Source organism: Pseudarthrobacter sp. NIBRBAC000502772 (assembly GCF_006517235.1).
In the GTDB taxonomy this organism is placed as follows: domain Bacteria; phylum Actinomycetota; class Actinomycetes; order Actinomycetales; family Micrococcaceae; genus Arthrobacter.
In genome coordinates, this window is record NZ_CP041188.1 from 1,984,575 (window position 1) to 2,041,654 (window position 57,080).

At 65.5% G+C, this 57,080-nt stretch carries 51 protein-coding genes, 1 tRNA gene and 2 pseudogenes (2 of these 54 cut by a window edge); 38 read left to right on the forward strand and 16 right to left on the reverse strand.

All coding sequences use genetic code 11. The features are described 5' to 3' along the window. The 3 genes from NIBR502772_RS09225 to NIBR502772_RS09235 all read left to right on the forward strand — a co-directional run. A protein-coding gene (locus NIBR502772_RS09225) for a DMT family transporter (protein WP_141139966.1) crosses the window boundary here: on the forward strand, positions 1-645 show its 3' portion. 264 nt of this gene lie to the left of the window's left edge; the window shows 645 of its 909 coding nt (coding positions 265-909); its start codon lies off the left edge, out of view; it ends in the stop codon at positions 643-645. Between the two features lie 125 nt (positions 646-770). Then, entirely contained in the window at positions 771-1,967 is a 1,197-nt protein-coding gene (locus NIBR502772_RS09230) for a glycosyltransferase (protein WP_141139967.1), read from the forward strand. A gap of 140 nt (positions 1,968-2,107) precedes the next feature. Beyond that, positions 2,108-2,184 (forward strand) — tRNA-Ile (locus NIBR502772_RS09235). Positions 2,185-2,246: 62 nt separating this feature from the next. On the opposite strand, the gene NIBR502772_RS09240 is transcribed toward NIBR502772_RS09235, so the two are convergent. Then, positions 2,247-5,114, reverse strand: coding sequence for an AAA domain-containing protein (locus tag NIBR502772_RS09240; RefSeq protein ID WP_246848746.1), 2,868 nt, complete (start codon positions 5,112-5,114; stop codon positions 2,247-2,249). A 131-nt stretch (positions 5,115-5,245) separates the two neighbouring features. On the opposite strand from NIBR502772_RS09240, the gene NIBR502772_RS09245 reads away from it, so the two are divergent. Further along, on the forward strand, positions 5,246-6,436 hold the full coding sequence (locus NIBR502772_RS09245; protein ID WP_141139969.1) for an acyl-CoA dehydrogenase family protein: 1,191 nt from the start codon (positions 5,246-5,248) through the stop codon (positions 6,434-6,436). A gap of 61 nt (positions 6,437-6,497) precedes the next feature. Here NIBR502772_RS09245 and NIBR502772_RS09250 read toward each other — a convergent pair whose 3' ends face one another. Further along, the gene (locus tag NIBR502772_RS09250) at positions 6,498-6,995 is read right to left on the reverse strand and encodes a murein hydrolase activator EnvC (RefSeq protein WP_141139970.1); all 498 of its coding nucleotides are present in this window, start codon (positions 6,993-6,995) and stop codon (positions 6,498-6,500) included. A 403-nt stretch (positions 6,996-7,398) separates the two neighbouring features. Here NIBR502772_RS09250 and rpsB point away from each other — a divergent pair, with 403 nt between their 5' ends. The 6 genes from rpsB (at position 7,399) to NIBR502772_RS09280 (ending at position 12,415) form a co-directional block, all read left to right on the forward strand. Further along, positions 7,399-8,301, forward strand: a complete 903-nt coding sequence (gene rpsB / locus NIBR502772_RS09255) for a 30S ribosomal protein S2 (protein WP_056348267.1) — start codon at positions 7,399-7,401, stop codon at positions 8,299-8,301. A gap of 129 nt (positions 8,302-8,430) precedes the next feature. Further along, entirely contained in the window at positions 8,431-9,267 is an 837-nt protein-coding gene (gene tsf / locus NIBR502772_RS09260; protein ID WP_141139971.1) for a translation elongation factor Ts, read from the forward strand. A 127-nt stretch (positions 9,268-9,394) separates the two neighbouring features. Then, positions 9,395-10,132, forward strand: a complete 738-nt coding sequence (gene pyrH / locus NIBR502772_RS09265) for a UMP kinase (RefSeq protein ID WP_141139972.1) — start codon at positions 9,395-9,397, stop codon at positions 10,130-10,132. Between the two features lie 125 nt (positions 10,133-10,257). Beyond that, on the forward strand, positions 10,258-10,815 hold the full coding sequence (gene frr, locus NIBR502772_RS09270) for a ribosome recycling factor (protein WP_056348274.1): 558 nt from the start codon (positions 10,258-10,260) through the stop codon (positions 10,813-10,815). After that, a complete protein-coding gene (locus NIBR502772_RS09275; RefSeq protein WP_104063073.1) occupies positions 10,815-11,738 on the forward strand; it encodes a phosphatidate cytidylyltransferase in 924 nt (307 codons plus the stop codon). The genes frr and NIBR502772_RS09275 overlap by 1 nt, the downstream gene beginning before the upstream one ends. Before the next feature lie 92 nt (positions 11,739-11,830). Continuing rightward, positions 11,831-12,415 (forward strand): DivIVA domain-containing protein, encoded by a 585-nt coding sequence (locus NIBR502772_RS09280; RefSeq protein ID WP_056348278.1) that lies wholly within the window; start codon positions 11,831-11,833, stop codon positions 12,413-12,415. A gap of 24 nt (positions 12,416-12,439) precedes the next feature. On the opposite strand, the gene NIBR502772_RS09285 is transcribed toward NIBR502772_RS09280, so the two are convergent. From NIBR502772_RS09285 to NIBR502772_RS09300, 4 genes are all read right to left on the reverse strand, one after another. Continuing rightward, on the reverse strand, positions 12,440-13,906 hold the full coding sequence (locus tag NIBR502772_RS09285; RefSeq protein ID WP_141139973.1) for a cation acetate symporter: 1,467 nt from the start codon (positions 13,904-13,906) through the stop codon (positions 12,440-12,442). Positions 13,907-13,913: 7 nt separating this feature from the next. Continuing rightward, complete coding sequence (locus NIBR502772_RS09290) at positions 13,914-14,264, reverse strand: hypothetical protein (RefSeq protein ID WP_104063075.1); 351 nt, start codon at positions 14,262-14,264, stop codon at positions 13,914-13,916. After that, complete coding sequence (locus NIBR502772_RS09295; RefSeq protein ID WP_141139974.1) at positions 14,261-14,986, reverse strand: LytTR family DNA-binding domain-containing protein; 726 nt, start codon at positions 14,984-14,986, stop codon at positions 14,261-14,263. Before NIBR502772_RS09295 ends, NIBR502772_RS09290 begins: the two co-directional genes overlap by 4 nt. A 69-nt stretch (positions 14,987-15,055) precedes the next feature. Further along, positions 15,056-16,246, reverse strand: coding sequence for a sensor histidine kinase (locus NIBR502772_RS09300; protein ID WP_141139975.1), 1,191 nt, complete (start codon positions 16,244-16,246; stop codon positions 15,056-15,058). A 178-nt stretch (positions 16,247-16,424) separates the two neighbouring features. Here NIBR502772_RS09300 and NIBR502772_RS09305 point away from each other — a divergent pair, with 178 nt between their 5' ends. Both NIBR502772_RS09305 and NIBR502772_RS09310 read left to right on the forward strand, forming a co-directional pair. After that, the gene (locus tag NIBR502772_RS09305; RefSeq protein ID WP_141139976.1) at positions 16,425-16,805 is read left to right on the forward strand and encodes a DUF485 domain-containing protein; all 381 of its coding nucleotides are present in this window, start codon (positions 16,425-16,427) and stop codon (positions 16,803-16,805) included. Further along, the gene (locus NIBR502772_RS09310; RefSeq protein ID WP_141139977.1) at positions 16,802-18,418 is read left to right on the forward strand and encodes a cation acetate symporter; all 1,617 of its coding nucleotides are present in this window, start codon (positions 16,802-16,804) and stop codon (positions 18,416-18,418) included. Before NIBR502772_RS09305 ends, NIBR502772_RS09310 begins: the two co-directional genes overlap by 4 nt. Positions 18,419-18,903: 485 nt before the next feature. On the opposite strand, the gene NIBR502772_RS09315 is transcribed toward NIBR502772_RS09310, so the two are convergent. Both NIBR502772_RS09315 and NIBR502772_RS09320 read right to left on the reverse strand, forming a co-directional pair. Then, positions 18,904-19,545 carry a hypothetical protein gene (locus NIBR502772_RS09315; protein ID WP_246848747.1) on the reverse strand — a complete coding sequence of 214 codons (642 nt, stop codon included), beginning with the start codon at positions 19,543-19,545 and terminating at the stop codon, positions 18,904-18,906. Between the two features lie 139 nt (positions 19,546-19,684). Then, a complete protein-coding gene (locus NIBR502772_RS09320) occupies positions 19,685-20,158 on the reverse strand; it encodes an Lrp/AsnC family transcriptional regulator (RefSeq protein ID WP_058929526.1) in 474 nt (157 codons plus the stop codon). Positions 20,159-20,353: 195 nt separating this feature from the next. On the opposite strand from NIBR502772_RS09320, the gene pdhA reads away from it, so the two are divergent. The 3 genes from pdhA to NIBR502772_RS09335 are packed head-to-tail and all read left to right on the forward strand — an operon-like array spanning position 20,354 to position 23,858. Next, on the forward strand, positions 20,354-21,463 hold the full coding sequence (gene pdhA, locus NIBR502772_RS09325) for a pyruvate dehydrogenase (acetyl-transferring) E1 component subunit alpha (protein WP_210412417.1): 1,110 nt from the start codon (positions 20,354-20,356) through the stop codon (positions 21,461-21,463). Then, a complete protein-coding gene (locus NIBR502772_RS09330) occupies positions 21,463-22,473 on the forward strand; it encodes an alpha-ketoacid dehydrogenase subunit beta (RefSeq protein ID WP_058929524.1) in 1,011 nt (336 codons plus the stop codon). Before pdhA ends, NIBR502772_RS09330 begins: the two co-directional genes overlap by 1 nt. Beyond that, positions 22,470-23,858, forward strand: coding sequence for a dihydrolipoamide acetyltransferase family protein (locus tag NIBR502772_RS09335; protein ID WP_141139979.1), 1,389 nt, complete (start codon positions 22,470-22,472; stop codon positions 23,856-23,858). Before NIBR502772_RS09330 ends, NIBR502772_RS09335 begins: the two co-directional genes overlap by 4 nt. Positions 23,859-23,940: 82 nt before the next feature. Here NIBR502772_RS09335 and NIBR502772_RS09340 read toward each other — a convergent pair whose 3' ends face one another. Beyond that, on the reverse strand, positions 23,941-24,693 hold the full coding sequence (locus NIBR502772_RS09340; RefSeq protein ID WP_371706829.1) for a TetR/AcrR family transcriptional regulator: 753 nt from the start codon (positions 24,691-24,693) through the stop codon (positions 23,941-23,943). Positions 24,694-24,860: 167 nt separating this feature from the next. Between NIBR502772_RS09340 and NIBR502772_RS09345 the strand changes: the two genes are divergently transcribed. The 7 genes from NIBR502772_RS09345 to NIBR502772_RS09375 all read left to right on the forward strand — a co-directional run bounded on the left by NIBR502772_RS09345 (position 24,861) and on the right by NIBR502772_RS09375 (position 32,974). Next, positions 24,861-26,468, forward strand: coding sequence for a carboxyl transferase domain-containing protein (locus tag NIBR502772_RS09345; protein ID WP_141139980.1), 1,608 nt, complete (start codon positions 24,861-24,863; stop codon positions 26,466-26,468). A 7-nt stretch (positions 26,469-26,475) separates the two neighbouring features. Further along, complete coding sequence (locus NIBR502772_RS09350; RefSeq protein ID WP_141139981.1) at positions 26,476-28,692, forward strand: biotin carboxylase N-terminal domain-containing protein; 2,217 nt, start codon at positions 26,476-26,478, stop codon at positions 28,690-28,692. A 2-nt stretch (positions 28,693-28,694) separates the two neighbouring features. Continuing rightward, positions 28,695-29,858, forward strand: coding sequence for an acyl-CoA dehydrogenase family protein (locus NIBR502772_RS09355; protein ID WP_141139982.1), 1,164 nt, complete (start codon positions 28,695-28,697; stop codon positions 29,856-29,858). Positions 29,859-29,962: 104 nt separating this feature from the next. Then, positions 29,963-30,757: a CoA transferase subunit A gene (locus NIBR502772_RS09360; RefSeq protein ID WP_141139983.1), complete on the forward strand. Its 795-nt coding sequence runs from the start codon at positions 29,963-29,965 to the stop codon at positions 30,755-30,757. 2 nt (positions 30,758-30,759) lie between these two features. Continuing rightward, positions 30,760-31,527 (forward strand): CoA transferase subunit B, encoded by a 768-nt coding sequence (locus tag NIBR502772_RS09365; protein WP_056348326.1) that lies wholly within the window; start codon positions 30,760-30,762, stop codon positions 31,525-31,527. Beyond that, positions 31,524-32,138, forward strand: coding sequence for a MaoC family dehydratase (locus NIBR502772_RS09370; protein WP_246848748.1), 615 nt, complete (start codon positions 31,524-31,526; stop codon positions 32,136-32,138). The genes NIBR502772_RS09365 and NIBR502772_RS09370 overlap by 4 nt, the downstream gene beginning before the upstream one ends. Further along, entirely contained in the window at positions 32,135-32,974 is an 840-nt protein-coding gene (locus NIBR502772_RS09375; protein WP_141139984.1) for a CoA ester lyase, read from the forward strand. Before NIBR502772_RS09370 ends, NIBR502772_RS09375 begins: the two co-directional genes overlap by 4 nt. 96 nt (positions 32,975-33,070) lie before the next feature. Here the strand turns inward: NIBR502772_RS09375 and NIBR502772_RS09380 are convergent, their stop codons facing one another. Then, positions 33,071-34,537 (reverse strand): lipase maturation factor family protein, encoded by a 1,467-nt coding sequence (locus NIBR502772_RS09380; protein ID WP_141139985.1) that lies wholly within the window; start codon positions 34,535-34,537, stop codon positions 33,071-33,073. 46 nt (positions 34,538-34,583) lie between these two features. Here NIBR502772_RS09380 and NIBR502772_RS09385 point away from each other — a divergent pair, with 46 nt between their 5' ends. From NIBR502772_RS09385 to NIBR502772_RS09425, 9 genes and pseudogenes are all read left to right on the forward strand, one after another. Continuing rightward, positions 34,584-35,330: a sulfite exporter TauE/SafE family protein gene (locus tag NIBR502772_RS09385; protein ID WP_246848749.1), complete on the forward strand. Its 747-nt coding sequence runs from the start codon at positions 34,584-34,586 to the stop codon at positions 35,328-35,330. Positions 35,331-35,376: 46 nt separating this feature from the next. Further along, entirely contained in the window at positions 35,377-36,561 is a 1,185-nt protein-coding gene (gene dxr / locus NIBR502772_RS09390; RefSeq protein ID WP_141139986.1) for a 1-deoxy-D-xylulose-5-phosphate reductoisomerase, read from the forward strand. A gap of 18 nt (positions 36,562-36,579) precedes the next feature. Then, positions 36,580-37,911, forward strand: coding sequence for an RIP metalloprotease (locus NIBR502772_RS09395; RefSeq protein WP_141139987.1), 1,332 nt, complete (start codon positions 36,580-36,582; stop codon positions 37,909-37,911). Positions 37,912-37,959: 48 nt separating this feature from the next. After that, complete coding sequence (locus NIBR502772_RS09400) at positions 37,960-38,655, forward strand: hypothetical protein (protein WP_141139988.1); 696 nt, start codon at positions 37,960-37,962, stop codon at positions 38,653-38,655. A gap of 87 nt (positions 38,656-38,742) precedes the next feature. Then, on the forward strand, positions 38,743-39,408 hold the full coding sequence (locus NIBR502772_RS09405; protein ID WP_141139989.1) for a MarR family transcriptional regulator: 666 nt from the start codon (positions 38,743-38,745) through the stop codon (positions 39,406-39,408). Next, positions 39,405-39,929 (forward strand): hypothetical protein, encoded by a 525-nt coding sequence (locus tag NIBR502772_RS09410; protein WP_141139990.1) that lies wholly within the window; start codon positions 39,405-39,407, stop codon positions 39,927-39,929. Before NIBR502772_RS09405 ends, NIBR502772_RS09410 begins: the two co-directional genes overlap by 4 nt. Positions 39,930-39,984: 55 nt before the next feature. Beyond that, a complete protein-coding gene (locus tag NIBR502772_RS09415; RefSeq protein WP_141139991.1) occupies positions 39,985-40,278 on the forward strand; it encodes a YciI family protein in 294 nt (97 codons plus the stop codon). A 46-nt stretch (positions 40,279-40,324) separates the two neighbouring features. Then, on the forward strand, positions 40,325-41,491 hold the full coding sequence (ispG, locus tag NIBR502772_RS09420; RefSeq protein WP_104063099.1) for a flavodoxin-dependent (E)-4-hydroxy-3-methylbut-2-enyl-diphosphate synthase: 1,167 nt from the start codon (positions 40,325-40,327) through the stop codon (positions 41,489-41,491). Beyond that, positions 41,454-42,343, forward strand: a pseudogene (locus NIBR502772_RS09425) (GNAT family N-acetyltransferase). Before ispG ends, NIBR502772_RS09425 begins: the two are co-directional and overlap by 38 nt. Here NIBR502772_RS09425 and NIBR502772_RS09430 read toward each other — a convergent pair. From NIBR502772_RS09430 to NIBR502772_RS09440, 3 genes are read right to left on the reverse strand one after another with little or no spacing between them, the layout of a single operon-like run. After that, positions 42,327-43,052 (reverse strand): TetR family transcriptional regulator, encoded by a 726-nt coding sequence (locus tag NIBR502772_RS09430; protein WP_141139992.1) that lies wholly within the window; start codon positions 43,050-43,052, stop codon positions 42,327-42,329. The pseudogene NIBR502772_RS09425 and the gene NIBR502772_RS09430 sit on opposite strands and share 17 nt — an antisense overlap. Beyond that, positions 43,049-43,792, reverse strand: a complete 744-nt coding sequence (locus NIBR502772_RS09435) for an ABC transporter permease (protein WP_056348486.1) — start codon at positions 43,790-43,792, stop codon at positions 43,049-43,051. Before NIBR502772_RS09435 ends, NIBR502772_RS09430 begins: the two co-directional genes overlap by 4 nt. An 8-nt stretch (positions 43,793-43,800) precedes the next feature. Then, positions 43,801-44,589, reverse strand: a complete 789-nt coding sequence (locus NIBR502772_RS09440; protein WP_141139993.1) for an ABC transporter ATP-binding protein — start codon at positions 44,587-44,589, stop codon at positions 43,801-43,803. A gap of 461 nt (positions 44,590-45,050) precedes the next feature. Between NIBR502772_RS09440 and NIBR502772_RS09445 the strand changes: the two genes are divergently transcribed. The 3 genes and pseudogenes from NIBR502772_RS09445 to NIBR502772_RS09455 all read left to right on the forward strand — a co-directional run bounded on the left by NIBR502772_RS09445 (position 45,051) and on the right by NIBR502772_RS09455 (position 49,115). After that, a complete protein-coding gene (locus NIBR502772_RS09445; protein ID WP_141139994.1) occupies positions 45,051-46,859 on the forward strand; it encodes a proline--tRNA ligase in 1,809 nt (602 codons plus the stop codon). 9 nt (positions 46,860-46,868) lie between these two features. Continuing rightward, on the forward strand, positions 46,869-47,663 hold the full coding sequence (locus NIBR502772_RS09450) for a TSUP family transporter (protein ID WP_141139995.1): 795 nt from the start codon (positions 46,869-46,871) through the stop codon (positions 47,661-47,663). A 53-nt stretch (positions 47,664-47,716) separates the two neighbouring features. Continuing rightward, positions 47,717-49,115 (forward strand): annotated as a pseudogene (locus tag NIBR502772_RS09455) (aspartate aminotransferase family protein). Between the two features lie 59 nt (positions 49,116-49,174). Here NIBR502772_RS09455 and NIBR502772_RS09460 read toward each other — a convergent pair. The 3 genes from NIBR502772_RS09460 to NIBR502772_RS09470 are packed head-to-tail and all read right to left on the reverse strand — an operon-like array spanning position 49,175 to position 52,143. Next, a complete protein-coding gene (locus NIBR502772_RS09460) occupies positions 49,175-50,206 on the reverse strand; it encodes an aminoglycoside phosphotransferase family protein (protein WP_141139996.1) in 1,032 nt (343 codons plus the stop codon). Continuing rightward, positions 50,203-50,931, reverse strand: a complete 729-nt coding sequence (locus NIBR502772_RS09465) for a VIT family protein (protein WP_141139997.1) — start codon at positions 50,929-50,931, stop codon at positions 50,203-50,205. Before NIBR502772_RS09465 ends, NIBR502772_RS09460 begins: the two co-directional genes overlap by 4 nt. A gap of 51 nt (positions 50,932-50,982) precedes the next feature. Then, a complete protein-coding gene (locus NIBR502772_RS09470; RefSeq protein WP_141139998.1) occupies positions 50,983-52,143 on the reverse strand; it encodes a DUF4439 domain-containing protein in 1,161 nt (386 codons plus the stop codon). 106 nt (positions 52,144-52,249) lie between these two features. Here NIBR502772_RS09470 and rimP point away from each other — a divergent pair, with 106 nt between their 5' ends. The 4 genes from rimP to infB form a co-directional block, all read left to right on the forward strand. Further along, positions 52,250-52,864, forward strand: coding sequence for a ribosome maturation factor RimP (gene rimP, locus NIBR502772_RS09475; RefSeq protein WP_104063108.1), 615 nt, complete (start codon positions 52,250-52,252; stop codon positions 52,862-52,864). Then, entirely contained in the window at positions 52,864-53,844 is a 981-nt protein-coding gene (nusA, locus tag NIBR502772_RS09480; RefSeq protein WP_058929500.1) for a transcription termination factor NusA, read from the forward strand. Before rimP ends, nusA begins: the two co-directional genes overlap by 1 nt. Positions 53,845-54,014: 170 nt before the next feature. Next, positions 54,015-54,392 carry a YlxR family protein gene (locus NIBR502772_RS09485; protein ID WP_141139999.1) on the forward strand — a complete coding sequence of 126 codons (378 nt, stop codon included), beginning with the start codon at positions 54,015-54,017 and terminating at the stop codon, positions 54,390-54,392. Between the two features lie 152 nt (positions 54,393-54,544). After that, positions 54,545-57,080, forward strand: partial view of a translation initiation factor IF-2 gene (gene infB / locus NIBR502772_RS09490; RefSeq protein WP_141140000.1) — the 5' portion only. The gene runs 392 nt beyond the window's last position; the window shows 2,536 of its 2,928 coding nt (coding positions 1-2,536); the start codon lies at positions 54,545-54,547; the stop codon falls past the right edge of the window.

Sequence of the window (57,080 nt, forward strand, 5' to 3'; positions counted from 1 at the left end):
GTGGTGAACGCCCGCGACCAGGACATCACCATCAACCGGGCCACCATGGTGTCCATCGCGGCCTGCGTGACAGGTTCCGCACTCTTTGTCCTGCTCGCCGTCAACGTGACGCAGGAGAACCACCATGTGAGCCAGGAGGACGAGCTCACTATCGTGCTGCTGCTGGCACTGGCCGTCGGCTTGTTCGGCACCCTGGCGGTCATGTTCCGGCACCGGATGAGCGCGTTTGTCTACATCCTCGGCGCCGGCGTCCTGTTCGGCTTTGTCGCGGTGCTGACGCGCATCATCGGCAAGCACCTGCTGGACCCCAACGGGCTGGCGCTGCTCAATGTCCAGTGGTATTCGGTGGTGGCCATCGCGGCGGCCGGCGGCCTGGGTTCCTGGTTTGTGCAGAGCGCCTACTCGGGCGGCCCGCCGGACCTTGTCATCGCCGGGCTGACGGTCATCGACCCGATCGTGGGCATCGCCATCGGCATCGTGATCCTGGGCGAGCTGCGCCCGGACGTCCACGCCGTGATGGCGATTGCCATGGCTACGGCTGCTTCCCTTGCTATCGTGGGGGTGATCGCCCTTTCCAGGCACCATCCCGAGGTCACCAAGCGCAGGAAAGATGCGCGGAAGGCGGCGGGCAGGGCGTCCCACTAGCTTGTTACCCAACTCGCGCACTTTCATGACCAGCCGATTTCAAGAGGCCCCGCGCTACTGTGCCGGCGGCCAACCGGTGCGGCCAGCGACAGCTGCCCGTGCCGTGACCTTCAGGAGCTCTTCACGTGACAACGCCCTCTGACCAGCCTCCCCTGACCATCCTGATCGCCGCGGATACGTATCCGCCCCACATCAACGGGGCCGCACAGTTCAGCTACCGTCTGGCCAACGGCATGAGCGGACGCGGCCACAACGTGCATGTGCTGGCTTGCCGGGCGGACGACGGCGCGAGCTTCACCGAGTTCCGCTCCGAGGCCACCGTGCACCGGCTCCGTTCCCACGGGGTCTTCACCCACGAGTACTTCCGTATCTGCTTCCCCTGGGAAATCAAGAAGGAGATCGGCCTCCTTTTCGATCGGATCAAGCCCGATGTGGTGCACATCCAAAGCCACTACATGATCGGCGAGCACGTCCTCTACGAAGCGGCGAAGCGGGGCATAAGGATCGTGGCCACCAACCACTTCATGCCCGAGAACCTGAACCCGTTCCTGCCGTTCCCGCAGTGGTTCAAGAACATCATCGGCAAGATCTCCTGGAAGGACATGGGCAAGGTCATGGGCCAGGCCGACGTCGTCACCACGCCCACACCCCTGGCCGCCAAGGCCATGCACCAGCACGCTTTCCTGCACAAGGTACTGCCACTCTCCAACGGCATTGACTCCGCAGCCTATGAGCTGCAGCCCGGCGAAGTGATCGAACCGCACGCCCACCCAACAGTGGTGTTTGTGGGGCGGCTGGCCGAGGAAAAGCATGTGGACGTGCTCATCAATGCCGTGTCCAAGACGCCCACAGAGCTCAACGTCCACCTGGAAATTGTGGGCGGCGGCGAAGTTCGCGCCGCACTTGAAGCGCAGGCGGAACGGCTCGGACTGGGGGAGCGGGTGAAATTCCTGGGACTGGCCAGCGATGAGGACCTCCGGGAGGCCTACATCAAGGCGGATCTGTTCTGCATGCCGGGGACCGCCGAGCTTCAGTCCCTGGTGACCCTTGAGGCGATGTCTGCCTCCACGCCCGTCCTGTTGGCTAATGCCATGGCCCTGCCGCACCTGGTGCGCGACGGCGAGAACGGCTACCTGTTCACACCCAACGACAGCGACGACCTCGCAGCCAAGATCACGCGGATCCTCCAGCTGCCAGCCGGGGAGCGGGCGGCAATGGGCCAGGCCAGCAGGCGGATGGTGGAACCGCACAGCATCGAGGGCACGCTGCAGACTTTCGAGGACCTCTACCGGGGTGCAAGCTACGACGACAAAGCCCTCTGACAGCGGTCCCGCAGGGGCCCGCTCCAGCCTGCCAGGCCCCGGCGCCCTGACTGCGTGGTCCTGATGCCCGCTACTGTTTGCTAGAGTGTTTTTGCCCTGCTGAAGCCGAAGTCCTCCGCGGACCACGCCGGCAAGGGCGGGGGGCTATAGCTCAGCTGGTTAGAGCGCGGGACTCATAATCCTAAGGTCCTCGGTTCAAGTCCGAGTAGCCCTACCATGTGAATGCCCTCCGGTCTGCGTTCCCGCAAACCGGAGGGCAATGGTGTCTCACAAGGATGCCTAGTCAAGTATGGCCGTGGCGAGCCTTTGGCGGATCACGTGTTCTTCGCCGCTCCCCGTGGTTGGTAGCCGCAGGAGCGGAACGCCGTGCGCGACGCAGATCGCGTCCTTGTAGCTGTCCCGGACTAGTTGCAAAGGATCAGCCTCGTGGAAGGCAAAACCGTCAACTTCCACAGCGAGGACCGGCACATTGGTGATGCGGTTGTAAACGACGAAGTCCACCGTGGCGCGGTTGCGCACGTAGGCCATCTGCTGGGCCGTGAGCCTCGACAGATCGGGGAGCAGATTCCGCAAAACGACCTGCTGAGCAACGGCCAAATCCGTGTAGGTTGCCTCGGCAAGAATTTCGAGGAGCAGCGTCCACACGATGTTTTCGGAAGCGAACTTGGACGTGTTCTGAAGGCGGGCAGCCAAGGGCCTGAGCACCGCTGAGTACTCCTTGTAGAGGAGATCGAAGACGGACACGACTGCGCTGTCGAACACGCCGTGCTCGGGATCCTGGTATTGGATGAACTGGACCAGATCGCGGAGATGACGGCTGGCCGGCAGCATGTCGTAATTCGTCACCAAAATAAACCGTTTGACCGCCCGGGATACCGCCACGTTGACCAGCTGCGGGTTATCCACAAATTCAACCCCGAAACGTCCGTTTTTGGTCTCGTCCAGGACCGTGCTCATGATGATGACTTCCTTCTCGCGGCCCTGGAATTTGTGGACCGTGTCAGCCTGGATGGTGTTGACGAGGGCTTCCGCCACTTTGTCCACCTGCAGACGGTACGGGGTGACCACACCTATGTCTTCAGGCCGCGTGTCTGAGCAGAATTCCTGGAGGACTTCCTCTGCAATCAGGTCCGCCTCCCTCTGGTTGGTGCGACCGCCCACGTGCTGCCGCATGTGGTTTCCCTGGACAGTGCGTACCACGACGAGCGCCTTATTTGCCGGGTCGCTGATGGTGTAGGGGACGAGTTGGCCGCCGTAAAACTTCTTGTTGCAGAAGTCGATGATGGCAGGGTCACAGCGGTAGTGCTCCCGGAGCATTGTGCGGGGGAGGCCGGTGTCGAAGCGCTCGATGATTGAGGACAGGATGCTGTGCCGCTCATAGTCGTAACTGGGCGCAGGTGCTGGCCGGGCACGTTCTGCTGCATCCTCATTGGGAATGTGTGGGAGCTGCTGCAGGTCGCCCACCACGATGACGTTCCGTGCGCAGGAAAGAGCCAGGCCCGCGACCAGCAGGTCCACCTGGGACGCTTCGTCAATGATCAGGTAGTCCAGCAGGAAGCCAGCCGGGATGCTTCGCCGTAGCGAGTGGCAGGTACTCAAAATCACTGGGTAGTCGTTGGCAAAATTCTTGAAGTCCCGGCGATAGGTGTTCTCCGAATAACCTTGCGACCGGCCACCGGCATAGCGCTGGTGCAGGCTTGCGTCCAGCGCTTGCCGTGACAAGTTCCTCAATTCGTCTTCGAGACCGGGAGTGTGGTTCTGATCGAGCTGTGCTTCCGCTTGCCCGATCTGCTGTTCCAACTCCGCAATTTTGCTGTCGTAGAAGGCAGCTTGGAGGCGCAGGACTACATCGGTGCTGTAGGGATCGATGTGCTTTGTGGATCCATATCGGAATCGACCCTTAAAACGTCGAAAGAATCTCTTGAAGGGACTTTCATCGGCTGGAACTGACGCTGTCTCGGCGAGGAATTCGAGGATACGGCCCGACGGTCGCTGCAGGATCGTCAAGGCTGGCAGTGGCGGCAGATTATGGCTGTCGACGTGGTGGCGGAAGTGACGCCGCTCGAGTTTGTAGGCGGCCACCTCCTGCCGCCGAATCGCCAGCTCCCTGGTCAGCACCTGCAGGTGCTCGAGTCGCTCGTCGAGGTCCGAAATCCGTCCGGCTGCCGGCATGGACACAGCTGAGCTGCCGGCGTGGCGCTGCACCTCGACATTCTCGGCGTGTCGTCCCGCGAAGAACTTACGTCTCACGTCGCTGCGCCCCAGGTCTGCAACGATATGACCGAGCCCTTCCCGTGCAAGCTTGTCGCGGACGTTTTCCACCGCAGCATTGTTGGAAGACGCAATGCCCACAGTCTTTCCCGGGGTGTGGATGATGTTGGCAACCAGGCTGAGTATTGTTTCCGTCTTACCTGTTCCGGGAGGCCCGTCGATGACGGAGATACGGTGGGTGAGGCCTTTTCTGAGGGCTTCGCGTTGGCTGAGGTTTGATGAGAACGGGAAGATCAGTTCGTCCACGTCGGCGGACGTATCCACAGCCTCCCCGCGAAGATACAGATCGAGGACGCTCCCCTGGGGAACCGTCTTGAACTGCTGGTAGAGCGGGCCCAAGGGATCGTTCTTTTTTAGATGGTTAACGACGTCTTGCCAGTAGTTGAGGACTTCGTACGCTTCGGTTGGGAGCTCAGTGGCCTGGATGATGCTGAACTCATCCTGCCCACACGTTTGATAGCTCTCGCGTTCGCCAGATGTTGTGAAAACCCGCCACCACGTCTGGTCAGGACCGTCGAAACGCCAGACTTCCGTCACCCCCTGCACGAACTGGCTTCGGATGCTGACGCGGTCCCTGTTCCCTAGGAGTTGCCTGACCGGGTTGCTCAGAATCAGTACTCTCTGGGCCGAGTACCTGTACTTCCTCGGCCCGTTGACCGGTTGGAAAGTTACGTAGGTGAAGTCTGCGCCCGCAACGTATTCCAAGACTTCGGAGGTCTTGTCGTCAAAAACTGACTTATCCGGGCGCCGGATGAGGACCGCCTCGCGGCGCGGGTCAGTCATTTCAATCCCCCAAGTAAAAGATGCAACATCCTTGCACCCGACGGTAGCGAAGTTCGCTGCACTGTTCGACTGCCGCGGCGTTAGGAGGTCCAAATTCCTTCCATCGCCACCGTTGCAGAGGGTAAGGCCGATGCGGTAAGTTACTCACCAGTAACTTAATGAACTTCCGGGGATATTCACGCCTTGGAGCCGTCCGTCAGCACTGATCCCTAGCGAGGAACGCCATGTCCAAGAAATCCGTTGACATCAACAACCTTCCGTACGCCGACGGCGACTTCTTCGCCTTCGAGCAGCTTCTCACCGCCAAGGAGCAGGACCGGCTCGCCGAGATCCGGGGCTTCCTGGCCCGCGAAGTCCGGCCCATTGCCGTGGACTGCTGGAACCGCGGCGAGTTCCCCATGGAACTCATTCCCAAGCTGGCCGAGATCGACCTGGTGAGCCCTGTGCGGCGCCAGGGCTACTCCAACCTGTTTGCCGGCCTGGTCCACGCCGAGGCAACGCGCGCCGATACCTCCATCGCTACCTTCATGGGCGTGCACGACGGACTGTTTACCGGCTCCATCGAAGCCCTGGCCTCCCAGGAACAGCAGGACGCCTGGCTCCCGGATATCTACTCGCTGAAGAAGATTGGCGCGTTCGGGCTCACCGAACCGCTGGGCGGATCCGACGTGGCCGGCGGCACGCGCACCACGGCACAGCGCGACGGCGACACCTGGATCCTCAATGGCGCCAAGCGCTGGATCGGCAACGCTACCTTCTCGGATTGGGTGGTGGTCTACGCCCGGGACCTCGCCGACAACCAGGTCAAGGGTTTCCTCGTGGATACGGCGCTGCCCGGCTTCAGCGCCACCAAGATTGAAAACAAGATCTCCCTTCGGACCGTACAGAACGCGGACATCGTCCTCGAGAACGTGGTGGTTCCGGACTTCTTCAAGCTGGCGGGCGCCAACAGCTTCCGCGACACGAACAAGGTCCTGAAGGTCACGAGGCTGTCCGTCGGCTGGCAGGCAGTCGGACAGCAGCTGGCAGCCTTTGACGTGGCCCGCCGCTATGCCGTGGAACGCCACCAGTTCGGCCGCCCGCTGGCATCATTCCAGCTCGTCCAAAGCCAGCTTGTACAGATCCTCGGGAACGCAGTCAGCTCAATGGGCATGATGGTCCGGCTTTCCCAGCTGGAGGATGCCGGCCAGGCCAAGGATGAACAGTCCGCCCTGGCCAAGGCATTCACCACCGCCCGGATGCGCGAGAGCGTGGCGATCGGCCGTAGCCTCCTGGGCGGCAACGGCATCGTGACCGACTTCGAGATGGCCAAGATCTTTGCCGACGCGGAAGCCATCTACTCGTATGAGGGAACCCACGAGATCAACACCCTCGTGACCGGCCGCGCCATCACCGGGATCTCGGCGATCGTCTAGAGCCGTCAGCCGTCAGCCGTCAGCCGTCAGCCGTCAGCCGTCAGCCGTCGGCGCTCGGCGGTCAGCGAGTGTCCAGCCCCAGGGGAAGCAGGATGGACGGGCGGAGGTCGGTGACGAATTCCAGCGGATTGACGTAGGCGTCCCCCTGCCTGACGCCCCAGTGGACGCAGGCAAGAGCGCCGCAGTGCCCGGGCTGCAGGGTTCCGATGATCTCGCCTTTCGCCACCACAGCCCCGGCCGTGAGCGGGCTTTCGACTGGCTCAAAACTGCTGCGGAGACCGCCCCCGTGATCGATGGTGATCACGGGGCGGTCCACCACTACTCCTACGAAACTGACGGTGCCGGACTCCGGCGCGGTGACCGGGACGCCGTCGTGCGTTGCCTCAAGGTCCACGCCACGGTGCCCGCTCATCCACGGCTTGTCCGGCGGGTCAAAGGCGCGCAGCACCGCGGGCCTGGGGGCGAGCGGCCACTCCCAGGAAGCGCGCGGGGCTGTATCCGCTGGAGCCGCCGCGGCCGGCAGTAAGAGCACTGCCGCGAGGGCAACTATTGCTTTCATAAACCCAGCTTTGCGTGCCGGATCCCTCAGCGGGAGTGCGCACCTTGGCCATGTGGAAAACGCCCGTCGCAGGCCCTCGGGTTGTCCTTCGGCTATTGGCTCCTGTTGTACACTTGATGGAGCAGTTTGCTGTGCCCTCAACGCTTGCGTCGGCACGCCTCATTCAGGAATGCGGGGGAGCAGCAACTGACTACGCGTATCCAGCCCTCCAAATCTGAAGCCCCGGCTTTGTATGAGGAGGATTGTGTCTCTTGCGGTCAGGGCCTCGCGGTCCTGATGAGAGTCGCAATGGATGCCAGGAGCACGGCCCGCCTTGGGCCACGCTAATTAACCGTCAACTATTGGCAGGGTAAGAGGGCCTGAAAGGCTCTCTCATGAATGACCTGCCGGAAGGAGCGCCGGCATGCCCGTCGTAACTATGCGCCAGCTGCTTGACAGCGGCGTCCACTTTGGACACCAGACCCGCCGTTGGAACCCGAAGATGAAGCGATTCATCTTCACGGAGCGCAACGGCATCTACATCATTGACCTTCAGCAGTCGCTGTCCTACATCGACCGTGCCTACGAGTTCGTAAAGGCCACCGTTGCACACGGCGGCACCGTACTCTTCGTCGGCACCAAGAAGCAGGCCCAGGAATCCATCGCTGAGCAGGCTACCCGTGTTGGACAGCCTTACGTGAACCAGCGCTGGCTCGGCGGTATGCTGACCAACTTCCAGACCGTTTCCAAGCGCATCCAGCGCATGAAGGAACTGGAAGAGATCGACTTCGACGACGTCGCCGGTTCCGCGTACACCAAGAAGGAACTGCTGCTCCTTCGCCGTGAACTCACCAAGCTGGAAACCAACCTCGGCGGTATCCGCAACCTGACCAAGGCACCTTCCGTGCTCTGGATCGTGGACACCAAGAAGGAACACCTGGCCGTTGACGAAGCCAAGAAGCTGAACATCCCGGTTGTGGCCATCCTGGACACCAACTGCGATCCTGACGAAGTCGACTTCCCGATCCCGGGCAACGACGACGCCATCCGCTCCGTGAACCTGCTGACCCGCGTTGTCGCCGACGCCGTTGCTGAGGGCCTCATCGCCCGCCACAACCGCGCCACGGGCACCACGGAAGCTCCGGAAGAGCCGCTGGCTGAGTGGGAGCGCGAACTCCTCGAAGGCAGCAAGACTGAAGAAGCACCTGCCGCTGAGGCTGCTCCGGCTGCTGAAGAAGCTGCCGCTCCGGCAGCCGAAGAAGCTGCTCCGGTTGCCGAGGAAGCTCCGGCTGCTGCCGAGGCTCCCGCCGCCGACGCTGACAAGTAACACTAGTAAATCCGGATTCTCCGGCGCTGCCTGCAGCGCCGGAGCACCTGACAGGATGGCGGCTCACCCGGTGAGCCGCTGTCCTGTCGGTCCGTACACCACATACATTTTCTAGACAGAGGGGTTCACATGGCGAACTACACTGCCGCTGATATCAAGGCTCTGCGCGAGCGCACCGGCGCCGGCATGATGGATGTCAAGAAGGCTCTTGACGAAGCCAACGGTGACGCCGAAAAGGCCATCGAGATCATCCGCATCAAGGGACTCAAGGGCGCTACCAAGCGCGAAGGCCGCTCCACCGCCGAAGGCCTGGTGGCCGCAAAGGTCAGCAACGGCGTCGGCGTGATGATCGAGGTCAACTGCGAGACCGACTTCGTCGCCAAGGCTGACAAGTTCATCCAGCTGGCCGACAAGGTCCTGGCCGTGGCTGTGGAGTCCGGCGCTGCCGACCTCGACACCCTCCTGGCCATCGAAGTTGACGGCAAGCCGCTGTCCGAGGTTGTCGTCGAAGAAGGCGCAATCCTCGGCGAAAAGGTTGTTGTCCGCAAGCTGTCCCGCATTGAGGGCGGCACTGTTGACGCTTACCTGCACAAGACGTCCAAGGATCTCCCGGCCCAGGTCGGCGTCCTGTTCGCTGTTGAGGGTGAAGGCGAAGCCGCTGCCACCGCCGCGCACGATATTGCAGTGCACATCGCAGCGATGTCCCCGAACTACCTGACCCGCGAAGACGTTCCGTCTGACCTGGTCGAGTCCGAGCGTCGCATCGCCGAAGAGACCGCCAAGGCTGAAGGCAAGCCCGAGGCCGCAATGTCCAAGATTGTGGAAGGCCGCGTTACGGGCTTCTACAAGGGTGAGGTCCTGGTCGACCAGGCTTTCGCCAAGGACGCCAAGAAGTCTGTGGCGCAGGTCCTCGAAGAGGCCGGCGTCAAGGGCACGTCCTTCGCGCGTTTCCGCGTCGGCTCCTAGTCGAATCCGCAAAGGGGTGGCCACTTCGGTGGCCGCCCCTTTTGCATGCACCGGCTAAACGTCCGATGAGACCTTTGGCCACCCGGCACGATAACCTTTTTCAGAGTTCACAAACGGGAAGGCACCCATGGAAGCCGTCAATTCTTCAAGCCAGCCAGAGAAAAGCAGGCGCCGCGTCCTCCTGAAGTTGTCGGGCGAGGTCTTCGGCGGCGGCAAGCTGGGCGTTGATCCCGACACCGTGCGCGACGTAGCCAAGCAGATCGCCGCAGCGGTCCCCGAAGTGGAAGTTGCCATCGTCGTCGGCGGCGGCAACTTCTTCCGCGGTGCGGAACTGTCCCAGAGCGGCATGGACCGCTCGCGCGCCGACTACATGGGCATGCTCGGCACTGTCATGAACTGCCTGGCACTGCAGGACTTCCTGGAGCAGGCCGGCGTTGAAACCCGCGTCCAGAGCGCCATCACCATGGGCCAGGTCGCCGAGGCGTACATTCCCCGCCGGGCCATCCGCCACATGGAAAAGGGCCGCGTGGTCATCTTCGGCGCCGGAGCCGGCCTGCCGTACTTCTCCACGGACACAGTGGCCGCCCAGCGCGCCCTGGAGGTCCATGCGGACGTCGTCCTGATGGCCAAAAGCGGCGTGGACGCCGTCTACACCGCCGATCCCAAGAAGGACCCTGCTGCCGAGAAGCTGGACACGCTGAGCTACGACGACGCCCTGCGCCGCGACATCAGGGTCATGGACCAGACCGCAATGACCATGTGCAAGGACAACAACCTGTCCATGGTGGTTTTCGGGATGGAAGGCGAAGGGAACGTCACCCGCGCCATCCTGGGCGAAAAGCTCGGTACCCTGGTGACCCCGTAGCTGCAGCTAGGATGATCTGAGCACGGTTCCATGCCCGCAACCGGGCAACAATGGAACCAGGAACCATGAACCAAGATTGTGCAGGGAACCGGTACCCGGACTGCACTGATTTCTGAGGAGAGACAGTGATCGAAGAAACCTTGCTCGAAGCCGAAGAGAAGATGGACAAGGCGGTAGAGGTAGCCAAGGAAGACTTCGCCTCGATCCGCACCGGACGGGCAAACCCGGGCCTTTACAACAAGGTCCTGGTGGACTATTACGGTTCGCCCACCCCGCTGCAGCAGCTTGCCTCCTTCGCCATTCCGGACGCGCGCACCATCCTCATCACGCCGTTCGATAAGACCGCACTGCGCGACATCGAGCGGGCCCTGAGTGATTCCGAGGTGGGCGCCAACCCCTCCAACGACGGCAACGTCATCAGGATCACCATCCCGGACCTGACCCAGGAACGCCGCAAGGAATACGTCAAGATCGTCAAGACCAAGGGCGAGGACGCGAAGATCTCCATCCGCAACATCCGGCGCAAGGCCAAGGAAACGCTGGACAAGCTCGTCAAAGACGGCGAAGCCGGCGAGGACGAAGGCAGCCGCGCCGAAAAGGAACTGGATGGCCTGACCAAATCGCACGTGGACGGCATCGACGAGCTGCTCAAGCGCAAGGAAGCAGAGCTGCTCGAAGTCTGATGAGCCAGGCAGAGCAGGCCCCCAGCCAAAGGGCGCGCACCAGGGGGAAACAGTTGCGGAGCAATCCGACGCCCAAGGCCGGCCGGAATCTTCCGGCAGCCATTGTGGTGGGCCTGGCCATGCTGATCGGTGTGCTGGGCGGCCTGGTTTTCCTCCCGCTCGGATTCGTGGCTGTCACCACCGGGTTCGCGGTCTTCGGAGTCTGGGAGATCTTCCGTGCCCTGGAGGCGAACGGGACCAGGATGCCCATCGTCCCGGTCATGGTGGGTACAGTCGCCATGCCGTTCGCCGCTTATCTCGGCGGACTTGAGAGCCTGCTTTTCGCCATGCTCCTGAGCTGCGTGGCTGTCCTCCTCTGGCGTTCAGTGGAGAACCCCGCCGGATCAGCGAACAGCATCTTTGCCGGCGTGTTCACGCTGGGCTGGGTCCCGTTCTTCATCAGTTTCGCCACGTTGCCGCTGCACGCTGTCGGAGTCGCCACCCCGGTGGGTCTCTGGCCTGGCGGAACCGTGCCGCCCGGGGCCTGGCAGGTGGCCGTGATGCTCCTGCTGGTGGTTTCGAACGACACGTTCGGCTATCTCGTGGGCGCATCACTGGGCAAACACCCCATGGCCCCGAAGATCAGCCCCAAGAAATCATGGGAAGGCTTCGCCGGCTCCATTGCCGGGGCCATGCTGATCGGCGTCCTTGCCAGCATTTTCCTGCTGGGAAAACCTTGGTGGGTGGGTGTGATCCTCGCCGTGGGCGTCGTTGCAGCGTCCACCGCAGGAGACCTGGCCGAGTCGATGGTCAAGCGTGAACTCGGGATCAAGGACATGAGCAGCATCCTGCCCGGACATGGGGGCGTCATGGACCGCCTGGACTCCATCGTCTTCGCCTGTCCCGTGGCCTTTGTGCTGTTCGCATTGGTTGCGGGCGTCTGACGCGACCCTCTCGGACTATCTTCGCCGGACCGCCGGCAGCGCCAATAGACTGGTGCGTAACCTGACCCAGCTGAAGCAACAAAGGATCAACAGTGGCATTGGACTTTCAACGGAAAATCCCCGCGTCGTTTGAGCGCGTGCGGGGCAACGAATTCGGGTACAACGCCAAACAGGTGGACCAGTTCCTCCAGCGGGCCAGGGTGGCACTGGAGACGCCGAAGGCCGCCATCCATGCCGTCACCAGCGCCGATGTCCGGAGCGTCTCCTTTGACCCGGTCAAGGGAGGTTACGCTGCCGCCGTCGTCGACGCAGCGCTGGACCGGCTCGAAGACGCCTTCGCCCGCCGCGAACGGGACGAACTGATTGCCGCCAAGGGCGAGGATGCCTGGCTGCGGGAGATCGGCAGCCTCTCCGGGATCCTCCGGGGCCGCCTCCACCGGCCTGACGGTGAGCGCTTCCGGCGCCCGTCAAAAAAGAAGGCCCGCAGTTACAACATCCTGGACGTGGACAATCTTTGCTACGACCTGATCGGCTACCTCGAAGAGGACAAGCCGCTCAGCGTGGACAATGTCCGCCGGGTGGTCTTCCGTCCCGCCGTGGGCAAGGACGGTTACGAAGAGACCCAGGTTGATGCCTTCCTGGACCGCGTGGTTGAACTCATGGCGGCCATAGACTGACTGCCCGTTAGCTGGTCACGGGACTCACCGTTCGGTCACCAACGGCCGTTCGGGAGTGTGCAGCCGCGTCATGACGCGGCTCATGGTCCGCGGAATCCGGTGTTTTGTCGCCCGGGAGACAAGCACTATCACGGCGAACGCGGCGGGAACCGTCCACGCCGCCGGCTGGGCCAGCCAGAAGGGCGTGCCGGCAGCGCCCAGGACCGTTCCCCACACCATGGCGCCGCCGCAGAGGACGCCGCCGGTCACCATTCCGGCAATGGCGCCGGCATCGGTGAGTCCCCGCCACCAGATGCCCAGCAGGAGCACCGGGCACACAGTGGAGGCGGTAAACGCAAACACCAGGCCCACACTGCCGGCCAGAGCCAGGGAATCAGTCATCACGGCAAATCCCAGCGGAACCACAGCGGAGACGACGGCGGCGAGCCGGAATCCCCGCACGCTGCCGCCCAGGACGTCCTGGCTGATCACGCCAGCCAGCGAGACCACCAGGCCCGAGGTAGTGGACAGGAACGCGGCGAAGGCCCCGGCCACCACCAACGCTGAGAGCAGGTCGCCCGCGGTTCCACCGATCAGCTGCCCCGGCAGCAGGAGAACCACCGCGTCCGCCTGCCCTGACCGGGCAAGTTCGGGCGCGAACATCCGCCCCACCAGCCCGTAGGCGGTGGGAAACAGGTAAAAAACGGAGAGCAGCCCGAGCACGATCAGCGTGGTCCGCCGTGCCGAGTGTCCGTCCGGATTCGTGTAGAAGCGGACCAGGACGTGGGGGAGCCCCAGCGTGCCGAACAGCAGGGCCACCAGCAGCGAGATGTTCTGGTACGGCCCGGCGGGGGCCAGCCCGGTGGGATTCACGACGGCGGGGGCCACGGCGGCACTCCCGTCACCGGCGAGCGTGAACACGATGAACAGGACGGGAACGGCAAGGGCGGTGAGCTTGAGCCAGAACTGGAACGCCTGCACAAACGTAATGGAGCGCATGCCTCCGGCCACAACGGTCAGGCACACCACAACCACCACGGCCACGGAACCTACCCAGGCCGGCAGCCCGGTGGTGATCCGGATGGTCAAGGCCGCGCCGTGGAGCTGAGGCACAATGTACAGCCAGCCCACCACAACCACCACCACGCTGGTCACACGGCGGACTGCGCGCGAATCCAGCCTCGCCTCGGTGAAGTCCGGGATCGTGTAGGCGCCGGAGCGGCGCAGCGGTGCGGCCACAAACAGCAGCAGCATCAGGTAGCCGGCGGTGTAGCCCACGGGAAACCACAGCGCGTCGGTACCGGACAGCAGGATCAGCCCGGCCACGCCCAGGAAACTCGCCGCCGAGAGGTACTCCCCACCGATGGCCGAGGCGTTCCACCATGGCTTGACGGTCCGGGAAGCCACGTAGAAATCGCCCGTGGTCCGGGAAATCCGCAGGCCGTAAAACCCGATAGCGGCCGTTGCCAGCGAAACCAACACGAGAGCGATCACACCCACTGCGGGATTCATGAGGTGATCACTCGTCCCCGGCCAGGTCCCGGTAGCGGGCCTCGTTCCGTGCGGCGGTCCGGATATACAGCCAGGCGCTGAGGCCGATGACGGGATAAATGCCTGCACCGAGCAGGATCCAGTCGAACGGGATCCCCGCGATCCGGGTCTCGGCGAGGCCCGGCAGGGCTGCCAGCAGCAACGGGAACGCGCACAGGATCAGCATAAAGCCGATGGCCACCACCAGGGCCAGCCGCAGCTGGGAACGGATCAGGGAGCGGACGAAGACCTGCCCCACCTCGGATTCCTCCGCCGCCTCGCGGGACTCCCGGGCCGGCCGGGGGGCCGAGCGCGGAGCGGTGACACGGACCCGGGTCATGCCTGCGGCCGGATGCGGGTGGCTTCCAGTTTTTCCCTGACCGTGGGAAGGTGTCGGCGGCTGATAGGCAGGCTGGCACCGGCCACCGAGACGCTGGGTTTGTCCGCCGTCAGCTTCATGGACTGCACATGCTTCAGCGCCACCAGGTAGGACCGGTGCGTCCGGATAAACCCGGCCTCGGCCCACTGCTGCTCCAGGTCTGCCAGCGGAACCCGGATGAGATAGCTGGCATCCGCGGTGTGCAGCCGGGCATAGTCGCCCTGCGCCTGGACGTACGTGACGTCGTCGCGCCTGATCATCCTGGTGGTGCCGCCCTGGTCAACGGTGATCATCTCGGGGGCGGGGCCGCCGCCGCCGTCGCGCAGCAGCTCGCTGATCCGTCCCACCGTCCGGGACAGCCGCTCGGCCCGGACGGGCTTAAGGAGGTAGTCCACGGCGGCAAGCTCGAACGCCTCCAGGGCGCAGTCCTCGTCCGCGGTGACAAACACCACCACCGGCGGTTTGCTGCTGCGCGCGATGGCGCGGGCAACATCAAGGCCGGACACGGCGGGCATGTGAATATCCAGGAAGACGGCGTCAACCGTTGCGGTGTTCAGGGCCCGCAACGCTTCTGTGCCCGAAATGGCCCGGTGGATGACCCCGATCCGGTCATCCTTGCCCAGGAGATAGGCCAACTCCTCCACGGCGGGTAACTCGTCGTCGGCGACGAGGACATTAATCATGGTCCTACATTAGCCGCCGCGGGCGGTTGGAATCAGGCGGCTGCGATCATAAAGCTGGCGTTCAGGCGTTCAGGCGTCGTGGCCGGGCTGGGACTTGGGCACGCGCATGGTGATCAGCGTTCCCTCGCCCGGGGCCGTCTCGATCACCAGGCCGTGCTGGTCCCCGTAAACCTGCCGGAGCCGGGCGTCCACGTTGCGCAGCCCCACGTGGTCGCCGTCGTGGTGCCCGGCCAGCATCGCCTGGAGCTCGGCAGGGTCCATCCCCACGCCGTCGTCCTCTATGGTCACTTCCGCATAGGCGCCCGAATCATTGGCCGTGATGGTGATGTGGCCCGCCCCTTCCTTGGCCTCCAGGCCGTGCCTGACGGCGTTCTCCACCAGCGGCTGCAGGCTCAGGAACGGGATGACGGTGCTGAGGACTTCCGGCGCGATCCGCAGGCTGACCTGGACGCGGTCACCGAAACGGGCGCGCTCCAGCAGCAGGTACCGGTCGATGCAGCGCAGTTCCTCCGCCAGCGTGGTGAAGTCACCGTGGCGCCGGAACGAGTATCTCGTAAAATCAGCGAACTCCACCACCAGCTCGCGCGCCCGCTCCGGATCCGTGTTGATGAACGACGCGATCGCGTTCAGCGAGTTGTAGATGAAATGCGGACTGATCTGGGCACGCAGCGCCCGCACTTCGGCTTCCATCAGCAGCGTCCGGGACGCGTCCAGCTCAGCCAACTCCACCTGGACGGCCACCCAGTCCGCCACTTCGCTGGTGGCACGGACCAGACCTGCGCCCGCCGCCGGGGCAAACGCCGCCACGACGCCCACCACCCGTGAGCCCGCACGGACCGGCGCGATGACGGCAGCGAAGCTTCCGGAGGCATGGCCCGTCCCCAGGTCCCGCGCCTGGAGCACGGCCGTCCGCCCGCCGATCAGGACGTCCGCAGCCAGTTCCATCAACCGGGGCTTCAGTTCCTCGGCGGCACCGTCCCAGGCCAGCACGCCGGCCGTATCGGTGATGGCCAGCGCATCACAGCCCAGCAAGTTCCTGAGCTGCCGGCTCGCCTTGGCGGCGCCCGCCGGATTGAGGCCCGTACGCAGGTGCTGGCCGGCACTCGATGCAGCGTGGAGGGTGTTGTACGTCGCGCGCTCGGCGTCGGTGCCCAGCTCACGGAAGGATCGGAGCAGCTTGATGCCAACGCCGACGACGACGGCGATCGCCAGCACAATCACCGCAACTGCGGCGGCGGTCAGGAGCGGGGAGTCCGGCATGGTGCCCAGCGTAGCGGCGGGTGCCGTTAGTCGCAGCATCGTAACCGTTGAGCGACCGTTCCGGCCATGGTTCTGGAATATACGACTACCGCAGCGCAGAGTGATTGCAGTCACATTGTCCGCATCCTGTCCGCAGGCCGGTCCGTGTGAACCAGGCAAGTCTCAATGAGGAGGAACGATGGGTAACGATGCCCACACTCCGGACGCAGCGGCGTCCGTGGACTTCGAACAGGTCCAGTCGACAGCGCGGTTCCAGGAACTGCGCAAACGTCACCGTAGCTTTGTGTTCCCCATGGCCGTGGTATTCCTGCTGTGGTACTTCGCGTATGTCCTGCTGGCTGACTACGCCGTCGAGTTTATGTCCACCAAAGTGTGGGGCAACATCAACGTCGGCCTGATCCTGGGCCTGCTGCAGTTCGTCTCCACGTTCGCCATCACCGGCTGGTATGTCAGCTACTCCAACCGGAAGCTGGACCCCATGGCGGCGGAGATCCGCAACGAAATCGAAGGCCATGAGTTTGATAGGGACGGCAACATCCTGAGTGGAGTGACCAAATGATCGGGATTGCCACGGCTGTAGACGTCGCCGACCTGAAAGAAACCACGCTGCTCAACATGGGCATCTTTGGCCTGTTCGTTGCTGTGACCATGGTCATTGTGCTGCGGGCCAGCCGCAACAACAAAACCGCCGCTGACTACTACGCGGCCGGCCGTTCCTTTACCGGCTCGCAGAACGGCACGGCCATCGCCGGCGACTACCTCTCCGCGGCCTCGTTCCTGGGCATCACCGGTGCCATTGCCATCAATGGCTATGACGGCTTTATGTACTCCATCGGCTTCCTCGTGGCCTGGCTTGTCGCCCTGCTGCTCGTCGCCGAACTGCTCCGCAACACCGGCAAGTTCACCATGGCCGATGTCCTCTCCTTCCGGCTCAAGCAGGGCCCCGTCCGCATCGCTGCGGCCATTTCCACGCTGGCTGTCTGCTTCTTCTACCTCCTGGCGCAGATGGCCGGAGCCGGCAGCCTCATTTCACTGCTGCTGGGCATCAGCGACTGGGGCGGACAGGCACTGGTGATCATCGTCGTCGGCGTCCTGATGATCACGTACGTCCTGATCGGCGGCATGAAGGGCACCACCTGGGTCCAGATCATCAAGGCAATTCTGCTGATCGCCGGCGCGGCCGTGATGACTTTCTGGGTCCTGGCAATCTACGGCTTCAACCTCTCCAGCCTGCTCGGTGCAGCCGTGGAGACTTCCAACAACCCGGCGGTTCTGAACCCAGGCCTGCAGTACGGCAAGACCGAGACCTCCAAGCTGGACTTTATGTCCCTGGGCCTCGCCCTGGTCCTGGGAACGGCTGCCCTGCCCCACGTCCTGATGCGCTTCTACACCGTGCCCACCGCCAAGGAAGCCCGCAAGTCTGTGGTGTGGTCCATCTGGCTGATCGGCCTCTTCTACCTGTTCACCCTGGTCCTCGGCTACGGTGCGGCGGCCCTCGTCGGTGCGGAAACCATCAAGGGCGCACCGGGCGGCGTCAACTCCGCAGCTCCGCTGCTCGCCTTCCACCTCGGTGGCCCGCTGCTGCTGGGCTTCATTTCCGCCGTGGCCTTCGCCACCATCCTGGCAGTGGTGGCCGGCCTGACCATCACCGCCGCGGCGTCCTTCGCCCACGACATCTACGCCAGCGTCATCTCCAAGGGCAAGGCCGACGCCGACACGGAGGTCAAGGTGGCGCGGCGCACCGTGGTGGTCATCGGCGTGATGGCCATCTTGGGCGGCATCTTCGCCAACGGCCAGAACGTGGCCTTCCTGGTGGCTCTGGCCTTCGCCGTCGCGGCGTCGGCCAACCTGCCTACCATCGTTTACTCGCTGTTCTGGCGGCGGTTCACCACCCAGGGCGCGGTCTGGAGCATGTACGGCGGACTGGGTTCGGCCATCATCCTGATTATCTTCTCGCCGGTGGTATCGGGCGGGGCGACCTCCATGATCAAGGACGCCAACTTCGCCTTCTTCCCGTTGAGCAACCCCGGCATTGTGTCCATCCCGCTGGCGTTCCTGCTCGGCTGGCTCGGAACGGTGTTGGACAAGAAGCGCGAGGACACCGCCAAGCAGGCCGAGATGGAAGTACGCTCCCTGACCGGTGTGGGTGCGGAGAAAGCCGTGGACCACTGATAGATGACTGAGTCAGAGAGCCCCTGTGCCGCATGGCATAGGGGCTCTCTGACGTTCCAGCTGCAGGCGACGCTCAGCCGTTGGCGACGCTGAGCCGGCGGCGACGTTCAAAAGGCGGTGGCGTCAGCGCTGATGGTGGCCCGCCGGCATGGCCGGACCGCCGTGCTGACCATGCGGCACCGCAAACTGGCCCGCTGTGGAAGCGGCGAGTCCCGGCGTCGCGATTCCGGCCACCAGCACGGCACCGGCGAAAGCGGTGAGCAGCGAGGATCAGGGCCGCTCCCCAGCCGCCGGAGACGACCGCCAGGGCTGGCTGCCAGACGGAGCCGGACACTCCCGGCTCCGCGAGGAGGCTTGAGGAAACGGCGAGGTTCACTGAGCCGGCTATGTCCCGGCCAGACTGCGGGATCCCGGATGGGATCCTCGTAGAAGCAATTCGGACCATGTCCCCGTGCGAATGGGGTGCGGGCTTGGGTGGTGTGGCGCTAGGCCTGGGGCTTGAGCTTGATGTTGATCATTTTCAGCTCGTCGGTGCCTTCGAAGCGGTAGACGAGGTCGATCTTCTTGTCGCCGTCGCAGGTGATGAGGCCGGCGACGTCGGCCGCCTTGGTGCCGTTCTCGGTGCTGGCCTTGACCTCGTTGTAGGCAGTCTTGCAGGTGCTGTCCATCTCCAGGGTCTTGATGCCGGCGATGAAGTCCTCCTTGGTCAGCTGCTCATGGAGGGCGGGGTCAAGATAGTCGTCGTAGGCCTTGGAACTGTCGCCGGCAATCACCAGCTTGGTGAAGCTGTCAGCCAGGCCCCGGGCATGGTTGGTGGCTCCGTTGACAATGGTGACCAGGATGAGGACACCGACGACCGCCAGCAGCAGGACACCGCCCACAACGCCGAGGATGGTCCACAGCTTCCGGCGGCTTTGCGCCGGGGGCTCTTGTCCGGGCAGGCCAAATGGCCCCTCGGACGAGTATTGCCCGGGTGCACCGTACTGTGGCGGGTTGCCGGGCAGCGGTGGCGCGGCATGCTCCCCGGGGTTCCTGGGCTGCCCCGTTGGTTGCGCGGGCTGCCCCGTTGGTTGCGCGGGCCAGGCCGCCGGCTGGACCGGCTGGTACGGTCCCTGAGGATTGCTCACGATGGAGCCTTTCCGGCAACGCACTGGCACTGCCTTATTGTTGGGACCCGCTGAACGGCACCCGTGGATTCACCTTGGAACAGCCTATAACCCAGCCCGCCGGGGCTGGGTATCGGGGCGGTAATAAGGGCTGCTGGCCCTAAGCGTCTCCGGATCCCCGCTCGAGCAGCGGCTGGATGCGGAACGGGATGAGTTCGCTCATGGCCAGTGCGGTGTCCGTCCTGTCCACTCCATCGCACGCCAGGATTTTCCCGTTGATCCGGAAGAGGTCCTCGGCGTCCAGGGCCACTACCCGGAGCAGGAGGTCAGCAGAGCCGGTGAGGCCGTAGCCTTCCAGGATTTCCGGAATGCCGGCGAGGTCATGGGCCAGCTGTCCCAGTTTCTGCTGCTGGACGTGGACGGAAATGAATGCCATGAGCGGATAGCCCAGGGATGCCGGGTTGATACGCCGTTCGAAGGACAGGAAGACGTGCTTCTTCTCCAGCTGGGCCATGCGCGCCTGGACGGTGTTCCGGGAGAGCCCCAGCTTCTGGGCCAACGCCACCACGGTCCGCCGGGGGTCGCGGGCAAGGGCCGAGAGTAGCCGTGTGTCTGTGCCATCCAAAGCTTGCATAATGCGCAACGTTAGCACGGTGAAGGCGGTGCAAACAGGGCATTATGCGCAGTATCCGCCGCGGCGGTTGTACCCATTGAGCATTGTGAGTAGGGTCACAATTATCCGGGGCAACGGCGCCCGGGCGGCCGGCGGCGGGCGGGACCACAAGTCCCCAGGCTCCGGTCAAACGACGTGAGAAGGTTGCGTGCCATCGTGTCTACAGCAAGGAACCTGATCCAGCTGGTTACCCCGGCAGGGGAGCGGATCAGCCACCCGGAGTTCGATCCCTGGGTGAAGGACATCGGGGATGAGCAGTTGTGTTCCCTCTACGAGGACCTGACGGTCATCCGGCGGATCGATGTTGAGGCCACCGCCCTCCAGCGTCAGGGCGAGCTCGGCCTTTGGCCCCCGTTGCTGGGGCAGGAGGCGGCGCAGGTCGGTTCCGGCAGGGCCCTGCGCGAGGACGACTTTGTCTTCTCCAGCTACCGGGAAAACGGTGTGGCGTACTGCCGCGGCGTGGACCTGACGGACATCACGCGGGTGTGGCGTGGCACGGCCTCCTCCGGCTGGGATCCGTACACCGTGAATATGGCCACCCCGCAGATCATCATCGGCGCGCAGACCCTGCATGCCACGGGCTACGCCATGGGCATCCAGAACGACGGCGCGGACTCGGTGGCGGTGACATACTTCGGCGACGGTGCCACCAGCGAAGGCGACGTCAATGAGGCCATGGTCTTTGCCGCCAGCTTCCAGGCGCCCGTGGTCTTCTTCTGCTCGAACAACCACTGGGCAATTTCGGAGCCCGTGCGGTTGCAGTCCCACATCCAGATCGCGGACCGGGCCACCGGATTCGGCATTCCGAGCCTCCGGGTGGACGGCAATGATGTGCTGGCCGTGATGGCGGCCACGCGCGTGGCATTGGACCGTGCCCGGCACGGCGGCGGACCCACCTTCATCGAAGCGGTCACCTACCGCATGGGACCGCACACCACCGCCGACGATCCCACCCGCTACCGTGACGCCAATGAACTGGAGGACTGGGCTGCGAAGGACCCCATCCTGCGGGTCAAGGCACTGCTGGAACGCAAAGGACTCCTCACGGATCAGGTCCAACAGCACGTTCACGACAAGTCAGAGTCAGTCGCCCGCGAACTCCGTTCGGGCTGCATCGGCATGCCGGATCCGGAGCCGATGGACATCTTCAAGCACGTGTACAGCGAGCCCAACTCGTGGCTGGACCGGCAGCAGGACCACTACGCCCGTTACCTGGCCTCCTTCGGCGATCCCGCGGGAGCCACCTCAGAAGAAGGTGCACGCTGATGACCCAGATGACCTTTGCCCGCGCCATCAATTCCGGCCTGCGCAAATCCCTCGAAAACGATCCAAAAGTCATCCTCATGGGCGAGGACATCGGTACCCTCGGCGGTGTTTTCCGGGTGACCGACGGCCTCCAGAAGGATTTCGGCACCCACCGTGTGGTGGACACCCCGCTGGCCGAGTCGGCCATCATGGGCACCGCCGTCGGCCTCGCCTACCGCGGTTACCGCCCGGTGGTGGAGATCCAGTTCGACGGCTTTATCTACCCTGCCTTCGACCAGATCGTGAGCCAGGTGGCAAAGCTGCACTACCGCACCCAGGGGGCCGTGAAGATGCCCATCACCATCCGCGTCCCGTTCGGAGGCGGCATCGGCTCACCCGAGCACCACTCGGAGTCGCCCGAGGCGTACTTCACGCATACCTCGGGGCTTCGCGTGGTCAGCGTCTCCAACCCGCAGGATGCCCACACCGTGATCCAGCAGGCCATCCTGTCCGATGACCCGGTACTGTACTTCGAACCCAAGCGCCGCTACCACGACAAGGGTGAAGTGGATGAGGGCATCGATCCGCGCACCGCGCTGCCCATGGACTCCGCCCGCGTTGTCACCGAGGGCACGGACGTGACGCTTGTGGCCTACGGGCCGTTGGTGAAGACGGCCAAGGACGCAGCAACCGCGGCCGCCGACGAAGGCATCTCCATCGAGGTCATTGACCTGCGCTCGCTGGCACCCGTGGACTACGCCACCGTTGAAGCATCTGTCCGGAAAACAGGCAGGCTGGTGGTCACCCATGAAGCCGGCCAGTCCGGTGGCCTGGGCGCCGAAGTTGCGGCCAGCATTACCGAGCGGTGCTTCTACCACCTCGAAACCGCCCCCGTCCGTATCACCGGGTTCGATATTCCCTACCCGTACTCCAAGCTCGAAATGCACCATCTGCCCGGCCTGGACCGGATCCTCGACGGCGTGGACCGCGCCCTCGGACGCCCGAACTCCCTCAGCGGGTTGGAAGGATGAGCGCCACCATGATCAAGGAATTCAGGCTCCCGGACCTCGGCGAAGGCCTCACGGAATCAGAAATCCTCAGCTGGAAAGTGGCAGTGGGGGACACGGTGACGCTGAACCAGGTCATCGCCGAGGTGGAAACCGCAAAGGCCGTAGTGGAGCTGCCGTCACCGTTCGCGGGCGTGATCACTGCGCTCCATGAAGAGCCGGGAACAATCGTGGAGGTGGGCAAGCCGATCGTCTCCTTCGAAGTAGCGGACGACGGCGGCGCCTCACCTGCAGGGGCTGCGCCCGCCGGGGCGGCCACTGCTGCAGCGGGGACCGCGAAACGCGAGCCGAACCTGGTTGGGTACGGCGCCGTCGTCGAAAGCTCAGGCCGTCCCGCCCGCCGGGCCCGCACGTTCGCCACCCCGGCGGTTGAGCCTGTTCGCGGCCCCGTGGTTGAGCCTGTCAGGAGCGAAACCGAGCCTGTCGACACCGACACCGCGGAGCGTCCCCGCTCCACCCCGCCGGTCCGGAAGCTGGCCAAGGACCTCGGCGTCGAGCTGGCCGCGGTCGCGGGCACCGGAGCCGGCGGCCTGATCACGCGGGAGGATGTCCAGAATTTTGTTGGCGGCGGCGAATTGTCCGCACCGGTACGCCATCTTTCCGCCGTATCCGGTTCGGATTCCCCCACTGGACTGGCGCCACAGGGTGGGCGGGAAGTCCGGACTCCCATCAAGGGTGTCCGCAAGTTCACGGCCGCCGCGATGGTGGCAAGTGCGTTCACGGCTCCCCACGCGACGGAATTCCTCACGGTGGATGTCACGCCCACCATGGACCTGCTGGCCAAGCTGAAGACGAGCCGGGCGTTTTCCGGCTACAAGCTCACGCCGCTGACGATGGTGGCGAAGGCTGTGCTGATCGCGCTGCGGCGGAACCCGTCGCTGAACTCGCGGTGGGAGGAAGCCAGCCAGGAGATCGTGCAGTTCAACTACGTGAACCTGGGCATCGCCGCCGCAACTCCGCGCGGGCTCACCGTACCGAACATCAAGGACGCGGATACCCTGTCGCTGCTGGAACTCTCCGCAGCCCTGACCGGGCTGACCGAGACGGCACGGGCCGGCAAGACCGCGCCGGCAGACCTGTCCGGCGGTACCATCTCCATCACGAATATCGGGGTCTTCGGCATCGATGCGGGTACTCCCATCCTGAACCCCGGCGAGGCTGCCATCCTGGCCATGGGGGCAGTGCGGAAAATGCCGTGGGAATTCCAGGATGAGGTGGCCCTGCGCCAGGTCATGACGCTGAGCCTGTCCTTTGACCATCGCCTGGTGGACGGGGAGCAGGGTTCGAGGTTCCTCGCCGACGTTGGCGCCATCCTGGCCGAACCCGGCATGGTGCTCACGATGGTCTAACCCACGAGTTTTTGTCCAGATAATCCGGGTTTCGGGCGGTTGAACCCGCTTTATCTGGACAAAAACTCCAGGGCTGTCCCGGTCAGGGGGCTTGGGGAACGTTCACCGTGAGTGCAGCCAGCGCCATGCTTTCGAGAAGCGGCCGGGCCGTTTTGGGCGCGATTTTCCGTCCGTGGTTCCGCACCGAGTGTGGTGTGGAGTTGATCAGGCCGAACGTAGCGTGCGCCCGCATCCGCAGTTCGACGGCGTCGGTGCCCGGATGCAGCAGCGCCAGGACCTCCACCCAAATCTCCACGTAGTTCCGCTGCAGTGCCCGTACCTCGGACTGGTCCTTCTGGCTGAGGTTGCTGAAATCCCGGTCCTGCACCCGGATCACGTCGGGCTTGCCAAGGGCAAACTCCACTTGGAACCCCACCAGCCTGCGGAGCGCTGCGAGCGGGTCCGTAGTCTCGGCAACGACGCGCCGGCCGCCGTCGAGCAGCTCGCGGCTGACGGTAAGCAGCAGGTCTCCCAACACCGCCTGCTTGCCCTGGAAGTGGCGATAGACGGCCGGGCCGCTGACACCCGCTGCTGCGCCCAGGTCTTCCAGCGATACCCGGTTGAATCCGTGCAGGGCGAAGAGCCCCGCGGCGGCGGCAAGCAGCGCCTGGCGGCGGTTCTCCTTCGCCTGGCTGCGGGGAGTTCCGGGAGTTGCGGGGGCTGCCGCGGCCGCGGGTGTTCCTGGGGCTGCCGGCGTCGCCGAAGCGGCCTGCGCTGCCGAAACGGGTCGTATTGCCGCGTTCGGATGCTCAGACTGGGCCGGTGCGGACGGCTTGACCGGTCGGGTGGTGGGCACGCTTTTCCTCCTAGGAACAGCCGATTCTAGCAATGTCCTGTTGTGTTGGACATCACAGTTAATAAAGACTAACCTGAATTCCAGTTATAAAGCATTAACCGAGCTGGCTTTTACGGCTCTCGCCGGAGCCTTGGTGGCTTTCAATAGATGACGAACGGATGCAGTCGATGGAGACTCTCGCCAGCCGGCTTGATGCCGCAAGTGAAGCGTTTGCTGCAAACAACGCTGCCCAGCTCGCGCTGGCCGCCGAGCTCCGGACCAGGCTGGCTGAGGCCGCGTTGGGCGGGCCGGAGAAGTCGAGGGAGCGCCATGTGGGGCGCGGGAAGCTGCTGCCCCGGGAGCGCATTGACCGGCTGCTGGATGATGGCAGCCCGTTCCTGGAGATCGCGCCGCTGGCAGCCAACGGCATGTACAACAACGACTCGCCGGGAGCCGGGGTTATTGCCGGCGTCGGCCTGGTCCACGGCCGCCAGGTGCTGGTGATCTCCAACGATGCCACCGTCAAGGGCGGCACCTACTACCCGATGACCGTGAAGAAGCACCTCCGCGCCCAGGAGATAGCGCTGGAGAACCGGCTGCCGTGCATCTATCTGGTGGATTCGGGCGGGGCGTTCCTCCCGAAGCAGGACGAAGTTTTTCCCGACAAGGAGCATTTCGGCCGGATCTTCTTCAACCAGGCGAAGATGTCTGCCGCGAAGATCCCGCAGATCGCCTCGGTGATGGGCTCCTGCACGGCAGGCGGCGCTTACGTTCCGGCGATGAGCGATGAGACGGTGATCGTGCGGAACCAGGGCACTATCTTCCTGGGCGGTCCGCCGCTGGTGAAGGCTGCCATCGGGGAGATCGTCACGGCGGAGGAACTGGGCGGCGGTGACGTGCACTCGAAGATCTCCGGTGTCACCGACCACCTGGCGGAGAACGATGAGCATGCCCTGCAGATCGTCCGGGACATCGTCTCCACGCTGCCGAGGCCGGCTGCCCCTGCCTGGGATGTGGACACCGTCGTCGAGCCCCTCGCGGATCCGGCGGAGTTGTACGGCGCCGTCCCGACGGACGTCAACGCGCAGTACGACGTCCACGAGGTCATTGCCCGGCTGGTGGACGGCAGCAGGTTCCACGAGTTCAAGAAGGAGTACGGCACCACCCTGGTCACGGGTTTTGCCAGACTGCACGGGCACCCGGTGGGGATCGTGGCCAACAACGGCGTGCTCTTCAGCGAGTCCTCGCTCAAGGGCGCGCACTTCATCGAACTCTGCGACCAGCGCGGCATTCCGCTTATTTTCCTGCAGAACATTTCCGGGTTCATGGTGGGCAGGGATTCCGAGCAGGGTGGCATTGCCAAGAACGGCGCCAAGATGGTCACCGCCGTCGCCACCGCCCGGGTGCCGAAGCTGACCGTCGTCATCGGCGGGTCCTTCGGCGCCGGCAACTACTCCATGTGCGGGCGGGCGTACTCGCCGCGCTTCCTGTGGATGTGGCCGGCAAGCCGCATCTCGGTGATGGGAGGGAACCAAGCATCCGGCGTTCTTGCAACCGTCAAGCGTGACCAGTACGAGGCCCGTGGCGAGGAATGGTCCGCAGAGGATGAGGAAGCCTTCAAGGCCCCGATCAAACAGCAGTACGAGGACCAGGGCAGCCCGTACTATTCCACCGCCCGCCTCTGGGACGACGGCGTGATCGACCCCGCGGATACCCGCACCGTCCTGGGGCTGGCGCTCGACGTCGTCTCCCGCACCCCCCTGCCGGAGACCTCCTTCGGCCTTTTCCGGATGTGAGCCAGCCATGACCGTTTCCATGCCCGCCGTTCCTTCCGCAATCCGGCAGAAGCCGCTGTTCAGCACCGTGCTGGTCGCCAACCGCGGGGAGATCGCCTGCCGCGTCATCCGCACACTGCGTGCCCTGGGCATCCGCTCCGTAGCCGTCTATTCCGACGCCGACGCCGGGGCCCGCCACGTTCGCGAAGCTGACACCGCCGTGCGGATCGGCCCTGCCGCTGCTGCAGAGAGCTACCTCAAGATTGCGGCGATCCTTCAGGCTTGCCGCGAGACGGGCGCCGAGGCCGTGCACCCCGGCTACGGCTTCCTCAGCGAGAACGTCGATTTTGCCCGCGCCCTCGAAGCCGCCGGCATCACCTTCATCGGCCCCGGCGTTGAGTCCCTGAACGTCATGGGCGACAAGATCCGCTCCAAGAACCACGTGGCCGGCTACGGAGTCCCCGTAGTGCCGGGCATCGCCGAACCGGGCATGACTGACGCGCAACTCATGGAGGCCGCGCCCGCCGTCGGGTTCCCGCTCCTGATCAAGCCGTCAGCGGGCGGCGGCGGCAAGGGCATGCACATCGTAGAGCGCCACGAGGACCTCGAAGCCACGCTGGCCACCGCCCGCCGCGTCGCCGCGAGCGCCTTCGGCGACGACACCCTTTTCCTTGAACGGCTGGTCCGCACGCCGCGGCACATCGAGGTCCAGGTCCTGGCGGACAACCACGGCAACGTGATCCATCTTGGGGAGCGGGAATGCTCGCTGCAGCGCCGCCACCAAAAGGTGATTGAGGAAGCGCCGTCGCCGCTGCTGGAGTCATTGCACGACGGCGGGGCCACCCGGGCCCGGATCGGCGAGGCCGCCTGCCAGGCGGCCCGCAGCGTCCACTACAGCGGCGCGGGAACTGTGGAGTTCCTGGTCTCCGACGAGGCCCCTGACGAGTTCTTCTTTATGGAGATGAATACCCGTCTCCAGGTGGAGCACCCGGTGACCGAAATGGTCACCGGCGTTGACCTGGTCGAATGGCAGGTCCGCATCGCCGCCGGTGAGGAACTGACCGTCCGCCAGGCCGACGTCGAACTCAACGGGCACGCCGCCGAAGCCCGCGTCTACGCGGAAATCCCGGAGCGGAACTTCATGCCGTCCACCGGGACCGTGCTCCTGCTGGACGAAATGCCCCATCACGGAGCCGGCATGATCCGCGTGGATTCTGCCCTGCTCGAGGGGCTCGAGATCTCCTCCAGCTACGATCCGATGATCTCCAAGGTCATCGCGTGGGGCCCGGATCGCACCGTTGCCCTGGATACCTTGGACGCGGCACTCGCCGGCTACACAGCTCTTGGCATCGACACGAATGTTGAGTACCTGAGGCTGCTGATCAACGACGCCGACGTCCGCGCCGGGCATCTGGACACCGGCCTGATCGAGCGCAAGATGCCAGACTTCGCCTTCCGGCTGATTGACGACGCCGAACTGGTCGCGGCCGCCCTGTACGCCGTTGTGAACGGGGAACCGGGCAGCGCGGTGACACCCTCCGGTCCGTGGCAGGCCGGCAACGGCTGGCGGATCGGCGCGCCGGCACCCCGGCGGATCAGCCTGGGAATGCCCGACGGCGGCATCGCAACGGTGAGTGTGACGGGCCGCGTGGCGGCCGGCCCGGTCCAGGTCTGCGTCGGTGAAGGGCCCTGGCGGACGGCCTCGCTGCGACTGCCGGGCGGCGGGAGCATGGTCCTGACCCTCGACGGCGAAACCACGGAGTATTCCCTGGCCCCGGTGACGTGGGGTTCCGGCAGCCCGGATCCGGACAACCTGCCCGCAGGAGTTCCCACGGAACTGTTCCTCGGCAACGGAGGCTGGTCCTGCCGGCTGGAGGCGCTGACACGGGAGTCTCGGCTACTCCGGGTGCTCGCCGCCGTCGAGCGCGAGGAAGGCACCGCGGACCCGGAGGTGCGTTCGCCCATGCCCGGCACGGTGGTATCCGTTGCGGTCAGCAACGGCGACACCGTGGAAGCCGGCCAGGTCCTACTCTCCGTGGAAGCCATGAAGATGGAACACCAGCTCGTGGCCGAGGTGGCCGGCACGGTCCACATCAGCATCAAGGCCGGTCAGCCGGTCAAAGCGGACCAGGTGCTGGCCACCATCCACCCTTCAACCACCGATCCAGACTCAGATCAGGATTCCACCACGGAGTCGAACAAGGATTCCGACAAGGAGTCCGACAACACAGGCAAGGGAGCCTAGCCATGGCAGATTTTGAGCTCAGTGAGGAATACCAGGACCTCAGCGACACCGTCCGGGATTTCGCGGACAACGTGGTGGCGCCGGTCTCGGCCAAGCACGATGAGGAGCACAGCTTCCCGTACGAGGTGGTGTCCCAGATGGCGGACATGGGCCTGTTCGGGCTGCCGTTCCCGGAAGAGCACGGCGGGATGGGAGGGGACTACTTCGCTTTGGCACTCGCCCTCGAACAGCTGGGCCGGGTGGACCAGTCCGTGGCCATCACGCTGGAAGCAGGCGTCTCCCTCGGCGCAATGCCGGTGTACCGGTTCGGCACCGAGGCCCAGAAAGAGGAGTGGCTCCCGCTGCTGGCCTCGGGCAAGGCGCTCGCCGGCTTCGGACTCACGGAGCCGGAAGCAGGCTCTGACGCCGGCGGGACCAAAACCCACGCCCATCGTGAGAACGGCGACTGGGTGATCAACGGCAACAAGGAATTCATCACCAACTCCGGGACTGACATCACGCGTCTGGTCACGGTCACCGCGGTGACGGGTCAGAAGGAACGCAAGGATGGCAGCCTCAAGAAGCAGATTTCCACCATCCTGGTGCCCACTGACACTCCGGGTTTCAGGGCGGAGAAGGCCTACAACAAAGTGGGCTGGAACGCCTCGGACACGCACCCGCTGACGCTCAAGGACGTCCGGGTGCCGGAAGCGAACCTGCTCGGTGCGGAGGGGCGGGGTTACGCGAATTTCCTTTCCATCCTGGACGAGGGCCGGATCGCCATCGCGGCTTTGGCGACGGGGGCGGCGCAGGGCTGTGTTGACCTGTCGGTGAAGTACGCCAAGGAACGCAGCGCGTTCGGCCATCACATCGGCAAGTACCAGGCCATCTCGTTCAAGATCGCCCGCATGCAGGCCCGGGCCCATACGGCCCGCCTGGCGTACTACGACGCCGCATCGAGAATGCTGGCCGGGAAGCGGTTCAAGACGCAGGCGGCCATCGCTAAGATGGTCGCAGGCGAGGCGGCCATGGACAACGCGCGGGATGCCACCCAGGTATTCGGCGGCTATGGCTTCATCAACGAATTCACCGTGGCACGCCACTACCGCGACTCCAAGATCCTTGAAGTGGGGGAGGGCACCACGGAGGTCCAGCTGATGCTCATCGCCCGCGAACTCGGACTGTAACCAGCCCGCTGGTCGGGAATGCCACGCGGTGGTCGAGCCTGTTACCCGGTGGTCGAGCTGTAAAACGGTGGTCGAGCCTGTCGAGACCCTTGAAAGGACCAACGATGATCAACAAGGTTGTTGCCAGCGCCGAGGAAGCCACTGCGGACATTCCCGACGGCGCGTCGCTCGCGGTGGGAGGGTTCGGCCTCTGCGGAATCCCGGTGGCCTTGATCGATGCCCTGCACCGGCACGGCACCAAGGACCTCGAGACAGTGAGCAACAACTGCGGCGTGGACGACTGGGGGCTGGGCGTCCTGCTCCGTGACGGCAAGATCCGGCGGACTGTCAGTTCCTACGTCGGCGAGAACAAGGAGTTCGCGCGCCAGTACCTGTCCGGTGAGCTTGAGGTGGTCCTCACCCCGCAGGGGACGCTGGCGGAAAAGCTCCGGGCCGGCGGCGCCGGGATCCCCGCTTTCTACACCAAGGCGGGGGTCGGCACGCAGGTGTCCGACGGCGGCCTGCCGCAGAAGTACGACGCCGACGGCGGCATCGCCATCGCCTCTGCCGCCAAGGAAGTCCGGACGTTCAATGAAGTGGACTATGTCCTCGAGGAATCCCTGACACCCGACTTCGGACTGGTCCACGCCTGGAAGGGCGACCGCCACGGCAACCTGGTTTTCCACGCCACCGCCATGAACTTCAACCCGCTCTGCGCCATGGCGGGAAAAATCACCATCGCCGAGGTGGAGGAGCTGGTGGAACCGGGGGAGCTGGACCCCGAACACGTCCACACTCCCGGCATCTTTGTCCAGCGTGTGGTGGTTGTGCCCGCCGGCGAGAAGCGGATCGAGAAGCGGACCGTCGCCCTTGCCCGGGCCGCCGGAACCGAAAGCGCCACCGAACAGGCAGGAGCGTAGCCATGGAGTCCAACAGCACGCAGGGAGCGCCTCCCCGCCCCGAAGCCGTACGGCCCGAATACCGGCGTGCCACCGTCGGCCATCCGGAAGGCACCAATCCGGAGGCCAAAGGGTGGACGCGCAACGAACTGGCCGCCCGGGTGGCCCGGGAGCTCAGCAACGGACAGTATGTCAACCTCGGCATCGGCATGCCCACGCTCATTCCCAACTACATCCCGGCAGGCGTCGAGGTGGTGCTCCACTCGGAGAACGGGATCCTGGGCGTGGGACCATACCCCAGCGAGGATGCGGTGGATCCGGACCTCATCAACGCCGGCAAGGAAACCGTCACCGTTAACAAGGGGGCCGCGTTCTTCGACTCCGCCTCGTCGTTCGGCATGATCCGCGGCGGGCATGTGGACGTGGCCGTGCTCGGCGCCATGGAAGTGGCGCAGAACGGGGACCTGGCCAACTGGATGATCCCGGGCAAGATGGTCAAAGGCATGGGCGGGGCCATGGACCTGGTCTTCGGCGCCAAGAAGGTGATCGTGATGATGGAACACGTGGACCGCAACGGCAACCCCAAAATCGTGGAGCACTGCTCGCTGCCGCTGACCGGCAAGGCCTGCGTGGACCGGATCATCACCGACCTCGCCGTGATCGACGTCGTCACCGAAGGCGGGCGGTCCCGGTTGGTTCTGCGCGAACTGGCCCCCAACGTCTCCGTGGAGGACGTGGCCGCGGCCACCGGCGCCGAGCTGTTCGAAGAGGACCAGGAGCTCACCGTATGAGCGGGGCTTCGGCGGGCTCAACCCCTGACGGTCCGGGCGCAGCCGCCGAGGGCCCCCGCATCATCGAGCAGCGCGGCCTGTACTTTGACGAACTCGAAGAAGGCGTTGTCTACGCGCACCGGCCCGGCCGCACCGTGACCGAGGCGGACAACGTCCTGTTCACAACGCTCACCATGAACACCCAGGCTCTGCACCTCGATGCCGCCTGGAGCGCAGGGCAGCCGTTTGGCCAGCGCCTGGTCAACTCCATGTTCACGCTGTCCACCCTGGTGGGGCAGTCAGTATCGCAGCTCACCCAGGGCACGATCATCGCCCAGCTGGGCCTGACGGACGTCTCTTTCCCGCACCCGCTGTTCCACGGGGACACGCTCTACACCGAGACGGTGATCACCGGCAAACGGCTCTCGGGATCGCGACCCGGCCAGGGGATTGTGACTATGCACCACACCGGGCGGAACCAGGACAACACAGTGGTGGCGCTGGCCACACGGAGCTGCCTGATGTGGATCCGGGACGCCCATGTGGCGCAGTCTTCTGGACAACACGTGCAGCCTGCGGGAGCTGAAAAGGGGAGCGTGCCGGGCCCCGAAAAGAGGACAATGTCCGTATGACATTTGTGATGGGTCCCGCCCTGCTCTTCTGCCCTGCCGACCGCCCGGAGCGCTTCCCCAAGGCCGCCCAACGCGCCGACGCTGTCATCGTGGACCTCGAGGACGCGGTGGCACCCGCGGACAAGCAGCGGGCGCGCGGCGCCATCCTGGCCCAGCTGGGCGCTGCCGGGGAGGGGCCCGAACTTGACCCCAGCCGCACCATCATCAGGATCAATCCGGCGGGCACCGACGAGTTCGAGAAGGACCTGCACTGCCTGGCCCACACCCCGTACCGCACGGTGATGCTGGCCAAGGCTGAGAGTGCGGCCCAGCTCGAAGCCCTGGCGGACTACCACGTCATCGCCCTGTGCGAGACCGCCGTCGGGGTCCTGAACGCGCCCGCCATCGCGGCGGCCCCCAACGTGGTGGCACTGATGTGGGGCGCCGAGGACCTCCTGGCTTCCCTCAGCGGTACGTCCAGCAGAGCGGACGACGGCGGCTACCGCGCCGTGGCGTTGCATGCCCGGTCCGCGGTGCTGCTCGCCGCCCGGGCTTTCGGGAAAGAAGCCGTGGATGCCGTGTACGTCAACATCCCGGACCTTGACGGGCTGGCTCTGGAGGCCGCTGATGCCGCAGCGTCAGGATTCGGCTCCAAAGCCTGCATCCATCCCACGCAGGCGGCCGTTGTCCGGGGCGCCTACGCCCCGTCCGAGGCCGACGTCGCCGCCGCCACAGAACTGCTGCAGGTCGCCGCTGTTGCCGGATCCGGCGTGTTCCAGCATGGCGGCAAAATGATCGACGGCCCCATCCTCAAGCACGCCGAAGCCACCATCCGCCGGGCAGGCATCCGCTCCTAGGGCCACGACGGCAGGAATCACAAGAGCCCCGAATCACAAGAGCCCCGAATCACAAGGCACCGAATCGCCGGGGCACCGAATCGCCGGGGCACCGAATCACCGCCGCCGGCGGCGGGAACCGCCGAGCGAAAGCGGCGGGATGGCCTCATAGAGCGGCATCCGCACCCAGCGCTCGCCCGTCTCCCGGAACTCAGCCCTGGTGGCGAAACGGTACAGGTAGCTGTTGACACGCACCCAGCGCGGCGGATCGCCGTCGAACGGGTCGGCGCGGAGTAGCCGCAGCGTCCGCTGGTCCGCCTCCAGCAGTTTCGTGAGGAACGCGTAAAACCACTCCTCGTGGACGGTGCGCAACGGCAGGAACCACATCAGCCAGTCCAGCCGCAGGTGGTAGGGCGCCCACTGGCGGGGCAGCCGGCGAAGATCCCCGGGTTTGCCCTTAAACCCATATTCGCGCCAGTCCGCGGAGTCCTCAGGTTCTTCGTCCAGGGTGCCCTCCACCACGATCTCGACGCGGTGCTTGGTCACGGTACCAAACGCGCCGTACGTGTTGACCAGCTGCCAGCGGTTGAAGCTGGCATTCATCAGCTGCCCCTTGGAGAGCAGGTTGCGCACGGGCCAGTAGCTGAGGACTACCAGCAGCATTGTGGCCACCAGGGTGATGGCAAGCCAGTACGGGGGACTGCCGCGGCTGCCTTCCTCAGGATCCCCGTCCAGCGGCAGGAACGGCAATACGGCGTGGGCCACGGGGTCGCTGACCGCGGCGAAGGCCAGCACAATGGCCATCCAGTTCAGCCACGCGAAGTTGCCGCTGGCCACCAGCCACAGCTGGGTGAAGATGATGATTCCCGCGGCGGCGCTTGCCACGGGTTGCGGAGCGAAGAGGAAGAACGGCACCACGAGCTGGGCGAAATGGTTCCCCAGGACCTCCAGCCGGTGGAAGGGTTTGGGCAGGAGATGAGCCTGGCGGCTCAGCGGCCCCGGCATCGGCTGCGTTTCATGATGATAGTAGAGGGCGGTCAGGTCACGCCACTCCCGGCCGCCGCGGATCTTGATCATCCCGGCGCCGAACTCCAGCCGGAACACGAGCCAGGCCAACAGGATCAGGATGGTGCGCGGCGGCTCCGTCTGATCCGAGCCAAGGAAGGCCACCGTGAACCCGGCCTCCAGCAGCAGCATTTCCCAGCCGAAGCCATAAAACGTCTGCCCCACGTTGACGATCGACATGTAAAGCAGCCACAGGGCCAGAAATGCGATCAGCGGAACCCACGGCGGCCCAAGCTGGGGGATGCCGGCCACCAGGAGGGCGGAAATTGCCAGTCCGGTGAGGCAGACACCACGCAGCAGCCGGTCCGAATAGCGCCAACGGAACAGCGTGGGCCGCCGGCGCACGCTGAACCCCTCCAGATAGTCCGGAACCGGCAACAGGCCACGTTCGCCCAGCAGTGCAGGGAACTGGTTCAGGGAGGACAGGAACGCAACGAAGAACAGTGCCGCCACACCTCGCTGCAGCACTTGCCGGGCGAATCCGTACTCCGGCGCATCGAACCAGGAAACCCAGTCCACGCAATCCACGTTACGCCCGGCGTCGCTGTCCGCCCACTAGGATCGGATGGTGTTTGCATTGGTGCTCATTGCCGTTGTTGCAGGGGCACTGGCCCAGCGGCTGGCCGGCCTCGGATTCGGCCTTCTCGTCTCTCCCGTCCTGGTGGTGCTGCTCGGTCCCTTCGACGGCGTCATGATCATCAACCTGTGCGGCGCAGCCTCATCCCTCCTGATCCTTTCCAGGGTCTGGCGGCATGTGGAGTGGAAGCGCTACTTCGGACTGGCGCTCGCGGCCCTCGTAGGGGTAGTGCCGGGTGCCTGGTTGGCCAGCAACGTGGCCGAAGCGCCGCTGGAGATTTGCATCGGCATCCTCCTCATCATCGCCCTGCTGGCTTCGCAACGGCTGACCCGCAGCTCCTGGCGCGCCAGTGGCCCCGTTCCCATGGTCTCCCTCGGCTTCACCAGCGGACTGATGAACGCGGCAGCGGGCGTCGGCGGACCGGCCATCACCGCGTACGCCATTGCCACCCGCTGGGAGCAGAAGAGTTTCGGCGCCACCCTCCAGCCCTATTTCGTGACCACCGGACTGTCTTCCCTGGTGATCAAGTACGTACTATCCGGGGGACATGTTCCCGGCCTGGACGGCTGGCAATGGCTCAGCATCCTGGCCGCCATGGTGGCGGGAATCATCGCAGGCGATCTGCTGTCCGGCAAGGTCAAACCCGCTGCCGTGCGGCGGATCGTTGTGGCCATCGCCTACATCGGAGCCGTGTCCACGCTGGCCAAGGGTTTCATCGAGCTGGCGGCGGGCTGACCGGACCGCGGGCCACGTGCGGGCCGTGGTGCGGGATACTTAACCAATGCAGCCTCGCAGAATCGTCATCCTCGGATCCACCGGTTCCATCGGCACCCAGGCGATTGACGTCGTCGACGGCGCCCCGCACCTATTTGAGGTAGTGGCGCTCAGTGCCGGCGGAGGGAACCTGCAGCTCCTGGCCCGCCAGGCCGTCCACACCGGTGCCGCCGCTGTGGGCATCGCCGCAGGGGATCCGCGCAAGCTGCAGGACCTGATCTCCGAGGCTGCCCGCCTCGCCGGGCGGCAGGACTACCGCCCCGAAATCATCGCCGGCCCGGACGCCTCGGCCCGCATCGCCGCGGTAGAAGCGGACGTGGTGCTCAACGGCATTACCGGCTCCATCGGGCTCGCCCCGACCCTCGCCGCCCTGAAATCAGGTGCAACGCTGGCGCTGGCCAACAAGGAATCGCTGATCGTCGGCGGAGCGCTTGTCAAGGCCGCCGCCCGCGAGGGACAGATCGTGCCGGTGGATTCCGAGCACTCAGCGATAGCGCAGTGCCTGCGCTCCGGCTCCGCGGCCGAAGTTGAGAAACTCATCCTGACGGCCTCCGGAGGGCCTTTCCGCGGCCGGACAAGGGAACAGCTCCACGACGTGACGCCGAAAGAGGCCCTGGCGCACCCCACGTGGGACATGGGGCTGATGGTCACCACCAACTCGGCCACGCTCGTCAACAAGGGCCTTGAGCTTATCGAGGCGCATCTGCTGTTCGACGTGCCGCTGGACCGGATCGACGTTGTGGTCCACCCGCAGTCGGTGGTCCACTCCATGGTCCAGTTCATTGACGGGTCCGTCATCGCCCAGGCGTCCCCGCCGGACATGCGCCTCCCCATTGCCTTAGGGCTGGGCTGGCCGGACAGGGTCCCCAAAGCGGCCTCCCCGTGTGACTGGACCAAAGCCACCAGCTGGACGTTCGAACCCCTGGACACCGTCGCTTTCCCGGCCGTGGACCTGGCCAAGGACGCCGCGAAGCAGGGGAGTACTTTTCCCGCCGTCTTCAACGCGGCAAACGAGGAAGCGGTCATGGCGTTCCACTCGGGACGCATCCGCTTCACCGAAATCGTGGACACCATCGATGCTGTCCTCAGCGAACATTCAGGATCCTCCGGGCTGACGCTGGAGTCGGTACTGGATGCTGAAAACTGGGCACGCACGCGTGCCCACGAACGTTTAGCAGTCAGCAGTCTCTAGGAAGCAGCAGATCCACGCATGAGCCCCGTCCTCCTCTTTATCCTCGGCGTCGTCTTTGTGGCGATCGGCATTGCCGTGTCCATTGCGCTGCACGAAGTGGGGCACCTGGTGCCCGCCAAGCTGTTCAAGGTGCGTGTCACCAAGTACATGATCGGCTTCGGCCCCACCCTGTGGTCCAAGCGGAAGGGCGAGACCGAATACGGCGTGAAAGCGATCCCGCTGGGCGGCTACGTGTCCATGATCGGCATGTATCCGCCCAACAAGGACGACGGAACCGTCCGCCCCTCCAGCACCGGCATGTTCCAGACACTGGCCACGGAAGCCCGGTCCATGGCACACGAGGAAGTGGGCCCGGAGGACGCAAACCGCGTGTTCTACCGGCTGCCGGTGTGGAAGAAAATCATCGTGATGCTGGGCGGGCCGGCCATGAACCTGTTGATCGGTGTGGTCCTGACCGCCGTCCTGCTGATGGGCTTCGGCATGGCCACGGCCACCACCACCATCGCCGACGTCTCCAAATGCCAGGTGGCGGCCGGCGAGACCGTTGATCCCGATTCCCCGGACTGCAAGCTGACCCCCGCGGCCGCTGCCGGGCTCCTGCCTAACGACGTGGTCACCTCCTTTGACGGGAAAGCTGTCACCGGCTGGGACGAGCTGACCGAATGGATCCGGGCCTCCGCGGGCAGGGAAGTCAGCATCACTGTGGAGCGCGACGGCGCGCCCGTCACCACCACGGTGACGCCGGTGCTCTCCGCCCGCCCCGTCGTCGGCGTGGACGGACGCCAGGCAAAGGACGACGCCGGCACCCTCCTGTACCAGGACGTCGGCTTCCTGGGCATCGGCGCGCAGACCGAACTGGTTCCCCAGCCGGCGTCGTCCGTCCTGCCCATGGCGGGCGAAAACATCAAGCAAGTGGCTGGCGTCGTCTTCAATCTGCCCGCCCGGGTGGTGGGTGTTGCCAAGGCGGCCTTCAGCGAGGAAGATCGCGACCCCAACGGCCCCATCAGTGTGGTGGGCGTGGGGCGCGTGGCCGGTGAAGTGGCGGCCATGGAGGAAGTGCCGCTGCAGTCCAGGATCGGGGCACTGGTAGGGCTGCTCGCCGGCTTGAACTTTGCGCTTGCGGTCTTCAACCTGATCCCGCTGCTTCCGCTCGACGGCGGCCACGTGGCCGGAGCGCTGTACGAGGGGGCGCGGCGACGGGTGGCCAAGCTGTTCGGCAAACCGGATCCGGGCGCTTTCGACATCGCCAAACTGCTTCCCGTGACTTACGTGGTGGCCACGTTGCTGATGGGCATGAGTTTGCTGCTGATCTATGCCGACATCGTGAAGCCGGTGAACCTGTTCGGCTGACTCCTGCGGACGTCTGGCTGGACGGATGTCCTGGATCTACCATGAAACATGGCCACGTTCGCCGTCCAATCAAAGAGCATCAGCCGCTGGATCCAGGCCGGATTGTGGGCGCTGCCTGTCTCGTGGCTTGTCACCGCCTGGTCCACGCTGGACCCGCAGCCGGACCAGGCGAAGGACCCGGAGGCGTGGGCCCGTTTTGTCAGCTCCGATGCGTACCAGTTCAGCCATCTTTTCGGCAGTACCACAGGCACCATCCTGGCCCTGTTCGGTCTCTTTGCTTTGGGCTGTTCCATGGCCAACAGCAGGACGGGGCGCCTGGCAATCGCCTCGATGGTCACAGCTGTTGCCGGCACGGCTTTGCTGCTTGTGCCGGCGGTGATTTCCACGTTTGCCACCCCCGCCATCGGAAAGGCATACCTGGGCGGAAACCAGGACGTGATGCAGCTGGAATTCCCGGCATCCATGACCGGGGCGTTCCTGCTGGGCCTGCTGCTCGCATTCGTTGGCACGGTGCTGCTGGGGATCGCGGTATGGCGTTCCCACGTGCTGCCGCGCTGGGCCGGGGCCCTCTGGGTGGCCGGCGCTGTGGTGTTCTACGTCCTGGGCGTTGTCCTGGGGCAGGCAACTACGGGAAGCAGCCTGCCGTCCCAGGCCGCCGGGGCCGTACTGATGGCAGGCGCCGGCGGGTGGATCGCCTGGAGCGGATCCCGGCAGGCCACGGCAGCGCCTGACCGGATCGGGTGATTCCAGCAAATCAGCCTTTATTGGCTGATATTTAATAATCAGCTATTTTTGATTGATTATGAGTGATCACCTGCGTACGGTTAGGGCATGTACGTACTGACCATCGACCAGCGAGGCAGCACTGCCGACGTCGACCGTGTTCCCGATCTGATCGCCGCACTGCGCACCCTCACACCGGCGCCCTTCGAACGGTCCGTGGGTGATGAACTCCAGGGTGTGGTGGAACATGCCGAGGACGTGGTGGAGATCGCCCTGTACGCGCTCCGGAGCGGGCACTGGTACGTCGGGATCGGGATCGGGGCCGTACAGCTCACCCCGGGCGGAAGCCCCCGGGAAGGTTCCGGGAGCGGCTTTGTGGCAGCGCGAAAGGCCGTGGAACTCGCCAAGGGCTCGGCTGGTCACGTGCCATTGTCGGTGGTGTCCGGCAGTATTGGCCGTGGACGGGAGATGCCTCCCCACGCCAAGGAAGGAGCCATGACCACTGCAAATGCCCAGGCGGTGCTTCGCCTGATCGGACGGGTGGTGCAGCAACGCACACCAGCACAGTGGCGGGTGGTGGACCGGTTGCGCGCACTCCAGGGCGGCGATGGAAAGCACGGCAGCCAGAAACGCGTGGCCCAGGAACTGGGAATCACGGAGCAGTCGGTGAGCCGTGCCGTGCTCAGGTCAGGCTGGCTTGAGGAATGGGCCGCCAGGCCTGCCGCGGCCATGCTCCTGGACCACGCCCATTCCCAGATTGAAGGAGACCGGTGAACGCACTCTGGATCGCAGTTGCCCTGTTGGTGGCCGGATTCGCAGGATGGCCTGTGACCGCACTGGTGTTCCGGCTCGCCAGGACCATTGACGACAAAGCGGACGCAGCCACCAAATCGGACCGGGACGCATCAGCCCAGGACCCTTCAGCCGATGTCACGGTGGACACAGTTTCGGAAGCCCCGCGGGCCGGTACGGGGCAAACCGTCGACGGCGAGCTGACCACGGGTGGCGGCCAGGCGCCGTCTGACGCCCCTCAGCCGGCGCCCGCGCTGCCGGCCCAGCGGATCCTCCGCGGCGGGGCAATCATCGGTGTCCTGGAACGCCTGGGCGTCTGCGTGGCCATCCTGACCGGACAGCCGGTGGCCATTGCCTACATCGTGGCCATCAAGGGCCTGGGCAGGTTCGCCGAATTGAAGGAGACCCCCGTGGCTGCGGAGCGGTTCATCATCGGAACGCTCACGTCCATGCTGTGGGCTGCGGGAACGGCGGCGGTGATCAAGGTGGTGCTCCTGCAGTGAGTCTTGCCGACTGCCCGGATCGGCGACAGCCCACCCCTGGGGATAGGGTGTCCTTATGACTGTTTTTGCCGTTGAGTATGTGTACGCCGCCGATTCCTCCGCCGTCCGTGATGACCACCGCCCCGCGCACCGCGCCTGGCTGGCGGGTCTGGCGGACGAGGGCCAACTGCTGACCAGCGGACCCTACGGTGACGGGGCGGGCGCCCTGCTGATCTTCAAGGTCCAGGACGAAACCGAGCTGAACGATCTCCTCAAGCAGGACCCGTTCGCCGTCGCCGGCACCATTGCCGGGATCCGGACCACCGAGTGGACTCCCGTGATCGGCCTCCTGGCCGCGCACGCATCCTGATTCCCGGACCCTTTTTACTACCGAAACACCTACCCAAGGAGTCCACGTGACCTCGGTCAGCCTGGGAATGCCGTCAGCACCGCCGCCCGTTCTCGCCCCCCGCCGCAAGACGCGGCAGATCAAAGTGGGTTCCGTCGGGGTCGGTTCGGACTCGCCCATCAGTGTGCAGTCCATGACCACCACGCCCACCACGGACATCAACGCCACCCTGCAGCAGATCGCGGAACTCACCGCCTCCGGTTGCGACATTGTGCGCGTCGCCTGCCCGTCGGCCGATGATGCAGAGGCCCTGCCAATCATCGCTCGCAAGTCCCAGATCCCTGTTATTGCCGACATCCACTTCCAGCCGAAGTACGTCTTCGCGGCGATTGAGGCCGGCTGCGCGGCAGTGCGGGTGAACCCGGGCAATATCCGCAAATTCGATGACCAGGTCAAGGAAATCGCTCGCGCGGCGAAGGACCACGGGACCTCAATCCGGATCGGCATCAACGCCGGATCGCTGGAGCCCGGCATCCTGAAGAAGTATGGCAAGGCCACCCCCGAGGCACTCGTGGAATCCGCTGTCTGGGAAGCGTCGCTGTTCGAAGAGCACGGTTTCAACGACTTCAAGATCTCGGTCAAGCACAACGACCCGGTCATTATGGTTGCTGCCTACGAGATGCTGGCCGAGCAGGGCGACTGGCCCCTGCACCTGGGCGTCACCGAAGCCGGGCCCGCCTTCCAGGGCACCATCAAGTCCGCCACAGCCTTCGGGGCGCTCCTGGCCAAGGGCATCGGCGACACCATCAGGGTTTCCCTGTCGGCGCCTCCGGTGGAGGAAATCAAGGTGGGAAACCAGATCCTCCAGTCCCTGAACCTGCGTCCGCGTAAACTGGAAATCGTCTCCTGCCCGTCATGCGGCCGCGCCCAGGTGGACGTGTACACCCTTGCCGAACAGGTCACCGCAGGGCTGGAAGGCATGGAAATTCCGCTCCGCGTGGCAGTGATGGGCTGTGTTGTCAACGGACCGGGCGAAGCCCGCGAAGCCGATCTGGGTGTGGCGTCCGGCAATGGCAAGGGGCAGATCTTTGTGAAGGGCCAAGTCATTAAGACTGTGCCTGAGAGCGAGATTGTTGAGACACTGATCGAAGAGGCCATGCGCATAGCTGAAGAGATGGGGGAGGCCGATGGCGAAGATGCTGTCAAGGGTAGCCCCGTGGTTAGCGTCTCATAAAGAGGACGCCGCGCCGGCGGGGATATCCGTCCGGACCCTGGCCGGCGCGGACACCGCTGCCCTGCGGCGCCTGGCGTCGCAGGATCCGGTGGCCAATGTCTTTATCCTGGCGCACCTCCGGGCGGCGGGCTCTGCCGCGCCCACTGCTGGTGGTGCCGGCGTCCTGGGAGTTTTCGACGACGGCATCCTGGTCGGCGCGTGCTGGGCAGGGGCAAACCTGGTCCCGGTCCAGCTTGACCCCGAATTTGCCGGGCTTGTCGCTGCCGCAGCAAGCAATTCCGGCCGCCGTTTCGCTTCCGCCTTTGGTCCCGCGGATGCCGTCCTTGCCCTCCATGCTGAGCTGGCTGAACTGGGGCATGCGGCCCACGAAGTGCGGGATGAACAGCCGCTGATGACGTTGTGCGGGCCGCCGTCGGTGGAGCCGAACGCGGATCTGGGGCTTGGCCGGCTGGCCGATTTTGACCGGATCCTTCCCGCCTGCGCCGCCATGTTCGAAGAGGAAGTGGGCTACTCGCCGTTCCTCGGGGCAAGGAGTTCTACAGCCGCCGCGTGGAAGGCCTCATCCGGCAAGGCCATTCATTGGCACACGTCAACGACTCCGGCGACGTTGTGTTCAAGGCCGAGCTGGGAGCTGTGACGGCCGACGTCACGCAGATCCAGGGCGTATGGATGAACCCCGGCTACCGCGGACAGGGTCTGAGCGCCGGCTACATGGCTGCCGTGGTGGAGAAGGCGCGCACGCTTGCCCCCGTCACCAGCCTCTATGTCAACGGCTTCAACCTCCGGGCGCGGTCCACGTACGAGCGCGTGGGCTTCCGCCAGGTTGGCACCTTCGCTACGGTTCTGTTCTAGCCGCCAGCTCGCTGGCCTCAGCGTCGCCGCCTTTCAGGCCACCTGCCGCCGGTTCACCCGTCGGCTTCAGGTCACCCGTCAAGTAATGCTGGACGTTCGGAGCCACGAGCCGCACAATGTCGTCGGGCGAGGCAGACGCGAGTGGTTCCAGGCGCACCACATACCGGACCAGCATCACTCCAACCATCTGCGTGGCCACAAGGTTTCCGCGCATGGCCACTTCTTCGGGCGGACCGGGGACTCCTGCCATGATCCGGCCGAGGATGGTCCGCTGCACCAGTTCCCGCAGCAGCAACGTCTTGGCCTTGGAGCCGATGGTCCCCCTGAGGAAGGCCACCAGGCTGTGCTGGGCCGGGCTCTCCCACAAGCGCAGCACGGCCCGCACGATCGCGTCTGCCCGGTCCTCTGGCGAGTAGCCGTCGACGCCCGCCAGGACCTTCTCCGGGTCGGCCGGCAGTGCCACACTCAGCGCAAAAAGCTCGTCCTTGCCCTTGAAGAAATGGTGGATCATGGCGGGGTCCACGCCGGTTTCCCGGGCGATCTGGCGCAGGCTGGTCCCTTCGAAACCGTGTTCGGCGAAAAGCCGCCGGGCTGTGTCCAGGATCTGTTCCCTCGACTCGGTGGTCCCGCCGCGCCGGCCCCGCCGGCCGGTACCAGCCGCGCTGCCTGCGGGACCCGGGGCGTCCGCCGGATCATGCTGTCCGTTCACGCGGTCCGCCGCCGCAGGGTCAGGGATGCGAGCACCAGGACAGCCAGGACAATGGCCACGATGACTCCGGCATCCATCCACAGCTGGTCTGTGGGCTCGGTGTTGGCGGCGATCTCCTGGAGTGCATCCACCGAAAAAGTCAGTGGAAGGACATTCGACACAGCCTCGAGGGCCTCGTTCATCCTTTCGCGGGCCACAAAGAGGCCACAGAGCAGGATCTGCGGGACCACCACCACCGGCATGAACTGCACGGCCTGGAATTCCGTCCGGGCGAAGGCCGAACAGAGCAGCCCCAGCGCGACGCCAAGAACGGCATTGATCACGGCAATCATGACCACCAGTCCAGGGCTGCCTTGGATGTCGAGCCCGAAGATCCAGTAGGCGACGGCGGTCGCCACCAGCGACTGCAGGGCGGCCATGATGGAAAATGCCAGCCCGTAGCCGAACAGCAGGTCCGCTTTGTGGATGGGAGTGGTCAGCAGCCGTTCCAGGGTCCCCGAGGTGCGTTCCCGCAGCATCGTGATGGACGTAACCAGGAACATAACCACAAACGGGAAGATCGCCAGCATCATCAGGCCAACCCGGTCAAAAGTCCTGGGCACGCCCGGCGGCAGCGTTTCATTCTCATAGAGAAAGTACACGGCGGTGAGGAGCAGCGCAGGGACCACCAGGATCAGCGCGATGCTGCGGTGGTCGTGCCGGAGCTGGTCCAGGACGCGCCGGGTGGTGGCCAACAGCATCAACAGGTTCATGACCGTACCGTCCTTTCGGGGGAACCGCTGGGCACTTCGGCGGTGTCCTGGATGATGTGCAGGAAAGCCTTCTCCAGATCGGCACTGTGCCCGCGCCGGCTCAATTCCCCCGGCGTTAGCTGCGCCAGGAGCTTTCCTTCCCGCAGCAGGAGGAGTGATCCGCAATGGCTGGCTTCCTCCATCACATGGCTGGAAACCAGCAGGGTGGTCCCGGACTCGGCCATGGACCGGAAGCGGTCCCACAGGTCAGCCCGGAGCACCGGATCAAGGCCCACGGTTGGCTCATCCAGGACCAGCAGGCTGGGGCGAGCCACCAGGGCACAGGCCAGCGACACCCGGCTCAGCTCTCCGCCGGAGAGGTCACCGGTTTTCTGCCTCGCCTGCGGTTCAAGCCCGACGGCGGCGATCGCCTCCGCGGCCTCGGCGCGGCCCTTGCGGTGCATGGCGCCGAAGTAACGGACGTTGGCTTCGACCGTGAGGTCCGGATACACGCTGGGGGACTGGGTCACGTAACCCACCCGGTGTCGCAGGTCAGGGTGCCCGGCGGGCAGCCCCAGCACTTGGACCGAACCGGACGTGAGCACCTGGACGCCCATGATGGCCCGCATGAGCGTAGTCTTGCCGCTGCCGGACGGGCCCAGCAACCCGGTGATCTCGCCGGCCTGGATGGCAAAGTCCAAGCCGCGCAGGACGGGAACCTTTCCCCGTGTGACGTGCAGGGCAGTGGCGGCCACAGCGATGCTGGCTTCCGCGACGGCCGGGGCGGTAGCTGCTGAATGGGACATTAATGCCTCCGAATGCTGGGAGTCCGCGTTTGAATTCACCAGGTGATGAATTCAAACTAGACCTGCCAAAGGCGGCCGTCAATTACTTCGAATGGAAAAACCCTTGTGGATGTGTCGGCTATCACATATGTTCGATCTAGCTGCGCTGGAGTGGGTGGGCGGTCTCACCAGTCCTCACCAGTACCTAGGCGTCAACGGCCATGGAGCCACGTCCGCATGTAATGACCAGCCGTTTACGGCCAGGGGCTTTGCATGCAGGGCGTGGCTCTATTGCGTTCCGCCCCGTCCAGCCCCCAGCAAGGCCCCGCATCCGGGTCCGCGCCTGTCTCAGGCCCGGCTTACTCTGGCCCGGCTCAGGTTCCGCCGCCGGGCCGGGCGTGGATTTGCCGGTAGATTAGTACCCAGAAGAATTGCCCTGTCCTGCATTTCCAGCAGCTAGTCCCAGAAACGGATACCCACCCTTGGTCACAAGAATGTCCCAGCTTTTCCTGCGCACCTTGCGTGAAGATCCCGCCGATGCCGAGGTGGCCAGCCACCGGCTCCTGATCCGGGCGGGGTACATCCGCCGGGCCGCGCCGGGTATCTACACCTGGCTGCCGCTGGGCCTCAGTGTGCTGCGCAAGGTGGAGCAGGTCATCCGCGAGGAAATGGCGGCCATCGGCGCCCAGGAAGTCCACTTCCCGGCGCTGCTGCCCAAGGAACCCTACGAGGCCACCAACCGCTGGACGGAATACGGCGAGGGCATCTTCCGGCTCAAGGACCGCAAGGGCAACGACTACCTGCTTGCACCCACGCATGAGGAAATGTTTGCCCTGCTGGTCAAGGACCTGTACTCGTCCTACAAGGACCTGCCGCTGAGCATTTACCAGATCCAGAACAAATACCGCGACGAAGCACGCCCCCGGGCAGGCTTGATCCGTGGCCGCGAATTCATCATGAAGGACTCCTACTCCTTCGACGTGGACGACGCCGGCCTGGACGCCAGTTACGCCGCCCACCGCGTCGCCTACCTCAAGATTTTCGAGCGCCTGGGCCTGGAAGTTGTTCCCGTTGCGGCCACCGCCGGTGCGATGGGCGGGTCCAAGAGCGAGGAATTCCTGCACCCCACCGAGATCGGTGAGGACACTTTTGTGCGCTCCGCCGGAGGGTACGCAGCCAACGTTGAAGCCGTCACCACGGTGGTTCCCGCGGACATCGACTTCAGCAACGCCCCTGCCGCGGAGGTCCGCGACACCCCGGACACCCCCACCATCGATACGCTCGTGGAGGCTGCCAACCAGCTCGCTCCGCGGACAGAGGCCGACGGCGGCGCCTGGACCGCCGCTGACACGCTCAAGAACGTCGTCCTCGCCGTGACGCTGCCCACCGGGGAGCGCCAGCTCGTCGTCATCGGTCTCCCCGGCGACCGCGGCGTTGACCTCAAGCGCGTCGAAGCCAACATCGGGTCCTTCCTGCCGATTGCCGGCGAAATCACCCTCGAAGCCGCCAACGACGACGACCTCAAGAAGCAGCCCCTGATCGTCAAGGGCTATCTCGGCCCCGGTATGTCCCTGGACGCGCCGCTGCTGGGCACCGAGGGCTCGTCCAAGCTCCTCTACCTGGTGGATCCCCGCGTCGTCAGCGGCTCCGCCTGGGTCACCGGCGCCAACGAGGCCGGAAAGCACGTCTTCGGCCTCGTCGCCGGACGCGACTTCGCCTGGGACGGCGTCATCGAGTGCACCGACGTGCGCGCCGGCGACGAAGCTCCGGACGGTTCCGGTCCGCTCGAGACCGCCCGCGGCATCGAAATGGGCCACATCTTCCAGCTGGGCCGGAAGTACGCCGCGGCCCTGGACCTGAAGGTCCTGGACCAGAACGGCAAGCAGGTGGTGGTCACCATGGGCTCTTACGGTGTCGGTGTCACGCGCGCTGTCGCGGCGTTGGCCGAATCCAACCACGATGCCAAAGGCCTGATATGGCCCCGCGCCGTCGCCCCGGCAGATGTCCACGTGGTGGCCGTCGGCCGCGGCGAGGAAATCTTTGCCGCCGCCGAGCAGCTGGCCCTGGAACTTGAGGCCGCAGGCCTGGACGTCATCTATGACGACCGGCCCAAGGTCTCGCCCGGCGTAAAGTTCGGCGACGCGGAACTCGTCGGCGTCCCCACCATCCTGGCCGTCGGCCGCGGCCTGGTGGACGGCGTTGTGGAAATCAAGGACCGCCGCACTGGCGAAGCCGAGAACGTGGCCGTGGACAAGGCCGTTGACTATGTGGTCAACGCCGTCCGCAGCTGACCTGCGGAGTTGATTTCCGGGTTCGAGTCGATCCAGCTCACCACAATCATCCTGATTGTGGTGGCTGGATTTGCTGCCGGCTGGGTGGACGCCGTGGTGGGTGGCGGCGGTCTGCTCCAGCTGCCGGCCATGCTGCTGGTACCCGGGATTACGCCGGTCCAGGCCTTGGCCACCAACAAGATGGGGTCAATTTTCGGCACCGCCACGAGTGCGGTGACGTACTACGGGCGGGTGAAACCGGACCTTCGGACAGCCGTGCCCATGGCGGTGATCGCCCTTGCCGGCAGCTTCGCCGGAGCGGTGCTCGCCGCCACGCTGCCGGCGAGTGTCTTCAAGCCGATCATCGTGGTCGCGCTGGTAGTCGTGGCGCTTTTTACGGTGCTGAAGCCCAACGTCGGTGACCTCACCGTGCTGCGGCATGATGGCCGCACGCACTACGTGGTGGCGTGCATGATCGGTGCCGTGATCGGCTTCTATGACGGCCTGATTGGTCCGGGCACCGGTTCCTTCCTCATCATCGCGCTCGTCTCGGCGATGGGCTATGCCTTCCTCGAGGCCAGCGCCAAGGCCAAGATCGTGAACATGGCCACCAACGCAGGCGCCCTGTTCTTCTTCCTGCCCCACGGGTCAATCCTGTGGGGTGTCGGTCTGCTGCTGGGCCTGGCTAACATGGCCGGCGGCTACCTGGGCGCACGGACTGCGGTGAAGCAGGGCAGCCGCTTCATCCGCGTTGTATTCCTGCTGGTGGTGGGCGCGCTTATCATCAAACTCGGCATCGACGTCTGGCAGGAAAACCTAGCCTGACAGGGTAGTCGAAACCCTCGCAGCCGCTATCCGGCCGGGCGTACCATGCAGGTATGTCCGCAGGCGGGGAACCCTATTCGGAAGCATTGTCAGTCGCGGCCCGTCGCGCCGCCGAGTGGCTGGCCAGCCTGCCGGACAGGCACGTCGGGCCCGCCCAAAGTGCCCACGATCTCGCGGCTGACTTCGGCGGACCCCTTCCCGAGCAGGGCACGCCTGCCGCAGCTGTGGTTGAGTACCTGGCGGACAAGGCCGAACCGGGGCTGATGGCCATGCCCTCCGGGCGCTTTTTCGGCTGGGTGATCGGCGGGACCCTGCCTGCCGCCCTTGCCGCGGACTGGCTGGTCAGCGCCTGGGACCAGAACTCGGGCCTGCGTTACGCCACCCCCGCCATAGCCGCCATCGAAGAAGGGGCCGGCCACTGGCTGCTGGACCTTCTCGGGCTGCCGGCGGAATCCGACGTCGGCTTCACCACAGGTGCCACCATGGCCAACTTCACCGGGCTGGCCGCTGCCCGGTGGAGGTTGCTGGCCGATGCCGGCTGGGACCTCGACGGCGAGGGCCTGGCAGGCGCCCCGCGGATCAGGGTGCTTTGTGGGCCAGGAGCGCCACGAGACCATTGACCTGGGCCTGCGGTACCTCGGCCTCGGCCGGCCCGTGGCGGTCCCCGCAGATGCCCAAGGCAGGCTCTTGGCGGTGGAGCTGGACCGGCTGCTGTCGGAAGGGTCCGGGCCCGCGCTGGTCTGTCTCCAGGCCGGCAATCTCCACTCCGGAGCCTTCGACCCCTTCGACGCGGCCATCGAGGTTGCCCGGCGGCACGGTGCTTGGGTGCACGTGGACGGCGCGTTCGGGCTGTGGGCCGCGGCCGTGCCGGAATTCGCGGACCTCACTCGCGGCATGGCCCTGGCCGATTCGTGGGGGACCGACGCCCACAAGACCCTCAACGTCCCGTACGACTGCGGTATCGCCATCGTCAGGGATTCGGCAGCGCTGCGCAGCGCCATGGGATTGCAGCACACCAGCTACCTGATCCACGACGTCGAGGGTCCGGGCGACCCGTTCGAAAAAGCGCCGGAGCTGTCCCGCCGCGGCCGCGGAGTACCGGTGTGGGCCGCCCTCCGCTCCCTGGGCCGGGACGGCGTGGCAGCCCAGGTCCGCGGGCTCGCCGACGCCGCTTCGCAGATCGGCAGCCGCCTGGCCGACGTGGACGGTGTCGAGGTGCTCAACACCGTGGACTACACGCAGGTTTCGCTCGCGTTCGGGGACGACGCCACCACGCGCGCCGTGACAGCCCGGGTGATCGAGGACGGCAAGGTCTGGATGTCGGGTTCACGCTGGCAGGGCAGGGATGTCCTGCGCGTCTCGGTCAGCAACTGGAGCACTGACGCGGACGACGTCGGCACTGCCGTCGAGGCGGTCAGCTCGGCTTTGTCGGCTGTGAAGGCAGCGGGCTGACCACCCTGGGATACAGTCCAGCCTGTGAGGCACTATCCAGCCAGGGAGGCCACCGTCGCTCAGCTGTCGCTCTGCCCCGGCTCAGGCAGGGCGTGCGCCGAGGGGAGACCATCGAGGGTCCGCCCGGCAAGGGTGCTAGCCACCCAGAGTGACCGGGCCAGATCTCCCTGGTGGCGCGGCAAGGACGCGTAGCAGAGGGCGTTCTCCACTTCGCGTGCCACGGCCCACTGGCGCGCAGCTTCGGCGTCGAGGCCGGCCGCGGCGCTGAAGTCCTGGCACCGCCGCCTCAATCCTCCGGCCGGATCGCTCCCGGGCAGGTCGCCGAGGCGGTTCCACAGCAGCGGTGCCACCGCGAACTCCGGTTCGCCGATCATGGGCTGCGGGTCGATGGCGACGAAGGCTTCCCCGGGCAGCCCTCCGCTGATGGTGTGGGGCCGGGCCAGGATGTTCAGGAAATGCAGGTCCGTATGGACCAGGACATCGCGGCCCGAGCGGCGGCCAACGGCGCCGCGGGTCTGGCAGACTTCCAGGGCCGCCTCCAGTAGCCAGCGCGGGAACGGGCGGCCCTGCTGTTCCCAGTCGGCGGGCAGGTCATCGCTCCATTGTTCGGCCCGCCCGGCGATGTGATCGAACTCCTGCCACTGCGGCCGGCCGTCCGGCACCAGGCCCAACTGCCGCACGGTGCCGCCCCACGCCACCGCCGCCTGATCCAGCGGAAGGGTCTGGAGCGAGGAGTCCGGATTCAGCCGCTCCAGCAGCATGGCGCACGTTCCGGCGTCGGATTCCAACAGCCGGACGGCGCCGGAGCCACCCCACAGCGCCAGCGCATGGCGTTCCACCCGTGCCTCATCGTGGGGAAACGCGATTTTGAGCGCCGCAGGAGTCCCGTCCGTCCGGCGGACTGGAACCACCACGCCGCCGTGGCCATGCCACGGGAGGGCGCCGGCTTCCAGGTCAACAGCCAGTTCCCAATGCTCCAGCCGCCCCTGCACCAGTCCCGGGAGGGAGGAAAGCCAGGCCCGTCCCGCGCTGCTGTGGCTGTAACGCCCGCTGAGCGCTGGCGGGATCGGCACGCCAATCTGGACACTCACAGGACGCCGCTTGCGCCAAGCAGGTTGCCGATCGAGAACGTGGCAGCCAAGGCCAAAGCCCCGCCCACGACCACCCTGGCGGCGGCCCGCAGCTTCGAACCGCCACCGATCCAGGCGCCCAGCGCCCCGGTGGCAGCGAGGGCCGCCAGCACGGCCGCGAACGTCAGGGGGACCCGGATGTTCTCCGGTGGCAGCAGGATGGCGGCCATCGGCAGGATGGCGCCGATGACGAATGCAGTCGCCGAAGCAATGGCGGCGTGCCACGGACTGACGATGTCTGTCTCGTCGATGTTCAGTTCGGCAGAGAGGTGCGCGCCCAGGGCGTCGTGGGCCGTCAGCTCCCGGGCCACGGCGCGGGCTGTGTCCAGGCTCAGGCCCTTGCCCTGGTATATCGCGGTGAGTTCCTCCAGCTCTTCCTCAGGCTGGTCCTGCAGTTCCAGGCGTTCCTTTTCGATCAGGGCCTGCTGGCTGTCCTTCTGGCTGCTAACGGATACGTATTCGCCCAGGGCCATGGATACTGCCCCACCCACCAGGCCGGCCATGCCGGCGACGAGGATCGGTCCGGACTGCGTGGTGACTCCCGCAACGCCCACCACGATTGCGGCGACCGAGACGATGCCGTCATTGGCACCGAGCACGCCGGCTCGCAGCCAGTTCAGACGCTGCGCGACGTCGTTCTGGTGTGGCTCATTCTCATGAAGGGCGGGGGCGCTGGCACTGTCCATGCCTCCAGCAAAGCATTAGTGCCTGCGCCTGGCCAGTGTGCCGTGCCTTGGCTACGAATTGCCGGGAGTGCTGGTTGTGGAAGTCTGCGGAGTTGATACAGGCTCCGGCAGGTGCGGCAGGAGTGCTTCGTCCAGGACCAAGCCGGGGACCGGGCCTGGCGACGCACGCCAATGGACGGTCCGCCGGGCCGCCGACTGAAGTGCCGAGAGTGCCCATACGCGTTCGCGCCCCGCGCTGAGCGCCACCACGTCGCCGAACACCGGAAGGGTCCCCGCCTCCAGGGTTCCCAGCCCATCTGCAGGGTCGGCCAGGAACGCCTGGCTCAGGACATAGCCGGGCTGCCTCGGAGGTACCGTGGCGCAGCGGGACCTGCCCATGGCCTCCGCTTCGCCCCGGAGGACGCCGTGCTGGGCCAGGAAGGTCGACGCCGGAGCAGCGGACCCGGAGTCAAGCCTGGTCAGCGCGGCCTGGTACGCGTAGACCAGTTCCAGCTCTCCCTGCACGGCCGAGGCCAAGGCTGAGCCAAGTTCCACGCCAGTGCCGGCGGCGGGGTCAGCTGCTTCGCTGGCACAACCGGCGGCTACTGAGGCCGAAACAGGCAGGGTGGGCGCCGGCGATGCGGGCGAGGAGGGGTCGGAACCCGGGAGTGCAGCCAACGCGATCCCGGTCGCCGAGGCCAGGTCCTCTGCAGCCAGAAGCTGCGCAGTACCGGTGCCGGCGAGAAGGCGGGCCATGCCGCCGTCGGCCGTTTCAGCGTCCCGGAGCCGCCGTGCCCCGCTTGCGTGGAGGGCAGCGGCGAAGTTCGCGGTGGTGGACGGCCGGGTGACGGTGGCCAGCGCCGTGAACGGGGCAGGGACGGGGGCAGTAGCCGCACGGTCCAGGGCAGGATCGCCGGCCGCATCAGCCGGCAGCATCAACGCGCGGGCCTGGACAGTCAGCAAAGTCACAATCCGGGCCAGGGCGGCCGCTTGTGGGGCCGGCGCAGTGGCGCCGGCAGTGACTTCGAGGTCCAGGCCAGCGGCCCTGAGGGTCAGGGAATCCGCGAACGCGGATGCCCTTGCCTGCTCGGAAAACGGCGGCGCCGCAGGCGGGGACGGTTCACGGGGGATGAGCACCAATCCGAGGCTCACCACCAGAAGGGCGGCCAGCGCAAAAACGGCGTACTGGAAATAACGCCTTCGGCGGCCGGATTCCTGCGTGTCGTCTTTCACAACAGACCATGTTCTCACGCCTCATGCGGATCTTCGTGCACCACTGTGGCCGGAAAATCGTTAGGCTAGTAGTCACAACATCATCTATTGGAAGGCGGCCGGCATCGTGAGTAATGCAGAAGCCACGACTTCATCAGACGCTACCGGAACGGGTACCGCTGTTGCTGCGCCCGCCAACAATCCCGAAGCCGTCAGGCTCCGGGCGCTGTTGGAACCGGCGGTCCAGGCCAACCGCCTGTACCTCGAGGACGTATCCATCCTGGCCGGTTCACACCGCGTAGTCCACGTGGTGGTTGACCTGCCGCAGGAGGAAACCGGCGGCGTAAACCTCGATGTCATCGCGGACATCTCCAGGGTCCTCTCCGACGTCCTGGACAATGATCCCGCAGACGACGGGCGCCCCTACGACCTCGAGGTTTCCTCCCCAGGCGTCGCGCGTCCCCTCACCGAGGTCCGGCACTGGCACCGCGCCCGGGGCCGGATGGTCAAGGTCAACGTCATCCAGGGCGAAAACGTCACCGGCAGGGTCCAGTCCGTGGACGATTCCGGCGTCACTATCATCCCGGAGATCGCCGTCAAGAAGGGCATGAAGCCCAAGCAGGGCGAGCCCCAGATTCTTCCTTTCGACAGGATCCGTAACGGAAAAGTCGAGATCGAATTCAGCCACCTCGAAGAAGCTGGTCTGGAACCTGAGCACAATGGACCTTCTGAGGAGGCCTGATGGATATTGACATGAGCGCGCTGAGACTACTGGAGCGTGAGCGCGAAATTCCGCTGGACCTCCTGATCCCCACCATCGAGCAGGCGCTCCTGGTGGCGTACCACAAATCGCCCGGCGCCTTCGAGAAGGCCCGGGCCGAGCTGGACCGCAAGAGCGGCCACGTAACCATCTGGGCAGTGGAGATCGACGACGACGGCGCCCCCATCGGCGAGTTCGAGGACACGCCTGCCGGCTTCGGCCGTATCGCGGCGAGCACCGCACGCCAGATCATCCTGCAGCGCCTGCGCGACGTCGAGGACGACGCCATCCTGGGCGAGTTCAAGGGCCGCGAGGGTGAACTTGTGGCCGGCCTGATCCAGCAGGGCAACAACCCGCACATGATCCAGGTCAACCTGGGTTCGGTGGAGGCCCTGCTGCCGCCGCCCGAACAGGTGCCGGGGGAGAAGTACATCCACGGCAACCGGCTCCGCGCCATCGTTATCGATGTCCACCGCGGCACCAAGGGCCCGTCCGTCACCCTTTCCCGTTCACACCCGGGCCTCGTCCGGAAGCTCTTCGAACTGGAGGTCCCGGAGATCGCGGACCGCTCGGTGGAGATCGTGGCACTGGCCCGCGAGGCCGGACACCGCACCAAGATCGCGGTCAAGGCCCACACCCAGGGCATCAACGCCAAGGGCGCCTGCATCGGCGAAATGGGTTCCCGCGTCCGCGCCGTCATGACGGAACTGAACGACGAAAAAATCGACATCGTCGACTTCAGCGAGGATCCGGCAACGTTTATTGCCAGTGCACTTTCCCCATCGCGTGTGAATTCGGTCACCATCGTGGACGAGGCCACCCGCTCCGCGCGTGTGGTGGTCCCGGACTACCAGCTCTCGCTGGCCATCGGCAAAGAGGGCCAGAACGCCCGGCTGGCGGCCAAGCTGACGGGCTGGCGAATCGATATCGTCTCGGACGCTGCCCCGGCGCGCGAAAGCTAATCCGGTTCCGGGGCGGCGGCCGGCGGCGGATGCCTCCGGCCGAAGCCCCGGTTTCGGGCAGAAGTGCCCCGAGGGGCTAGAATAGACATGACCGCGCCTAACGGCCGGTATTCGTGTGCCCTGAGAATTCCCGTTCCGCCGATGCGGTTGGGGCCTCAGGGCCGGCAGTTATGAACGTCAGGAAGATACTCACCGTGGCAGAAGTGCTTCACACCGAGGATCAACCGCAGCGTACCTGCATCGGATGCCGGAAGAAGGCACCGCGGTCTGAGTTACTCCGGCTCGTCGCCGAAGGCAGCGGTTCCACCGCAGTGCTGGTAGACGAACGACGCCGGATGGCTGGCAGGGGTGCATGGCTGCACCCCAGCGAAGCGTGCCTGGCCCTGGCGGTCAAGCGGCGAGCATTCGGAAGGGCCCTCAACGGCGCAACCGGGTCCACCGCCGTCGAACGCCGGATCATGGCAGGCAAGCAGGACGCCGGCCCGTTGCAGGTACCCCTGGTAGCTGCAGCAAAAACCGTCCAACCTGAAAGCGGGTCAGAAAACTGATGGAAACCCGATGAGTTCCCAGCGATGAGTGCGCAACGATGACAACTTTGTTGCGCTCTGCAATGGGCCCTGTAGTTGCAACCGCGGCTGGGGCCCGCAGTAAGAAGTAGACGGTTCGTGCCTGGCTCGGTGCGGACCGAGACAGGAGAAATGTGGCCAAGGTCCGCGTACACGAGCTTGCTAAAGAGCTCGGTATTACTTCCAAAGATGCAGTAACCAAACTGCAGGAACTGGGCGAATTCGTTCGCTCCGCCTCTTCAACCATTGAGGCCCCGGTGGTGCGGAAACTCCGCAACGCCTACCCCGACGCAGCTGCCAAGACCGCAGCTCCGGCAGCCGCGCCCAAGGCGCCTGCCCCGTCGGCCGACACACGACCCGCAGCACCTGCTCCGGGCCCCGCAGCTCCTTCAGCCCCGGCGGCACCAGCTGCTGCGGCTCCGGCTGCACCCGCACCCGCTGCCGTTTCCGCAGCTCCGGCAGCACCTGCCGCAGCACCGGTTGCGCCAGCCCCGGCCGCAAGCGCACCGTCCACCGGCGCCAAGCCCGGTGCCCGTCCGGCACCGAAGGCTGAAGCCCCGGCCGCACCGACCCGCTCTGGCGGATCAACACAGGGTGGTTCGCAGGGCGGCTCCGCACCGCGTCCCGGCGGTCCCCGTCCGGGCAACAACCCGTTCGCCACGTCCCAGGGCATGCCCCGCGGCCGCGGTGGCGACGGAGAGCGTGCTCCCCGTCCGGGTAACAACCCGTTCGCTCCTTCGCAGGGCATGCCCCGGGCCGGTGGCCGTCCCGACGGCGACCGTCCCGGTGGTCCGCGCCCCGCAGCCGGTGCAGGCGGCCCCCGTCCCGGTGGTCCGCGTCCCGCGGCTGGTGCAGGTGGCCCCCGTCCGGGTGGTCCGCGTCCCGCAGCAGGCGCCGGCGGCGCTGGTGGTCCGCGTACCGCGGGTGCCGGTGGAAACCGTCCTACTCCGGGCATGATGCCCAACCGCACTGAGCGTCCCGCACCCGCTGGTGCAGGCCGTCCCGGTGGCGGCGCCCGTGGTCCCGGACGTCCGGGTGGCGCTCCAGGCACCGGTGGCGCACCGGGTGCCGGTGGCGGCGCTCCGGCCGGCGGTGGCTTCGGCAAGGGTGGCCGCGGTCGCGGTGGCACCCAGGGTGCTTTCGGTAAGGGCGGCGCAGGCCGCGGCAAGCAGCGCAAGTCGAAGCGTGCCAAGCGCCAGGAACTCGAGCAGATGAGTGCTCCGTCGCTGGGTGGCGTGAGCGTACCCCGCGGCGACGGCAACACCGTAGTCCGGCTTCGCCGTGGCTCGTCCATTACGGACTTTGCCGACAAGATCGAGGCAAACCCCGCAGCACTGGTGACGGTCCTCTTCCACCTCGGCGAAATGGCCACGGCCACGCAGTCGCTGGATGAGGAAACCTTCGCACTGCTCGGCGAGGAGCTTGGCTACAAGCTCCAGGTTGTGTCGCCGGAGGACGAGGAGCGCGAGCTGCTCTCCGGCTTCGACATCGACTTCGAAGCAGAACTCGAAGCCGAAGGCGACGAAGACCTCGAGGCACGTCCTCCGGTTGTCACCGTTATGGGCCACGTTGACCACGGTAAAACCCGCCTGCTCGATGCCATCCGCAAGTCCGACGTTATGGCGGGCGAGCACGGCGGCATTACGCAGCACATCGGTGCTTACCAGGTCACGCACACCCACGAAGACATCGATCGTAAGATCACCTTCATCGATACTCCGGGCCACGAAGCGTTCACCGCCATGCGTGCCCGTGGTGCGAAGGTCACCGACATCGCCATCCTGGTGGTCGCAGCGGACGACGGCGTAATGCCGCAGACCGTTGAGGCACTCAACCACGCGCAGGCAGCAAATGTGCCGATCGTGGTGGCTGTGAACAAGATCGATAAGGAAGGCGCCAACCCGGAGAAGGTCCGCGGCCAGCTGACCGAGTACGGCCTGGTTCCCGAAGAATACGGTGGCGACACCATGTTCGTGGAGGTCTCTGCCCGCCAGAACCTCAACATTGACGAGCTGCTCGAGGCCGTCCTGCTCACCGCGGACGCTGCCCTGGACATGCGCGCCAACCCGAACAAGGACGCCCGCGGTATCGCGATCGAAGCCAACCTGGACAAGGGCCGCGGTTCCGTGGCCACCGTCCTGGTGCAGTCCGGCACCCTGCGTGTCGGTGACACGATCGTGGCCGGTACGGCTCACGGCCGCGTCCGCGCCATGTTCGACGACGACGGCAGTGTCCTGACCGAGGCCGGCCCGTCCCGCCCCGTGCAGGTTCTGGGTCTGTCCAACGTGCCGCGCGCCGGCGACACCTTCTTTGTGACCGCTGACGAGCGCACCGCCCGCCAGATCGCCGAGAAGCGTGAAGCAGCCGACCGCAACGCCGCGCTCGCCAAGCGCCGCAAGCGCATCAGCCTGGAAGACTTCGACCAGGCCGTGGCCGACGGCAAGATCGACACCCTCAACCTCATCCTCAAGGGTGACGTGTCCGGTGCCGTGGAAGCCCTGGAAGACGCACTGCTCAAGATCGACGTCGGCGAAGGCGTGCAGCTGCGCGTCATCCACCGCGGCGTTGGTGCCATCACGCAGAACGACGTCAACCTGGCAACGGTCGACAGCGCCGTTATCATCGGCTTCAACGTCAAGCCTGCCGAGCGGGTTGCTGAACTGGCAGACC

Excerpts from the sequence above, each read along its gene's own strand:
- pyrH (WP_141139972.1), top strand. The coding sequence starts at position 9,395 with ATGGAAGCCGTCAATTCTTCAAGCCAGCCAGAGAAAAGCAGGCGCCGC.
- nusA (WP_058929500.1), top strand. The coding sequence starts at position 52,864 with ATGGATATTGACATGAGCGCGCTGAGACTACTGGAGCGTGAGCGCGAA.
- NIBR502772_RS09400 (WP_141139988.1), top strand. The coding sequence starts at position 37,960 with ATGGCCACGTTCGCCGTCCAATCAAAGAGCATCAGCCGCTGGATCCAG.
- NIBR502772_RS09360 (WP_141139983.1), top strand. The coding sequence starts at position 29,963 with ATGATCAACAAGGTTGTTGCCAGCGCCGAGGAAGCCACTGCGGACATT.
- NIBR502772_RS09375 (WP_141139984.1), top strand. The coding sequence starts at position 32,135 with ATGACATTTGTGATGGGTCCCGCCCTGCTCTTCTGCCCTGCCGACCGC.
- NIBR502772_RS09330 (WP_058929524.1), top strand. The coding sequence starts at position 21,463 with ATGACCCAGATGACCTTTGCCCGCGCCATCAATTCCGGCCTGCGCAAA.
- NIBR502772_RS09310 (WP_141139977.1), top strand. The coding sequence starts at position 16,802 with ATGATCGGGATTGCCACGGCTGTAGACGTCGCCGACCTGAAAGAAACC.
- NIBR502772_RS09350 (WP_141139981.1), top strand. The coding sequence starts at position 26,476 with ATGACCGTTTCCATGCCCGCCGTTCCTTCCGCAATCCGGCAGAAGCCG.
- NIBR502772_RS09440 (WP_141139993.1), bottom strand. The coding sequence starts at position 44,589 with ATGTCCCATTCAGCAGCTACCGCCCCGGCCGTCGCGGAAGCCAGCATC.
- NIBR502772_RS09465 (WP_141139997.1), bottom strand. The coding sequence starts at position 50,931 with ATGGACAGTGCCAGCGCCCCCGCCCTTCATGAGAATGAGCCACACCAG.
- NIBR502772_RS09250 (WP_141139970.1), bottom strand. The coding sequence starts at position 6,995 with ATGAAAGCAATAGTTGCCCTCGCGGCAGTGCTCTTACTGCCGGCCGCG.
- NIBR502772_RS09295 (WP_141139974.1), bottom strand. The coding sequence starts at position 14,986 with ATGATTAATGTCCTCGTCGCCGACGACGAGTTACCCGCCGTGGAGGAG.
- NIBR502772_RS09365 (WP_056348326.1), top strand. The coding sequence starts at position 30,760 with ATGGAGTCCAACAGCACGCAGGGAGCGCCTCCCCGCCCCGAAGCCGTA.
- NIBR502772_RS09305 (WP_141139976.1), top strand. The coding sequence starts at position 16,425 with ATGGGTAACGATGCCCACACTCCGGACGCAGCGGCGTCCGTGGACTTC.
- NIBR502772_RS09320 (WP_058929526.1), bottom strand. The coding sequence starts at position 20,158 with ATGCAAGCTTTGGATGGCACAGACACACGGCTACTCTCGGCCCTTGCC.
- NIBR502772_RS09245 (WP_141139969.1), top strand. The coding sequence starts at position 5,246 with ATGTCCAAGAAATCCGTTGACATCAACAACCTTCCGTACGCCGACGGC.
- NIBR502772_RS09300 (WP_141139975.1), bottom strand. The coding sequence starts at position 16,246 with ATGCCGGACTCCCCGCTCCTGACCGCCGCCGCAGTTGCGGTGATTGTG.
- NIBR502772_RS09345 (WP_141139980.1), top strand. The coding sequence starts at position 24,861 with ATGGAGACTCTCGCCAGCCGGCTTGATGCCGCAAGTGAAGCGTTTGCT.
- NIBR502772_RS09405 (WP_141139989.1), top strand. The coding sequence starts at position 38,743 with ATGTACGTACTGACCATCGACCAGCGAGGCAGCACTGCCGACGTCGAC.
- dxr (WP_141139986.1), top strand. The coding sequence starts at position 35,377 with ATGCAGCCTCGCAGAATCGTCATCCTCGGATCCACCGGTTCCATCGGC.
- NIBR502772_RS09485 (WP_141139999.1), top strand. The coding sequence starts at position 54,015 with ATGAACGTCAGGAAGATACTCACCGTGGCAGAAGTGCTTCACACCGAG.
- NIBR502772_RS09385 (WP_246848749.1), top strand. The coding sequence starts at position 34,584 with ATGGTGTTTGCATTGGTGCTCATTGCCGTTGTTGCAGGGGCACTGGCC.
- NIBR502772_RS09335 (WP_141139979.1), top strand. The coding sequence starts at position 22,470 with ATGAGCGCCACCATGATCAAGGAATTCAGGCTCCCGGACCTCGGCGAA.
- rpsB (WP_056348267.1), top strand. The coding sequence starts at position 7,399 with ATGCCCGTCGTAACTATGCGCCAGCTGCTTGACAGCGGCGTCCACTTT.
- NIBR502772_RS09355 (WP_141139982.1), top strand. The coding sequence starts at position 28,695 with ATGGCAGATTTTGAGCTCAGTGAGGAATACCAGGACCTCAGCGACACC.
- NIBR502772_RS09415 (WP_141139991.1), top strand. The coding sequence starts at position 39,985 with ATGACTGTTTTTGCCGTTGAGTATGTGTACGCCGCCGATTCCTCCGCC.
- NIBR502772_RS09370 (WP_246848748.1), top strand. The coding sequence starts at position 31,524 with ATGAGCGGGGCTTCGGCGGGCTCAACCCCTGACGGTCCGGGCGCAGCC.
- tsf (WP_141139971.1), top strand. The coding sequence starts at position 8,431 with ATGGCGAACTACACTGCCGCTGATATCAAGGCTCTGCGCGAGCGCACC.
- NIBR502772_RS09290 (WP_104063075.1), bottom strand. The coding sequence starts at position 14,264 with ATGACCCGGGTCCGTGTCACCGCTCCGCGCTCGGCCCCCCGGCCGGCC.
- NIBR502772_RS09395 (WP_141139987.1), top strand. The coding sequence starts at position 36,580 with ATGAGCCCCGTCCTCCTCTTTATCCTCGGCGTCGTCTTTGTGGCGATC.
- NIBR502772_RS09435 (WP_056348486.1), bottom strand. The coding sequence starts at position 43,792 with ATGCTGTTGGCCACCACCCGGCGCGTCCTGGACCAGCTCCGGCACGAC.
- NIBR502772_RS09275 (WP_104063073.1), top strand. The coding sequence starts at position 10,815 with ATGAGCCAGGCAGAGCAGGCCCCCAGCCAAAGGGCGCGCACCAGGGGG.
- NIBR502772_RS09285 (WP_141139973.1), bottom strand. The coding sequence starts at position 13,906 with ATGAATCCCGCAGTGGGTGTGATCGCTCTCGTGTTGGTTTCGCTGGCA.